General features: G+C 56.7%; 58 protein-coding genes, 1 tRNA gene, 1 pseudogene and 1 riboswitch (2 of these 61 running past the window's edge). Of the genes and pseudogenes, 34 read left to right on the top strand and 26 right to left on the bottom strand.

Features of this window, described 5'->3' with window-relative positions; all coding sequences use genetic code 11:
* On the top strand, positions 1-1,007 hold the 3' portion of the coding sequence (locus tag FOM92_RS07705; RefSeq protein ID WP_143776159.1) for a TonB-dependent receptor. It extends 1,732 nt beyond the left edge of the window; 1,007 of the gene's 2,739 nt are visible here — the last part of the coding sequence; its start codon lies beyond the left edge, outside the window; it ends in the stop codon at positions 1,005-1,007.
* Between the two features lie 73 nt (positions 1,008-1,080).
* Here the strand turns inward: FOM92_RS07705 and FOM92_RS07710 are convergent, their stop codons facing one another.
* Together FOM92_RS07710 and FOM92_RS07715 are read right to left on the bottom strand one after the other, a co-directional pair.
* The gene (locus tag FOM92_RS07710) at positions 1,081-2,433 is read right to left on the bottom strand and encodes a DEAD/DEAH box helicase (RefSeq protein WP_143776160.1); all 1,353 of its coding nucleotides are present in this window, start codon (positions 2,431-2,433) and stop codon (positions 1,081-1,083) included.
* Between the two features lie 121 nt (positions 2,434-2,554).
* A complete protein-coding gene (locus FOM92_RS07715) occupies positions 2,555-3,049 on the bottom strand; it encodes a hypothetical protein (RefSeq protein ID WP_143776161.1) in 495 nt (164 codons plus the stop codon).
* 118 nt (positions 3,050-3,167) lie between these two features.
* Here FOM92_RS07715 and FOM92_RS07720 point away from each other — a divergent pair, with 118 nt between their 5' ends.
* The 3 genes from FOM92_RS07720 to FOM92_RS07730 all read left to right on the top strand — a co-directional run bounded on the left by FOM92_RS07720 (position 3,168) and on the right by FOM92_RS07730 (position 6,014).
* On the top strand, positions 3,168-4,595 hold the full coding sequence (locus tag FOM92_RS07720) for an FAD-binding oxidoreductase (protein WP_246087188.1): 1,428 nt from the start codon (positions 3,168-3,170) through the stop codon (positions 4,593-4,595).
* Between the two features lie 65 nt (positions 4,596-4,660).
* Positions 4,661-5,440, top strand: coding sequence for a SapC family protein (locus FOM92_RS07725; protein ID WP_143776162.1), 780 nt, complete (start codon positions 4,661-4,663; stop codon positions 5,438-5,440).
* 49 nt (positions 5,441-5,489) lie between these two features.
* Positions 5,490-6,014, top strand: coding sequence for a cytochrome b (locus FOM92_RS07730; protein WP_143776163.1), 525 nt, complete (start codon positions 5,490-5,492; stop codon positions 6,012-6,014).
* Positions 6,015-6,059: 45 nt separating this feature from the next.
* On the opposite strand, the gene FOM92_RS07735 is transcribed toward FOM92_RS07730, so the two are convergent.
* Both FOM92_RS07735 and FOM92_RS07740 read right to left on the bottom strand, forming a co-directional pair.
* Positions 6,060-6,458 (bottom strand): hypothetical protein, encoded by a 399-nt coding sequence (locus tag FOM92_RS07735; protein ID WP_143776164.1) that lies wholly within the window; start codon positions 6,456-6,458, stop codon positions 6,060-6,062.
* A gap of 284 nt (positions 6,459-6,742) precedes the next feature.
* A complete protein-coding gene (locus FOM92_RS07740; RefSeq protein ID WP_170226815.1) occupies positions 6,743-7,612 on the bottom strand; it encodes an N-formylglutamate amidohydrolase in 870 nt (289 codons plus the stop codon).
* Between the two features lie 134 nt (positions 7,613-7,746).
* On the opposite strand from FOM92_RS07740, the gene cpdR reads away from it, so the two are divergent.
* Together cpdR and FOM92_RS07750 are read left to right on the top strand one after the other, a co-directional pair.
* Entirely contained in the window at positions 7,747-8,124 is a 378-nt protein-coding gene (cpdR, locus tag FOM92_RS07745) for a cell cycle two-component system response regulator CpdR (protein WP_143776166.1), read from the top strand.
* Positions 8,125-8,167: 43 nt separating this feature from the next.
* Positions 8,168-8,242, top strand: a tRNA-Val gene (locus FOM92_RS07750).
* 14 nt (positions 8,243-8,256) lie between these two features.
* On the opposite strand, the gene FOM92_RS07755 is transcribed toward FOM92_RS07750, so the two are convergent.
* The gene (locus FOM92_RS07755; protein ID WP_170226816.1) at positions 8,257-9,279 is read right to left on the bottom strand and encodes an AraC family transcriptional regulator; all 1,023 of its coding nucleotides are present in this window, start codon (positions 9,277-9,279) and stop codon (positions 8,257-8,259) included.
* Between the two features lie 122 nt (positions 9,280-9,401).
* Here FOM92_RS07755 and FOM92_RS07760 point away from each other — a divergent pair, with 122 nt between their 5' ends.
* The gene (locus tag FOM92_RS07760; RefSeq protein ID WP_143776168.1) at positions 9,402-10,175 is read left to right on the top strand and encodes a thioesterase family protein; all 774 of its coding nucleotides are present in this window, start codon (positions 9,402-9,404) and stop codon (positions 10,173-10,175) included.
* Here FOM92_RS07760 and FOM92_RS07765 read toward each other — a convergent pair.
* The 5 genes from FOM92_RS07765 to FOM92_RS07785 form a co-directional block, all read right to left on the bottom strand.
* Complete coding sequence (locus FOM92_RS07765; RefSeq protein ID WP_211347359.1) at positions 10,172-11,413, bottom strand: SAM-dependent methyltransferase; 1,242 nt, start codon at positions 11,411-11,413, stop codon at positions 10,172-10,174. The genes FOM92_RS07760 and FOM92_RS07765 overlap by 4 nt on opposite strands.
* A gap of 94 nt (positions 11,414-11,507) precedes the next feature.
* Positions 11,508-12,476, bottom strand: coding sequence for a septation protein IspZ (locus FOM92_RS07770; protein ID WP_143776169.1), 969 nt, complete (start codon positions 12,474-12,476; stop codon positions 11,508-11,510).
* Positions 12,477-12,480: 4 nt separating this feature from the next.
* Complete coding sequence (rlmN, locus tag FOM92_RS07775) at positions 12,481-13,722, bottom strand: dual-specificity RNA methyltransferase RlmN (RefSeq protein WP_143776170.1); 1,242 nt, start codon at positions 13,720-13,722, stop codon at positions 12,481-12,483.
* Positions 13,723-13,767: 45 nt separating this feature from the next.
* Positions 13,768-14,259 carry a hypothetical protein gene (locus FOM92_RS07780; RefSeq protein ID WP_246087189.1) on the bottom strand — a complete coding sequence of 164 codons (492 nt, stop codon included), beginning with the start codon at positions 14,257-14,259 and terminating at the stop codon, positions 13,768-13,770.
* Positions 14,256-14,900 carry a histidine phosphatase family protein gene (locus FOM92_RS07785; RefSeq protein ID WP_143776171.1) on the bottom strand — a complete coding sequence of 215 codons (645 nt, stop codon included), beginning with the start codon at positions 14,898-14,900 and terminating at the stop codon, positions 14,256-14,258. The genes FOM92_RS07780 and FOM92_RS07785 overlap by 4 nt, the downstream gene beginning before the upstream one ends.
* A gap of 142 nt (positions 14,901-15,042) precedes the next feature.
* On the opposite strand from FOM92_RS07785, the gene dnaN reads away from it, so the two are divergent.
* On the top strand, positions 15,043-16,158 hold the full coding sequence (gene dnaN, locus FOM92_RS07790) for a DNA polymerase III subunit beta (protein ID WP_143776172.1): 1,116 nt from the start codon (positions 15,043-15,045) through the stop codon (positions 16,156-16,158).
* A gap of 36 nt (positions 16,159-16,194) precedes the next feature.
* Here dnaN and FOM92_RS07795 read toward each other — a convergent pair whose 3' ends face one another.
* From FOM92_RS07795 to FOM92_RS07815, 5 genes are all read right to left on the bottom strand, one after another.
* On the bottom strand, positions 16,195-17,937 hold the full coding sequence (locus FOM92_RS07795) for an N-acyl-D-amino-acid deacylase family protein (RefSeq protein ID WP_143776173.1): 1,743 nt from the start codon (positions 17,935-17,937) through the stop codon (positions 16,195-16,197).
* A 72-nt stretch (positions 17,938-18,009) separates the two neighbouring features.
* Positions 18,010-19,365, bottom strand: a complete 1,356-nt coding sequence (locus FOM92_RS07800) for a methyltransferase family protein (protein ID WP_211347360.1) — start codon at positions 19,363-19,365, stop codon at positions 18,010-18,012.
* Between the two features lie 40 nt (positions 19,366-19,405).
* Positions 19,406-20,209 (bottom strand): lipid II flippase Amj family protein, encoded by an 804-nt coding sequence (locus tag FOM92_RS07805; protein ID WP_143776174.1) that lies wholly within the window; start codon positions 20,207-20,209, stop codon positions 19,406-19,408.
* Between the two features lie 12 nt (positions 20,210-20,221).
* Entirely contained in the window at positions 20,222-21,439 is a 1,218-nt protein-coding gene (locus tag FOM92_RS07810) for an argininosuccinate synthase (RefSeq protein ID WP_143776175.1), read from the bottom strand.
* A gap of 64 nt (positions 21,440-21,503) precedes the next feature.
* Complete coding sequence (locus tag FOM92_RS07815) at positions 21,504-22,070, bottom strand: TMEM165/GDT1 family protein (protein ID WP_170226817.1); 567 nt, start codon at positions 22,068-22,070, stop codon at positions 21,504-21,506.
* A gap of 17 nt (positions 22,071-22,087) precedes the next feature.
* Positions 22,088-22,275: riboswitch (yybP-ykoY riboswitch) on the bottom strand.
* 31 nt (positions 22,276-22,306) lie between these two features.
* Between FOM92_RS07815 and FOM92_RS07820 the strand changes: the two genes are divergently transcribed.
* The gene (locus FOM92_RS07820) at positions 22,307-22,732 is read left to right on the top strand and encodes a DUF1801 domain-containing protein (RefSeq protein WP_143776176.1); all 426 of its coding nucleotides are present in this window, start codon (positions 22,307-22,309) and stop codon (positions 22,730-22,732) included.
* A gap of 81 nt (positions 22,733-22,813) precedes the next feature.
* Positions 22,814-23,545, top strand: a complete 732-nt coding sequence (locus tag FOM92_RS07825) for a DUF1223 domain-containing protein (RefSeq protein ID WP_246087190.1) — start codon at positions 22,814-22,816, stop codon at positions 23,543-23,545.
* Positions 23,546-23,547: 2 nt separating this feature from the next.
* Here FOM92_RS07825 and FOM92_RS15925 read toward each other — a convergent pair whose 3' ends face one another.
* The gene (locus tag FOM92_RS15925; protein WP_170226818.1) at positions 23,548-23,709 is read right to left on the bottom strand and encodes a hypothetical protein; all 162 of its coding nucleotides are present in this window, start codon (positions 23,707-23,709) and stop codon (positions 23,548-23,550) included.
* A gap of 137 nt (positions 23,710-23,846) precedes the next feature.
* The gene (locus FOM92_RS07830; protein WP_143776177.1) at positions 23,847-24,632 is read right to left on the bottom strand and encodes a class I mannose-6-phosphate isomerase; all 786 of its coding nucleotides are present in this window, start codon (positions 24,630-24,632) and stop codon (positions 23,847-23,849) included.
* Between the two features lie 110 nt (positions 24,633-24,742).
* Here FOM92_RS07830 and FOM92_RS07835 point away from each other — a divergent pair, with 110 nt between their 5' ends.
* Positions 24,743-26,815, top strand: coding sequence for a malate synthase G (locus FOM92_RS07835; RefSeq protein ID WP_143776178.1), 2,073 nt, complete (start codon positions 24,743-24,745; stop codon positions 26,813-26,815).
* Here the strand turns inward: FOM92_RS07835 and FOM92_RS07840 are convergent.
* Positions 26,812-27,984 carry a M48 family metallopeptidase gene (locus tag FOM92_RS07840; protein WP_143776179.1) on the bottom strand — a complete coding sequence of 391 codons (1,173 nt, stop codon included), beginning with the start codon at positions 27,982-27,984 and terminating at the stop codon, positions 26,812-26,814. The two genes, FOM92_RS07835 and FOM92_RS07840, sit on opposite strands and share 4 nt — an antisense overlap.
* 66 nt (positions 27,985-28,050) lie before the next feature.
* Here FOM92_RS07840 and FOM92_RS07845 point away from each other — a divergent pair, with 66 nt between their 5' ends.
* From FOM92_RS07845 to FOM92_RS07855, 3 genes are all read left to right on the top strand, one after another.
* A complete protein-coding gene (locus tag FOM92_RS07845; RefSeq protein WP_211347361.1) occupies positions 28,051-28,506 on the top strand; it encodes a response regulator transcription factor in 456 nt (151 codons plus the stop codon).
* A 100-nt stretch (positions 28,507-28,606) separates the two neighbouring features.
* Positions 28,607-29,143 carry a DUF4199 domain-containing protein gene (locus FOM92_RS07850; RefSeq protein ID WP_143776180.1) on the top strand — a complete coding sequence of 179 codons (537 nt, stop codon included), beginning with the start codon at positions 28,607-28,609 and terminating at the stop codon, positions 29,141-29,143.
* Positions 29,144-29,190: 47 nt separating this feature from the next.
* Complete coding sequence (locus tag FOM92_RS07855; protein ID WP_143776181.1) at positions 29,191-31,113, top strand: OPT family oligopeptide transporter; 1,923 nt, start codon at positions 29,191-29,193, stop codon at positions 31,111-31,113.
* 24 nt (positions 31,114-31,137) lie between these two features.
* Here FOM92_RS07855 and trxB read toward each other — a convergent pair whose 3' ends face one another.
* Positions 31,138-32,097, bottom strand: coding sequence for a thioredoxin-disulfide reductase (gene trxB / locus FOM92_RS07860; RefSeq protein WP_143776182.1), 960 nt, complete (start codon positions 32,095-32,097; stop codon positions 31,138-31,140).
* Between the two features lie 153 nt (positions 32,098-32,250).
* Here trxB and FOM92_RS07865 point away from each other — a divergent pair, with 153 nt between their 5' ends.
* Positions 32,251-32,568, top strand: a complete 318-nt coding sequence (locus FOM92_RS07865; RefSeq protein ID WP_143776183.1) for a 2Fe-2S iron-sulfur cluster-binding protein — start codon at positions 32,251-32,253, stop codon at positions 32,566-32,568.
* Here FOM92_RS07865 and FOM92_RS07870 read toward each other — a convergent pair.
* The 3 genes from FOM92_RS07870 to FOM92_RS07880 are packed head-to-tail and all read right to left on the bottom strand — an operon-like array spanning position 32,565 to position 35,508.
* Entirely contained in the window at positions 32,565-33,833 is a 1,269-nt protein-coding gene (locus FOM92_RS07870; protein ID WP_143776184.1) for a NupC/NupG family nucleoside CNT transporter, read from the bottom strand. The genes FOM92_RS07865 and FOM92_RS07870 overlap by 4 nt on opposite strands.
* Positions 33,830-34,615 (bottom strand): NUDIX hydrolase, encoded by a 786-nt coding sequence (locus FOM92_RS07875; RefSeq protein WP_246087191.1) that lies wholly within the window; start codon positions 34,613-34,615, stop codon positions 33,830-33,832. The genes FOM92_RS07870 and FOM92_RS07875 overlap by 4 nt, the downstream gene beginning before the upstream one ends.
* 29 nt (positions 34,616-34,644) lie before the next feature.
* Positions 34,645-35,508, bottom strand: a complete 864-nt coding sequence (locus tag FOM92_RS07880) for an autotransporter domain-containing protein (RefSeq protein WP_170226819.1) — start codon at positions 35,506-35,508, stop codon at positions 34,645-34,647.
* 127 nt (positions 35,509-35,635) lie between these two features.
* Here FOM92_RS07880 and FOM92_RS07885 point away from each other — a divergent pair, with 127 nt between their 5' ends.
* From FOM92_RS07885 to FOM92_RS07900, 4 genes are all read left to right on the top strand, one after another.
* A complete protein-coding gene (locus FOM92_RS07885) occupies positions 35,636-36,235 on the top strand; it encodes a sigma-70 family RNA polymerase sigma factor (protein ID WP_143776186.1) in 600 nt (199 codons plus the stop codon).
* Complete coding sequence (locus tag FOM92_RS07890) at positions 36,235-37,143, top strand: hypothetical protein (protein WP_143776187.1); 909 nt, start codon at positions 36,235-36,237, stop codon at positions 37,141-37,143. The genes FOM92_RS07885 and FOM92_RS07890 overlap by 1 nt, the downstream gene beginning before the upstream one ends.
* A 318-nt stretch (positions 37,144-37,461) precedes the next feature.
* Positions 37,462-38,022 (top strand): hypothetical protein, encoded by a 561-nt coding sequence (locus tag FOM92_RS07895; protein ID WP_143776188.1) that lies wholly within the window; start codon positions 37,462-37,464, stop codon positions 38,020-38,022.
* A gap of 282 nt (positions 38,023-38,304) precedes the next feature.
* Complete coding sequence (locus FOM92_RS07900; protein ID WP_143776189.1) at positions 38,305-38,925, top strand: DUF4126 domain-containing protein; 621 nt, start codon at positions 38,305-38,307, stop codon at positions 38,923-38,925.
* An 88-nt stretch (positions 38,926-39,013) separates the two neighbouring features.
* Here the strand turns inward: FOM92_RS07900 and FOM92_RS16080 are convergent.
* Positions 39,014-39,769 (bottom strand): annotated as a pseudogene (locus FOM92_RS16080) (murein L,D-transpeptidase catalytic domain-containing protein); the annotation flags it as partial.
* A 191-nt stretch (positions 39,770-39,960) separates the two neighbouring features.
* On the opposite strand from FOM92_RS16080, the gene uvrA reads away from it, so the two are divergent.
* From uvrA to FOM92_RS07950, 9 genes are all read left to right on the top strand, one after another.
* The gene (gene uvrA, locus FOM92_RS07910; RefSeq protein ID WP_143776191.1) at positions 39,961-42,861 is read left to right on the top strand and encodes an excinuclease ABC subunit UvrA; all 2,901 of its coding nucleotides are present in this window, start codon (positions 39,961-39,963) and stop codon (positions 42,859-42,861) included.
* 223 nt (positions 42,862-43,084) lie between these two features.
* The gene (locus FOM92_RS07915) at positions 43,085-43,366 is read left to right on the top strand and encodes a BrnT family toxin (RefSeq protein WP_143776192.1); all 282 of its coding nucleotides are present in this window, start codon (positions 43,085-43,087) and stop codon (positions 43,364-43,366) included.
* Complete coding sequence (locus FOM92_RS07920) at positions 43,320-43,619, top strand: BrnA antitoxin family protein (RefSeq protein WP_211347362.1); 300 nt, start codon at positions 43,320-43,322, stop codon at positions 43,617-43,619. Before FOM92_RS07915 ends, FOM92_RS07920 begins: the two co-directional genes overlap by 47 nt.
* Before the next feature lie 104 nt (positions 43,620-43,723).
* Positions 43,724-44,491 (top strand): dCTP deaminase domain-containing protein, encoded by a 768-nt coding sequence (locus tag FOM92_RS07925; RefSeq protein WP_143776193.1) that lies wholly within the window; start codon positions 43,724-43,726, stop codon positions 44,489-44,491.
* Between the two features lie 12 nt (positions 44,492-44,503).
* On the top strand, positions 44,504-45,376 hold the full coding sequence (locus FOM92_RS07930) for a thymidylate synthase (RefSeq protein WP_143776194.1): 873 nt from the start codon (positions 44,504-44,506) through the stop codon (positions 45,374-45,376).
* Between the two features lie 82 nt (positions 45,377-45,458).
* Entirely contained in the window at positions 45,459-46,010 is a 552-nt protein-coding gene (locus FOM92_RS07935; protein WP_143776195.1) for a hypothetical protein, read from the top strand.
* Positions 45,979-46,179: a hypothetical protein gene (locus FOM92_RS07940; protein WP_246087192.1), complete on the top strand. Its 201-nt coding sequence runs from the start codon at positions 45,979-45,981 to the stop codon at positions 46,177-46,179. Before FOM92_RS07935 ends, FOM92_RS07940 begins: the two co-directional genes overlap by 32 nt.
* A 263-nt stretch (positions 46,180-46,442) precedes the next feature.
* Positions 46,443-47,972 carry an alkaline phosphatase family protein gene (locus tag FOM92_RS07945; RefSeq protein WP_143776196.1) on the top strand — a complete coding sequence of 510 codons (1,530 nt, stop codon included), beginning with the start codon at positions 46,443-46,445 and terminating at the stop codon, positions 47,970-47,972.
* A 74-nt stretch (positions 47,973-48,046) separates the two neighbouring features.
* Positions 48,047-48,376, top strand: a complete 330-nt coding sequence (locus FOM92_RS07950; RefSeq protein ID WP_143776197.1) for a hypothetical protein — start codon at positions 48,047-48,049, stop codon at positions 48,374-48,376.
* Between the two features lie 119 nt (positions 48,377-48,495).
* Here FOM92_RS07950 and FOM92_RS07955 read toward each other — a convergent pair whose 3' ends face one another.
* Positions 48,496-49,095: a fasciclin domain-containing protein gene (locus FOM92_RS07955; protein ID WP_143776198.1), complete on the bottom strand. Its 600-nt coding sequence runs from the start codon at positions 49,093-49,095 to the stop codon at positions 48,496-48,498.
* Positions 49,096-49,263: 168 nt separating this feature from the next.
* Here FOM92_RS07955 and prmC point away from each other — a divergent pair, with 168 nt between their 5' ends.
* The 4 genes from prmC (at position 49,264) to FOM92_RS07975 (ending at position 54,033) form a co-directional block, all read left to right on the top strand.
* Positions 49,264-50,124 carry a peptide chain release factor N(5)-glutamine methyltransferase gene (gene prmC / locus FOM92_RS07960; RefSeq protein WP_143776199.1) on the top strand — a complete coding sequence of 287 codons (861 nt, stop codon included), beginning with the start codon at positions 49,264-49,266 and terminating at the stop codon, positions 50,122-50,124.
* A 175-nt stretch (positions 50,125-50,299) separates the two neighbouring features.
* Positions 50,300-50,989: a DUF4167 domain-containing protein gene (locus FOM92_RS07965; RefSeq protein WP_143776200.1), complete on the top strand. Its 690-nt coding sequence runs from the start codon at positions 50,300-50,302 to the stop codon at positions 50,987-50,989.
* An 82-nt stretch (positions 50,990-51,071) separates the two neighbouring features.
* Entirely contained in the window at positions 51,072-52,460 is a 1,389-nt protein-coding gene (locus tag FOM92_RS07970) for a DUF4139 domain-containing protein (protein ID WP_143776201.1), read from the top strand.
* A 4-nt stretch (positions 52,461-52,464) separates the two neighbouring features.
* The gene (locus FOM92_RS07975) at positions 52,465-54,033 is read left to right on the top strand and encodes a DUF4139 domain-containing protein (protein ID WP_143776202.1); all 1,569 of its coding nucleotides are present in this window, start codon (positions 52,465-52,467) and stop codon (positions 54,031-54,033) included.
* Here the strand turns inward: FOM92_RS07975 and FOM92_RS07980 are convergent.
* Positions 54,030-54,425, bottom strand: a complete 396-nt coding sequence (locus FOM92_RS07980) for an acyl-CoA thioesterase (RefSeq protein ID WP_143776203.1) — start codon at positions 54,423-54,425, stop codon at positions 54,030-54,032. The genes FOM92_RS07975 and FOM92_RS07980 overlap by 4 nt on opposite strands.
* Positions 54,422-54,715 (bottom strand): hypothetical protein, encoded by a 294-nt coding sequence (locus FOM92_RS07985; protein ID WP_143776204.1) that lies wholly within the window; start codon positions 54,713-54,715, stop codon positions 54,422-54,424. The genes FOM92_RS07980 and FOM92_RS07985 overlap by 4 nt, the downstream gene beginning before the upstream one ends.
* A 63-nt stretch (positions 54,716-54,778) precedes the next feature.
* On the opposite strand from FOM92_RS07985, the gene FOM92_RS07990 reads away from it, so the two are divergent.
* A complete protein-coding gene (locus FOM92_RS07990) occupies positions 54,779-55,207 on the top strand; it encodes a CBS domain-containing protein (RefSeq protein WP_143776205.1) in 429 nt (142 codons plus the stop codon).
* 170 nt (positions 55,208-55,377) lie between these two features.
* Positions 55,378-55,906: the 5' end (the start) of a GGDEF domain-containing protein gene (locus FOM92_RS07995; RefSeq protein ID WP_211347363.1), read on the top strand. The gene runs 1,079 nt beyond the window's last position; only the first 529 of its 1,608 coding nucleotides appear in the window; it begins with the start codon at positions 55,378-55,380; the stop codon falls past the right edge of the window.

Below are 55,906 nucleotides of genomic sequence, written 5' to 3' on the forward strand. Positions count from 1 at the left end.
ACGGCGTTTCTATCCGGGATAAGCGGAGCGAGGACGAGTTCACCGGTACCGCCATCTTGTCGTGGAAACCGACCGACGATCTGCTGCTCTACACCAGCTTTGCGCGGGGTTATAAAGCAGGCGGCTTCAACCTTGACCGTTCGGCACTGAAATCCCCGATTGCGACCTTCGCCTCTGTGGGCGGAGCGCAAGCGCTGGTAGGCAATCTGCAGTTCGATCCCGAACTGGTCGACAGCTATGAAATCGGCGCGAAATATTCGACCGGACCGCTCAGCGTCAGCTTGTCGGCTTTCCGTTCGGATTTCAGCAACTTCCAGCTCAACACCTTCAACGGAACCGTATTCCTAGTGCAAACCATCAATGGCTGCTCAACAAGCCTCGGAGGTGCGGATCGCGACTTGAGCTCGGCAACGGGTGCATGTGCGGCTGGTGATGTCGGTTATGGCGTTCGTGCCGAAGGCTTCGAATTGGAAGCATCGCTGGTTCCAGCCCGTAACTTCCGCGTTGCGGCTGGCCTGACCTACTCGAACACGGCCTATCGCAACAATCTGGTCGGCAATAAGTCGGGTGCCCCTCTGGACGCTGCACTGCGTAAGCTTCCGGGCGACAATCTGTCGAACGCGCCAGAGTTGGTTGCCACGTCCAGCGTGACATGGACTCCTGAAATCGGAAGCAGCGGCCTGACCGGCCTGTTCTATTTCGACGGACGTCTGACAGGCGACTATAACACCGGTTCCGATCTCTTCCCGCAAAAGGAGCAAGATGGTTTTGCGGTGTTTAACGCCCGTATCGGCCTGCGTGGTCCCGATGAAGCGTGGGGCATTGAACTTTGGGGTCAGAACATCTTCAATCAGGATTATGCGCAGGTGGCATTTAACACGCCATTCCAGGCAGGAACCACCTCGGCTCCGTTCGTGGATCCGCAATATCCCGGTGGTCGCCAGCTCTTCTCGCAGTTCCTTGCCGAGCCTCGCACATATGGGATCACATTGCGCGGCAAATTCTAAAGATCGCGAATAGCACTACAAAAAAAGGCCCGCAGCGATGCGGGCCTTTTCTTTATCAGCATTTCAAAAACTTCTAGCTACCGAAACCTACGCTCAGGAATCCGGGCATCGGACCGTTCCAGCCGTCATCGCCCACCACCGCGTCGGGCGCTGGCGCTGGCTTGGACTTCGCACGCGCGGACTTCGGGGCATCCGGCTTTGTGGCACGGGGCGATTTCGCCTCTTCTTGCTTTTCGACCTTATCCTTAGGGGCTGCCGCTTTGCGTCCGCGTTTGGCGGGCGCCTTTTCATCTTGTTCCGCAGCAGGCGCTTCGACCTTGCCAAGGCGGGTGATCTTGTTGCCAATCAGCTTTTCGATATTCTCGATTGCTTCCTCGTCCGCTTTGGTGACGAAGGTAAATGCCCGGCCTTTCGCCCCTGCCCGTCCGGTGCGGCCGATCCGGTGCACGTAATCATCGGGGTGCCAGGGCGCATCAAAATTGAAAACATGGCTCACGCCTTTGACATCAAGTCCGCGCGCCGCAACATCGGACGCGACCAGATAATCGATATCGCCGTTCTTGAACGCTTCCAGTTGTTTCTGGCGTGTGGCCTGATCAATGTCGCCATGGATCTCGCCCGATCGCATTCCGTGCCGTTGCAAGCTGGTATTCAATTCGCGAACGGTTGTTTTACGGTTGCAGAAAATGATCGCATTCGATGCATTTTCACTACGAATAAGGTCGCGCAACACTTCCCGCTTTTTCATCGGCGCCACATTGACGAGGAATTGTTCAATATTGGTGTTGGCCGTGGCGGGGCGTGCCACTTCGATATATTTCGGGTTCGACAAAAACTTGTCGGCCAGTTTCTTGATAGGCGGCGGCATTGTTGCCGAAAACAGTAATGTCTGCCGTGTCGTGGGCAACTTAGTGCAGATATGTTCGATGTCGGGAATGAAGCCCATATCGAGCATCCGGTCGGCCTCGTCGATCACGAGCATCTCGCACCCCGTCAGCAAAATCTTTCCGCGTTCGAAAAGGTCCATGAGGCGGCCCGGCGTCGCGATCAGAACATCGACACCCTTTTCAAGTGCCTTTACCTGATCACCCATTTGCACGCCGCCAATAAGCAGCGCCATCGAAAGCTTGTGATATTTTCCATATTTTTCAAAATTTTCAGCCACCTGGGCCGCGAGTTCCCGGGTAGGTTCCAAAATCAGGCTTCGCGGCATACGGGCACGGGCGCGACCGTTGGCGAGCACATCAATCATGGGCAACACAAAGCTGGCGGTTTTTCCTGTTCCGGTTTGCGCAATGGCGATCAGATCGCGCATCATCTGCACTTGAGGGATAGCAGCGGCCTGTATGGGGGTCGGCTCATCATAGCCAGCCTCGGTAACGGCCTTCAATAATTCATCAGACAAGCCGATATCGGCAAAACGCATATAATTGTTCCGGAAAAGCGAAAAAGGCCAAACAACGCAGCCGAAACGCGTCTTGGCTTGCGCGGCCTTTGGTCTGCCGGGGCACAAATGTCAAGGAAATTGGCGGTATCGGCTATGCTGGTCAGCGCGGAACAAGCAGGCGGAACTTATCGACCTCGCACTTTGCGCCCGTGCGGGCGTGCAACATGTCACGGTCGACACACAGCTTCCCGTCATAGGGTCGCTCCATATAGGCACCGGCGTAAAATTCGCGGGCCAGACATCCATCGCCGAGATAGGCGCGGATCAGCACACCATCACGGGTCAAAAGTTCGAGCGTATCCTTTGTCCCCGGACGTGACCCTGCGAGCTTGTCGATCCACAGGCACTTGCCGATCTTTTGCTCTTTATATTTTACGACCAACGGCTTTTTCGCTTTGGCAGCAGGCGCACTTATCGGTGCAAAAGACTGGCTTGGAAGACGAACGATAACGCGCTGGTCGACACGAACCTGATAAAATCGGTCCTTTAACCGCAGGATCGGAGCGAAGGCATTATCCGAAGGCACAACTTCGATTTGCGCCAGTGCATCCCGCGACACCGTCGTCAAAGCAATTCCCAAGACTATGATGGACAAGGCAATGCGCAAAAGTGAATCCGGTATCGAGTTGAAGTTCGGACGGCTTTAGCCGATAGGGTTGAACAGGGTATGAATTGGGCAAGTCCGGGCCGCTGTCAATGATTTGGAACAGGTTGTGGCAAATATAGATGTTTTGTCGGAATTGAAGGATTTTTTGGGGCCTAAAGGGTTTAATGACGACCCGCATGCTATGGCGCCGTGGCTGACAGATTGGCGTGGTCGCTATACCGGTCGTGCTGCAGCGCTGGTTTCCCCCGCGAATACGCGCGAAGTTGCGGAAATTGTCCGATGGGCGGCACGGCACCGGACCGCAATTGTACCGCAGGGCGGGAATAGCGGCATGGTCGCAGGCGCTACCCCGGACGGCAGTGGCAACCAGATTATCCTGTCCCTGCGTCGTATGGACAAGATACTCGCCTTCGATACCGACAACGGGCTGGTCCATTGCCAGGCGGGTGTCATTTTACAGAATCTGCATGAAGCCGCTTCGGCGAAAGGACGTCGTTTTCCCCTGACACTGGGCGGAAAGGGATCAGCCACAATAGGCGGGCTCGTGTCGACAAATGCCGGCGGCACGCAGGTTCTTCGGCATGGCACAATGCGTCAGTTAGTAGCCGGTATAGAGGCCGTCCTTCCAGACGGATCGATTTATGATGGCCTGTCACCGCTCAAAAAAGACAATCGGGGTTATGACCTGAAACATCTGCTGATCGGTGGCGAAGGAACTATCGGTATTGTGACATCCGCAATTGTTCAAACCGTACCCGCCTTGGTAGACCGCTGCGTCGTCTGGGTTGGGGTCAACAGCCCTGATGATGCCTATCGCCTTCTTTTGTTCATGCAGACACAGGCGCGCGAAAAGCTGGAAGGATTTGAGATACTTCCGCAGAGGGCCCTCAACGCAGTTATAAAGCACATTTCGGGCACAAGAGCCCCTCTGGAAACCGAACACCGCTGGCATGTGCTTATGGAACTCGTGCAGGATGACCCGAGCCAGACTGCGCCCGCAACGCTTGCAACCAATTTGCTCGAGCAAGCAATTGAAGCCGCATTGATCCAGAATGCTACCCTGGCCAGTAGTGAGGCACAGGCCGAAGCCTTCTGGAAAATTCGCGACTCGATCGCAGAAGCGGAGCGTGCCGAAGGCCCCGCGCTGCAACATGATATCAGCGTCCCGGTCGCCGCGATGTCCCGCTTCATTATCGAAGAATCGCCGGTAATTGAGCGAGAATGGCCCGGGACAAAAACCGTGGCCTTTGGTCATCTCGGGGACGGAAACATACATTTTCATGTCAAGGCACCGCCGGATGTCGATACAGCCCATTGGTACGCAACGGACGGAAAGGCGATAACATCCCATATCTATGACCGCGTTCTCGCCTATGCGGGCTCTCTTTCTGCTGAACATGGCATTGGCCAGGCAAAAATAGCGGAGTTTGCACGTTTGACGGACCCAACACGCCTATCCGCCTTGAAAGCCATCAAGAATGCTTTCGATCCGTTGGGCATCATGAATCCGGGAAAACTTGTTCCACTTGCGTAAATGCCCCTGTCCGCCTAAAGCGCCGCATCAAATTTTTGTCGCAATAACAACATATGGAGTTTCCGATGGCCACCGCGCCCCAAGCCGCTAACTTGCCGCTTCTTTACAAGGACCTAGTTCCTCTCAACAGCAATGAGCATGCGACTTGGAAGTCGCGTATGCTTGAAAATGCGAAGTTCATGGAAGGCCAGCACGCCATTCCGCTGACGATCGAGGAATTTGTTCCCGCATCGCGGAATTATCCGATCATCTTTTCGGCGTCGGACAATCCTGTTCCTTTGGTTCTCATGGGTATGAATGAGGGCGTAAATACCTTCATGAACGACGAAGGCCAGTTCGACCGCCCGGTTTATGTGCCCGCCTATATTCGCCGCTATCCTTTCATGCTGGCAAAGCTGCGTCCCGACACGGACGAACTGTCGCTTTGCTTTGACCCCACATCGGGCGCTGTTGGTGAATTTGACGAAGGTACGCCTCTTTTTGAAGGCACGCAGCCTAGCGAAAACACCAAAGCCATTTTGAAATTCTGCGAAGATTTTGAAAATGCCGGTGCACAGACCCACGCTTTTGTTGAAGAACTGCAAAAGCTCGACTTGCTGATGGATGGCGAAGTTTCGATCCAGCAGGAAGGTCTTGAGAAGCCTTACATCTATCGCGGCTTCAAGATGGTTGATGAAAACAAACTGCGTGAATTGCGTGGTGATGCGGTTCGCAAGTTGAACCAGAACGGCATTCTAGCCCTCATCCATGCACATCTCTTCTCGCTCCAGCTGATGCGCGAAGTATTTGCGGTTCAGGTAGCCCAAGGTAAGGTGCCGCAAGTGACGGAATTGCCAACCGGTTGATTTTAGGTTTATCATGCCGTCACTTCGTTTCTTGAGGGGGAGTGACGGCATGACAAAATATAGCAAAACCGCCATTGCGTTGCATTGGATCATCGCAATTCTGATTGTTGCCAATGTAGCTTTGGCAAGCATGGCCGAAGATCTTCCGCGTGCGGCACGCGCCGCTTACATGGATCCGCACAAAGCGATCGGCATATCAATATTGGCGCTATCCGTATTCCGCCTGTTTTGGCGCATCGGGCACAAGCCGCCTCCCTTGCCAGAAAAACTAACTGGATGGCAAAGCACGCTTGGGAAAGCGGTCCACGCGCTTTTCTACTTTCTGATCATCGCTGTCCCTGTCACGGGCTGGCTCATGGTATCTGCGAGCCCTGGCGCACCGCCCGTCGATTTCTTTGGTCTGTTTACGGTCGATCTACCCGTTTCAGACAGCAAAGCCCTGTCGGGCGTCGGTCATGAAGGTCATGAAATTCTAACCAAGCCGCTGGTAATTCTGATCTTCCTTCACATTCTGGCGGCGCTCAAGCATCAGTTTATCGATCGGCTTCCTTTCCTGCAGCGAATGTTCCCTTAAGTTGATCTAGACAACTACCCGGGAACAAGCTCCCCCGGAACATGTCTAATATCGATGTTCAGTGAGCGCCAGGGCTTGGGTAAAGAGCAGATCACGTGCGTCATCGCCCAGCATTTCGTGAAGCAACCGTTCAAATTGTGGACGGTTGCGTAGCGATGCCCACCTTAGTGCCTGCACCATAACCATTTCATCCACACTTGGCGTAGCGCAGCATGGCCTATGTAACCCGAATGGTTCAGGCCAGATCTGCGTCATTGTTTCCATGAACAAACTGAAGCGGACCGCTCGCTGTTCAGAATGAAGATAGTTTAGCAACCTGCCATGGAGGTCCATGGCGGACTTGCGGAGAAGGCACCAACTGCGTGCGGCCAAAATGTAGCGGGCATCCGACGCCGGCATTTCCAAAAGTGTTAGCGGACGTTGGACGAACAGGTCGATGAGCATGAACGATCTCCTATAACTGTCATTTATTGATAATCATTCTCATTATCAATAAATATTTTCACAGTTCATTGCTCTTTGCTTGTCAGATGCTCTTTTTACCCCAACATCTGTAAAATATTCGTCGGTCAGACTTGATTTTGAAACATAACCTCCCCATTCTTGGTTCAGGACGGAAATATCCCCTCCCATTTTCGTCCTATGGGTGCCGTTAGGCGGCACCACCTCCCTGAACCTTGGCCACCCCGAATTTATTCGGGGTGGTTTTTTTATGGGCGGGAAGCGGCTTATTCCGCCGCGATCAGCGTTGAAGAGCCAAGAGCTTGCTTTGCCAAAGCACGAGCCAGATTGGCTACCAACAACGAAATGGAACCGAGAAGGTGAGTCGGTTCACGCAGGTTCGAATCGAGATAAAGCGAACGATCGACTTCCAACTGCAACGCATGAACATTGGATCGCGGTCGCGCATGACGGCGAAGGATATGTTCGCCGGAATAAGGATGGTTCAATGCCGCGCGATATCCCGACAGCCGGATCTGCTCCACCAAAAGCTCAGAAAAGGGTGAAGAACAACTCTGCCCGAAACGATCTCCCACCACGAACTGCGGCGGCGTACCACTCTGCGATTGCCGGATGGGTGGCATGCTGTGCAGATCAAGCAGAATAGCGACCCCGAATTTCGCGTGCATAAGCTTCAACAGCTCATCAATTTCGGCATGATAGGGCCGGTGGTAGCTTTCAATACGGGCGTTTATATCTGCCATCTCAAACTGGCATTTCCAGATATCTCCATCGCCAGCCAGTCGCCTTGGTACAAGGCCAAGTCCGCCACGCTGCTTGAGACCCGGCGCAGGATAATCCGCCGCGTTCGCACTTCGAACCATTTCCACGTCAAGGTCGCGCTCGTCCCGGTTGAGGTCGATCCAGGCCCTGGCCTTGTGCGCTACAATGGCAGGAATTCCACTGCCGACCGACGCACGCAGCAGAAGGTCGGCGTAACGATCCTCTAGTCGGATGAGCGACTCGCGCGGTAGCCTCAAAGACTGAAACACAATTTCCGGATAATCCCGACCAGCATGCGGAACGGACAGGAGAACGGGAAGCGACAATTGCTGTTTCCCGTAAACGGTAAATCCGTCCTTCTCCGTCATGGTCATTTCACATCGTCCTGCTACCTTATCGATGTCTTGGCACATTTTAGCGGTTTTGGTGTAAAAAATTAAAACTCTGCGGTTATGGGACAGCGATGTGATGCGCATTTGATTCCGCGCAGTAAGAAAAAGGACGTTCGATGACCCGTATTTTGCTTGCAGAAGATGAACAGGCAATGCGCGAATATCTGGCGCGGGCACTGGAGCGGTCCGGATATGAAGTTGTATCAGTCGACCGCGGAACAGAAGCGGCGCCTTTGTTGGAGAGCGAACATTTCGACCTGCTGCTGACCGATATTGTGATGCCGGAAATGGACGGTATCGAACTGGCGCGCCATTGCAGCAAGGTATCGCCGCAGACCGAGGTCATGTTCATCACAGGCTTTTCAGGCGTCGCATTGCGCGCAGGCGAGTCGATGCCCAATGCCAAAATCTTGTCCAAACCCTTCCATCTGAAGGATCTGGTGCTAGAGGTCGAACGTCTGTTCGCCAAGGAAAGCTTCGGCGAGCTTAAATAGGCTTGAATGATACGGCAAGCCCCGCTAGAGGCTGCCGCAGCGTGGGCGTATAGCTCAGTGGTAGAGCACTGTGTTGACATCGCAGGGGTCGCAAGTTCAATCCTTGCTACGCCCACCATTTTCCCCCTTATGTCAACTTTTGCTCGGCGCGTGCCCGAACCAGCGTTTATATGCCCGCGTGAAGGCGGACAATTCGCTATAGCCGAGCAGCAGGGCAATTTCGCTTAACGAGCGTTGGTCCTCCATAAAATAGAGCTTGCACAGATCCTGCCGCACAAGATCGACCAGTTCGCGAAAAGGATAATTTTCCTCCACCAATTTACGGCGCAAGGTGCGCTCGCTCATTCCGAATGATTTGGCCATTCGGTCCAAAGTCGGGGGCGATTTGTCGATTTCGGTGGAGAGATAGAAATAGCTATAGGCAAGATGCTGCCGCCCCTGCGCCATCCAGTCGGCCGGTTGCTGGTATCGTTGTATGGCCGCATCAAAAAGGCGCGGGTTTGCAAGGGGAGATGGCCGAAACAGCTGACGCGCTGCGATCTCCATGCGTGTTGTCGGCTTTGAGAATTCCACGGCACAACCGAAGGCAGCCTCATATTTCGCGACTGCAAATCTTGGCTTATGCTGAAAATGCAATGCGCGCAGCAATGGTCGTTCGCCCAATATCTGCCGCGATAACCGGGCATAGGTAGCCACCGAAAATTCAATCATCGGGGCATAAGGCACGACAAAGTCGGGGTGGCATTCCCATGTCAGAAAGGGCGGCTTGCCTGTCGGTTCGAATGTCGTGCGATATATATTCTGCCGCAAAATCTGAATACCGACATTTGCCTCGATAACCGATGCCAGATTTGCCTCGAGCCGTGTTGCGAAACCCAGATCCGAAAAATTCTGCATGGCGGCCTTTTCGCCGAGCCGCAAATGGATCGACGGGTCCTTGAAATGCTGTTCCACCACATTGAAAAAGCGTAACGCCAAGGGAGCCGAGAGGCGGCTGAGCGGGTTGCGCAGGCGAGCCTCGTCAATGCCTACGGCGGACAATAACGCCCGTTTGTCGCCCCCTTCGGCAACTGCCGCTCGCAATATACGAACAAGCAAGCTGGCAGAGATCGTGTCCGGCGCAAGCACTCGGGCGTCTTGCGATAAAGTTTTCACCCACCTGTATATGCGACTACTCCTGCATGCCGTAGCGGAAGGATTGAACATGCCCCGGAACCAAAGGCAAGTCCGATTTCGGAAGGCTTGCGGGGCAAAATATCTCTCGCTAAGCCCGCCTTATGAACCTAGCTGCCATTCTGGAACAATTCCAACCGAACGCGTCGAGCCATACAATTTCGATACCGCCCAGCTGGCATCAGGGGCGGACATCCTATGGCGGACTGAGCTCTGCCCTTGCCTATCAGGCAGCGAAATTGTCGGCAGAAGATCTGCCACCGTTGCAGTCCGCACAGATCGCATTTGTCGGTCCCCTGGCGGGAGATGTCGAGGTGACTGCGACCATATTGCGCAGAGGCAAGAACACGGCATTCGTGAAATCGGAAATCCGCAGTTCTGACGGTGTCGGATTGTCCTGCACCTTCATCTTCATGAACCGCCGCGCCAGTCATCTGGCCTATGAAGGACTCTCTCGCCCCGTTTTCCCACCAATTCCAGCCGACGAAAATGCGCGTAGTGGCCCACCAGAGTTTTTTACCGGGCATATGCAATATCCCGACAAAAGACTGGAGCTCGGCATGGCAACAAACCGTTTGTCGAGCTGGCACCGTTTTACCGAACATGACGGACTGGACCATGTGGCGGAACTGCTCTGCATCGGGGACGCGTTGCCGCCTTCGGCTATGGGGTTGATGACAGAAAAAGGCATGGTCAGTTCGATGAACTGGCAAATCAACATGCTGACCGATGCACCGGCAACCCGCAACGGCTGGTGGTTTCTTGAAAGTGAAACCCATCAGGCCGGCAACGGGGCCAGCAGCCAGTATATGACCGCATGGAACAGCGAAGGCCTACCTATGCTGACCGGAATGCAGTCTGTCGCGATTTTTGTCTAACGGGCCAGCAAGTCTCGCTCGGCCTGTGCAATATAATCCCGTGTGATCGGCAGGCTGCGGCGGTTGCGAATATATTGGATCTGGTAGTTGCACATCCCGCCAGATTCAAACGCAGCGGTCGCGCCGGCAAGATAGAACGTCCACATCCGGAAAAATCGCTCGCCATATTGGGCTTCGATAGCTTCACGGTGCGTGTGCACCCGTGCGTACCATTCGCGCAACGTCAGCGCATAATGTAGTCTGAGATTCTCGATATCGCTGTGAATCAGCTTCACCTGCTCGCTAGCGGCGAGTGTTTCCGACAAAGCTGGAATATAACCGCCCGGGAAAATATATTTGCGGGTGAATGCATCGGTCGCGCCAGGCTTTCCCATCCGCCCGATCGTGTGGAGCAACATCACACCATCATCTTTCAACAGATTGGCACAGGCGCGGAAAAAGGTTTCAAACTGGGGTACGCCGACATGTTCGAACATGCCCACCGAGACTATCCGGTCAAAATAGCCCGGCGCGCGTTTAGCGAGGACACGATAGTCCAGCAGTTCAAACCGGACCTTATCGGCCACCCCGGCCGCATCCGCCCGTTCCCGCGCGAGCTTCAGCTGTTCTTCACTGAGCGTGATCCCCAATACTTCGACATTCGCAACACGGTTGAGATAAAGCGCCATCCCTCCCCAGCCGCACCCAATGTCGAGCACTTTCTGTCCCGGCTGTAGGGCGAGTTTTGCTGCAATATGGGCCTTTTTGGCGAGTTGGGCGCGTTCAAGACTGTCGTCGGCTTCCGACCAATAAGCGCAGCTATACTGCATGTCATCATCAAGCCAGAGCCGGTAGAAATCGTTCGAAACGTCATAATGATGTGCGACATTCGCCTGGGAGTTTGCCAGCGAATTAAGCTGCGTGAACGGGCGTGCAAGATGCCGGATCCATTTGCGAAATGGCTTTGGATCACCGATTTCTCCGCCATTCTCCCACAGATTATTTCTCCGGATGATTTCGATGAAGCCCATGATGTCGTCATTGTCGATGGTCACATCGCCATTCATATAGGCTTCGCCCATTCCGAGCCTGGGGTTGAGCAGAATGCGCGAAATAGCTGACGACGACTTGATCCGCATCGTGACATCAGGCCAGCCGGATTGTCGCTCTCCATAACGGCTTTCTTCGCCTTTGTGAGACAGGATCGTGAGACTACCTTGCTTAATCCTGCCATTCAAAATGCGGTCGAGCATCGTCATTTTAGATATTCCTCGGGTTAAGTCCCCCCCTATTTCGTTGTTATCACGTCTATTGTTACGGCAGCATTTTGCAATTTCCCGCCTGAAGCAATCTTTATCTTTCTGCGGACCGTGGATTCTGCCCGCGCGCAAAGCGCAAGGCGAAGAACACCAGACCAATGACGACAAAAGTATCGACAAAGGTCGTGTAAAAAAGCCAACTGTCAGTCGTCAACAACTTGGCCGCAGCATAGTTCAACGCCGCCATGATGATTCCGATGCTTCCCATTGCAATGGCAAAACGCCCCGGATTCAGGTCGGAATAAGGCATATAGCGTGCAAGTCCTTTGCCGATATACGGTCCGCCGCGGATTCCGTCGATCAGGAATATGCCAGCCGCAATCAAACCCGTAATGGTACCTCGCAACTTTATCCATTCATCGTCGTTCAGCCATAACGCCAGACCTGCCGAAATACACAACATCGCGATTCCAAACAGCGCAAGGCCGCCGGTCACATCAATTTTGGTGACCCGCTGGAACAGCACCAATCCAATGCCGACAACCACGCCAACCATTGCGGCGGTTTGAAGGTCGGTCAATTTGGCGATCACGTAGAATAACAAGCCGGTCGCCACGTCTACCGCGAAGGGCAGCCTGTTTTCCTTCGCGAATACACCGCCATTCATCGGTGCACCTGATGTGCCCTGGGCCATTTTCAGACTAGCCGACAGACTGTTGTTTTCGGTTGCCGCATCCCGGTACTTTTCCGGATAGGCCGGCGTCTGTCCTTTGTGACTTTCATAGATGATCTGGCCATCCAGTCGCGCGACGATCCCTGTGGTCCAAATTCCGATATAGCCGAATTCCACTTCGACACTCCGTCCGTCGGGAAGTGAGGCTTTCAAAAAATGGTTGCGGACTGCGTCAGGCCCGAACACCGGAGTGCGGTCCGAGGCCTGCTCTACACCAAGCATGGAAAGCGATGAATGCAGCCCGTCCCCCTTTGCGCGGCTGACGACGGAAAAATCTATGCCGTCAACGCGGAAACGTCGGGTCGGGTATCGCCACCAGGTAAAGCTCATATGCTCAGCCGAGCGCCGCCTGCTTTTCTTCAGCCAGCCGGTCAAGTTCGGCGCGGCTCTTCTTTTCGCTCGAGGATTTCAGCTGACCACAGGCTGCCATGATGTCGCGTCCACGCGGCGTACGTATCGGTGCACTAATGCCTGCTTCAAAGATGATGCTCGAAAACCGCTTAATGCGTTCGGGATCGGAACATTCATAAATCGCCCCCGGCCACGGGTTGAACGGGATCAGATTTACCTTTGCGGGCAATTTATACTGCCGGATCAGGTTGATCAGTTCGCGCGCATCCTCGTCACTGTCATTCTTATCCTTCAGCATGACATATTCGAATGTGATCCGCCGCGCGTTGCTGACCCCGGGATATTCCGCACAGGCCCGCAAAAGTTCGTCCAGCCCATATTTGCGGTTGATCGGAACGATTTCGTCGCGAATTTCCTTGGTTACGGCGTGCAGCGACACAGCCAGATTCACGTTAATCTCTTCGCCGGCACGTGCCATCATGGGCACAACGCCGCTGGTCGACAAGGTAATGCGCCGCCGCGAAAGGCCCAGCCCGTCGCCATGCATAACGATCTTCATCGCGTCGCGGACATTGTCGAAATTATAAAGCGGTTCCCCCATGCCCATCAACACGATGTTCGTCAGCATACGACCGTCGGCGGTATAATGGCCGACGTCGTCATCTTCGTCATCTTCATCGGCGGAACTGGCCATATTGCCCTTGGGCCATTCACCCAGAGCATCGCGCGCCAGCATGACCTGGCCAACAATTTCGCCCGGTGTCAGATTACGCACCAGCCGCATCGTCCCGGTGTGGCAAAATCGGCAATTGAGCGTGCAGCCGACCTGACTGGAAATACACAGGGTCCCCCGGTCCGCGTCGGGAATGAAAACCATCTCAAAATCCTGTGCGTCGTCGGTCCGCAACAGCCATTTACGTGTGCCGTCGGAGGAGACTTGCGCCTCGACCACTTCCGGCCGGCCAATCACGAAACGGTCGGCAAGCCAAGGCCGCATTGATTTGGCAATATCGGTCATAGCCTCAAAGGAGGTTACGCCCCGATGGTAAATCCAGTGAAAAACCTGCTTAGATCTTAGCTTCGCCGCCTTTTCATCCAGTTGGGATTCTTCGAACAATTGCCGAATCTGCAAATGGCTAAGGCCAATGAGGTCAATTCGACCATCGGCACGCGGAGTGATGGCGCGCGGGGTTACGACAGGATCAATATGGCCGGGAATCTGCATGATGGCCGGGGATATAGGGATGTAGCCTGCAAATTGCTAGCGATGCTATTTGGCGGAGGTAACGCATCCTATCGCCGCCGCATCGATGGCGCTAGGTGCGCCGCGAAGCGAATAGGCGTCCACGATGGAACGCCCGTCGCGGCCAATGGATTCCACGCTCAAGGAGGTGGCGGAGCGGATGGCAGCGATGATGGCGAGATCCATCCGCCGATCCATTGCCCAGCCCGTATTACCCTCCGCCCGCAAACGGAAACGACGACCACCTGCACTCAGGGTAATGCCACTGTTGCTCGATCTCTCCCGGGAAAGCCGGACATAAATCTGGTGCGTAACATTGCGCTTTGGCCAGAAACCGATCGACAGAAACGCTTTGGCGGTTGGCTTTCCGGACGTTTCCTCGGGCGCTGCAATCGCATAGCAACGCAGAGGTGTGTCGTCGCGGAATGCGGCCCAGCTGTAATAAACTCCCAATCGATCTTTGGCCGCAAGGGGCGCGGCCAACACTGCGGCACCCAGCAGCCAGATGCGCAATCTCACGCCCGCTCCCCTGAACCTTCACCATCGATAATCAAATGCTCTTCGCCGTCGCGGATCATGACCATGCTGCCTTGCGCCAGGCTGGGGGCGATGGGCGCATCGAAGCGGGAGAGCGACGGTTGCCCCAGCATTACGCCTCGTAACACACGGGCTGTCATCCCATGGCAGATAACCAGCATGTCCTGCTCGAACGATTGTTCCGCAACCCAGTGGGACAATCTGCGCGCGACATCATCATACCATTCGCCCCCTTCGGGCCGGACCGAGAAAAGCCGATGCTCCATATCGACAATAGGGCCGATTTCCGCAGCAATGTCAGCATAAGTCCGACTGGACCAGGTACCGACATCGATTTCCAGCAACCGGTCATCGCGATATGCCTTGTGCCAGTCGGCATCAATCTCCTCGGCAATCAACGCCAGTGTCTGCAACGCCCGTCCTGCCGTCGAGGACCAAAGTTGCGGTCTGGGATCATCGCCCAGAAAATTCTGCAGCGCCCGTCCCATCAGCTTTGCCTGGACACAGCCGTCCCATGTCAGCGGCGTATGCAACTCCGCCTGACCCTGCATGCGCGCGATTTTGTTGAACACAGTTTCACCGTGCCGTGCGATGAAAACCCTTTTTCCCCCGGTCGAAATCATGGTGGCGCTTATTCCACAGCTTATTGCACATGGCAAAAGCTATCGACTTGCCCTTGTGGACAAAGCGGTTAAGGAAGATTCGCCGAAAGAATAGCGCTTTCCGGCGGATTTACGGGCAGGCAGCCCGATTAGGGGAATTGGAATGAAAGCCACGATAGAACGCGCGACCCTGCTGAAAAGCCTGAGCCACGTCCAATCGGTTGTCGAGCGGCGCAACACCATCCCCATTCTGTCGAACGTCCTGATCGAAGCGAGCGGCAACGGCCAGATCAAACTGACCGCGACCGACCTTGATTTGCAGATTGTCGAGACCTTTGCCGCCGATGTTGAAATTCCCGGCGCAACCACCGTGTCGGCCCACACATTATTTGAAATCGCCCGCAAGCTTCCCGATGGCAGCCAGGTGCAGCTCCATGCCGCTGATGGGCGCATGGCCGTAAATGCCGGTCGCGCCCGTTTCAGCCTGGCGACATTGCCACGTGATGATTTCCCGATGATTGCCGAAGGTGAATTGCCGACATCTTTCGAAATTCCGGCAAGCTCTCTGGTGCAGATTATCGACAAGACACGCTTTGCCATTTCGACCGAGGAAACCCGCTATTATCTGAACGGCATTTTCCTGCACGTTACAGAAGATGCGGAGCCGGTGTTGAAAGCCGCGGCAACCGATGGACACCGCCTTGCCCGCGTCACCCTGCCCCGTCCGGCAGGCGCAGAGGGCATGCCCGACATCATCGTACCACGCAAATGCGTCGCCGAGATCCGCAAGCTTCTGGATGAAAGCGGCGACAATTCCATTCAGGTTGATCTGTCGGCATCGAAAATCCGTTTCACCTTTGACAGCGTGATCCTGACATCCAAGCTGATTGACGGAACCTTTCCCGATTATAGCCGGGTCATTCCAACCGCGAATGACAAGCTGCTCAGGATTGATCCCAAAGCATTCAGTCAGGGTGTCGACCGTGTTGCGACCATCGCGACCGAGAAAACCCGCGCTGTCAAAATGGCGTTGGATAAGGACAAGATCACCCTTTCCGTGACGTCGCCCGAAAACGGTACGGCAGCGGAAGAAGTGTCGGGTCAATATTCAAGCGATGGCTTCGAAATCGGTTTTAACGCACGCTATCTGATGGATATATTGAGCGAGATCGAAGGCGATGTGGTCGAACTCCATCTCGCCGACGCCAGCGCACCGACGCTCATTCGCGAGAATGACAAATCAAGCGCGCTCTATGTGCTGATGCCGATGCGGGTTTGATCACTCAAACCCGCTCGAACAGTCCCTAAAATCAGTTCACTCGGCCGCTTCGGCCATTGCGATATCCTGTGGTCCGCGCACAACGGTGCCCGGCAATGCCCCTGTCATGGCACCGTCGCGGAAGGTTACAACGCCTGACTTGATCGTGGCGACATAGCCTTTAGCTTTCTGCAGCAGCCGCTTCCCTCCGGCCGGCAGATCAAAGGCGAGCCATGGCTTTTGCAGGCGGAGATTGTCGAAATCAATCACATTAATGTCGGCAAGATAGCCGGGCTTCAGCACGCCCCGATCATTCAGCCCGTACAGGCGAGCGGTATCATGGCATTGCCGTTTGATCGCAAGTTCCAGGGGGATCGTCCCTGCCTTGCGGTCACGCGCCCAATAGCTGAGCAAAAATGTTGGCGCCGCAGCATCGCAGATGGTGCCGCAATGCGCACCGCCATCCGACAAGGATGCAAGCGTGTCTTCCGATTCCAGTAATTCCTTGGTGAAATCCAGATTGCCGTCCATGTAATTGAGGATGGGCAAATAGATCATGCCGTTGCCATCGTCCTGCATCAACTGGTCATAGGCATATTCCGCAGCTTCCTTGCCCGCGGCACTGGCGAAACCGAAGATGCTCTCTTCACGCGTAGGTTCGTAGCTGAAGTCTTCCAGCAGCGGAAACTGCATGGCCCATGCCGCTGTCACCAGCATGAAGAAGGGAACCATATCGGGCGATGGCGGGGGGATGTTGTCCTCGGCCAGCATCTGCGCCTTGAACGCAGGATCGGACAGCTTCGCCTTTTGCTGGTCCCACGGCAGATCCTTGATCGCGTCCCAGCTTGGCTTGCGCATGAAGGGGTGCACCGTTCCCCGCCAGTTCATGATGACGCCGATACCCCGCAGGCCAATTGCAGCGACAATTTTTGCACCATTGTCATTGGCCGCCCGCATGGCCGCCATCTGGTCTTTCCAGTGCATCTGCTTGATCGGCGATTGCAGCATCGAAAAAACGATCGGTTGTCCCGTTTCACCGGACAAGCGGCGCATCCAGCCAAATTCGTCCCATTCAGGCAACAGGTCGGACGTCAGTTCGAACACCCCATGCCCGGCCTGCGCCATCGCCCGGCCGAGCGCCAGCAATTCGGCTTCGGTGGCTGTCGTGCCCGGCACCAGTTCGCCGTCGATGGATTTGTGCAACACCGTGCGTGAGGTGGAAACGCCCAAGGCGCCCGCACGCACGCCTTCTTCCACCAATCGCGCCATCTCGGCTATATCGGCTTCGGTCGGTTCCTCATTATCCGCGCCCCGCTCGCCCATGACATAGGCACGCAGCGCGCCATGGGGGACATGGGTCCCGATGTCGATCGTCCGCGGCAGCCGTTCCAGCGCATCGAGATAGTCGGGGAAGCTCTCCCAATCCCATTTCATCCCCTCGGCCAGCGCCGTACCGGGAATATCCTCGACCCCCTCCATCAATCCGATCAGCCATTCATGTTTATCCTTGTGCGCTGGCGCAAAGCCGACGCCGCAATTGCCCATGACAGCGGTCGTCACGCCATGCCAGCTGGACGGCGCCATCTCGCTGTCCCAGGTTGCCTGGCCGTCATAATGGGTGTGGATATCGACAAAACCCGGTGCGACAATCTTGCCGCTGGCATCGATTTCTTCACGACCCTGTGTGCTGATATGGCCGATGGCGGTAATAACGCCGCCATCAATGGCGATGTCGCCGGAATAGCGCGCGGCCCCTGTCCCGTCGACAATCGTTCCCCCGCGTATAACCAGATCATGCATGCCGACTCTCCTCTATCCTGTGGTAGAGAATAGCAGCATTAATCGAACGGTTAAAGCATGTTGCCATGCCGTTTATTCGGCGGGCTGCACGTCCTGTGCTTTGCGCAAGCGATTGCCGGCCAAGCCACGCAACGCGGCAAAGAAACGGGGCACCAGGGCATGACGTTCCATCCACATCGCATATTCGGCATAGGCAGGGTCCGACATCAGATGCTTTTCCTCGGTCTTTGCCCGCCAATAATAGATTGCGCTGACAAGCGCGAGAATGGCGGTGTTGCGGATCATATCAGACAAATTGCCGGTCGTGACCAGAAAGGGCATGGTCGCCAGCCACCAATAGCTGTTCTTGCTGAGATAGGCCGGATGCTTGGTAAAGGCATAGGGTCCGTGCGTTAATATGCCGCGATGGGTCAGGTTCGAAAAGCGCAGGCCGAACGCTACCGTCGCCCATGCATAGATGCCCGTCAAGGCGACAAGCAACCCGCCCCAAATCCACAAGAGCAACGTCTGGCCTTCAAACCAATAGGCCCAGTCACTGGTGCCGATGTGATAGTCGAGGGGTCCGCCATTGTTCATCAGGATGAAGGGCGGATAGCACATGAGCGCAGCAACCCAGCCCGCCAGATAGGGATTGGCCGTGCGGATATGCGCATCCAGCGGCTTCATCGTCAGCATATAGCCGACCGTGGCAAATTGTACGTCGACCAGAAACATTGCGGTGATGAGCGCATTGGCCAGCCAGACGGGATTGGTCACCACTTCTGCAAAGTTCATGTTCACAATGTCACGAAAACCGCCCGGAACGATGGAGATCATGAACGCAAGGAAGAACCCTTTTACCGCCCAGGCCCGCAAATGGTGGAAGATTTCGTCTTTGTCCCAATCGTCACGGCCCGCAATCCACGCACCGAAATGCCATGAACCATCGCGAGGGTTCACCAGATAGCGATCCAGCCAAACCACATAGACAACGGAGAGCAGAACGAGCGGAATGGCTGCCACCTCGAACATCTCCATCGAGAACAGATAATTACCGTCCCAATAAAAACGGCACAGGCCATAAATTGCGGCAATCACACCCCATGTGGCCCAAAGTCCCGCAATTTTGACGATGCTGATATCGAGTACATCGGCAACAGGCCGTTTTAGCGACCAGTCAATTCCGGTGGATGGCCGTTTGTGCACCTTGTCCACAATTACCGACCACAACACCATTGGCAGCCCGCAAAAGGCGAGCGCCACCATAGCGGAATAGGCACCATCGGCGCGTTCCGGCCAGCCTGAAAAACCGAGATTTTCCATGATATAGCCGAAATTCCGGGCAATAAGGATCGCCAGTGCCAGACCCAAAAGACCGCATAGACCGACAGCGGTGCTGACGGCGGACACTGGTCTGGATTCAGATATCGCTAATTGGTCGTCCTTCACGCCATGTCCATTAGCGCAAATTGGTTAAGAAAAGGGTGCCTTAAACCCGGGCAGCGACCCAGACGATTAACCACGCAGATGGCAGGAGCAATGCCTGCGCCAACAAGGTTCCACCAACGCGGCTCATGGACAACCACACGATGGTGCGCCGGTAGTCGGCTTCCGACACACGGCCTTCGACAACATCATCGGTCATGACCGACAATTGGGGATCGATCAGCACAAAGAGCAAGATTGTCGCAAAGCCGTTGACCACCGCCGATAGCTGTGACGCGGTTACGCGGAATTCAGGGTAGAGATAACCTGCATAAAGCGAGGCAATCACACCGACGGTCAACAGCGCCTGTGCCACCACATTCATTGCAATAACACGCCAGGAAAGCACCGTCGGCTTGCTGAGCGATTTGGCATTGGCACCTTTGGGCAGGGAAACCGATTTCAACACCACATTGCGCCCCCGGGGCGTAAATGCGCTGAACAGTAGCTTGCCCACCGACCGATGCTTGTGAAATTCGCCAATGGCAGCGGCAAACCAGCGCTGCACGGTAGGCACCATCAATGCGCCGAGAACCGTTGCTATGGTCGCCGAAAAAAGGACAATCCGCAAATCAAGCAATAGCCGTTCACCGGTCCCGTTGACGATCCCATTTTCAATCCGCTTTGCCAGAAAAGGCCCCAGAAAGCTGTTTGATGTACGGGAAACCAGCACCAGCACATTGAACAATGCAAACGACAAGGCAATTTTATGTGTCCGCACCCCGGCTATGCGGGCAGCATAGGCCAATGCGCCGATCAGATGTATGACCAGCGTCAAAAGGCAGATGTTGATAAGGGGCCAATCCATGGCCTTAGCCTATCAGCCTTTGCGTTGACCCAACAGCCGCAAACGAAGAGCATTCAACTTAATGAAGCCCGCGGCATCTTTCTGGTCATAGGCACCCGCGTCGTCCTCGAACGTCACAACCTTTTCGCTATACAGGCTGTTAGGAGATTTGCGCCCAACAACACTCGCTAAACCTTTGTAAAGTTTGAGACGGACCGTCCCCGATACCAACGCCTGGCTATGGTCAATCGCGGCCTGCAGCATTTCACGTTCTGGCGAGAACCAAAAGCCGTTATAAATAAGCTCGGCATATTTCGGCATCAGTTCATCTTTTAGATGCGCTGCGCCGCGGTCGAGTGTGATGCTTTCAATGCCGCGATGGGCGCGCGCATAGATTTCGCCGCCCGGCGTTTCGTACATGCCGCGCGACTTCATGCCGACGAACCGGTTTTCCACCAGATCCAGACGGCCAATGCCATGCTTGCGGCCAAGATCGTTCAGCGCGGCCAGCAAAGTTGCCGGCGACATCGCCACTCCATTCAGAGCAACGCCATCGCCTTTTTCAAAATCAATGGTGATATATTCCGGTGCGTCCGGAGCATCTTCCGGATTGACCGTGCGGGAATAGACATAGTCTGGGGTTTCATCCCACGGATCTTCCAATACCTTGCCCTCGCTTGAGGTGTGCAAAAGATTGGCATCCGTTGAAAAAGGGCTCTCGCCGCGCTTATCCTTGGGCACCGGAATCTGGTGCTGTTCCGCCCATTCGATCAGGCGGGTGCGGCTCGTCAAATCCCATTCGCGCCAGGGGGCGATAACCTTGATATCGGGGTTTAACGCATAGGCAGACAATTCGAACCGGACCTGGTCATTGCCCTTGCCGGTCGCGCCATGTGCAATCGCATCCGCGCCGGTTTCCGCGGCAATTTCTATCAGCCTTTTGGAAATAAGAGGCCGGGCAATCGACGTTCCGAGCAAATAGTCGCCTTCGTAACGCGCGTTGGCGCGCATCATCGGAAATACGAAATCGCGGACAAATTCCTCGCGCAAATCGTCGATATAGATATGATGATCCGGAACGCCCATCAGCACAGCCTTCGCCCGTGCGGGCTCCAACTCTTCACCCTGCCCGAGATCGGCCGTGAAGGTCACCACTTCGCAGCCATATTCGACCTGAAGCCATTTCAGAATAACGCTGGTGTCGAGACCGCCCGAATAGGCAAGGACAACTTTTTTGACCGAATCTTTCATAAAGACCTCTCGACACGTAATGACAATGCGGGGCGGCTAGCAGGGGGAAGCAGGGGGCGCAACCCTAACCCACAATCTCATAAATCTGCCAAATTCCGAGCGAAAGGAACAGCATGGCGGCAAAGAGACGAACGATGTTCAACGGTACTCTTTTTACCAAAGCCTCGCCGAGAAATACGGCAGGAACATTCGCAAGCATCATCCCCAAAGTCGTCCCGGCTGCGACGGCCAGAACACTATGGTAATGGGCGCCCAATGCTACTGTGGCAACCTGCGTCTTGTCGCCCACCTCGACCAGGAAAAAGGCGATCGTCGTGGTCAGGAAAACGCTCCCCTTATGCGACACCTGCCCGTCCTTTTCGTCAATCTTGTCCGGTACCAATGTCCATAAAGCCATAGCGACAAAGCCAAGTGCCACGGCCCATCGGAACCATGGTGCGTCAAGTAACCCCGCAATTTGCTGACCTGCCAATGCCGCCAGAGCGTGGTTGATCAAGGTGGCCGCCAATATGCCGAAGATGATCGGGACAGGAGCGCGAAAACGGGTGCTGAGCCATATTGCAAGCAGCATGGTCTTGTCGCCGATCTCGGCTAAGGCAACGACGGCAGTGGACGTGAAGAAAGCTTCCATGAGATATTCCAGAGGCCAGGCAGTTAGGTTTCAGACGCAATGCCACCAACAACCCCGCCCGACCGGAACGGATTGCCAGTGCCATTGGTCTCGCCTTGAACCGCACATGCGGCCCCAAATGCACCATGACCTCTCGGCCAAATATGTTGATGCATAATCCGTTTCCGGAGTGGAAACGACTGGCTACTCCCCAGATGACGGGATATTCTCTAGGCGTGTTGGAAGGGAGACGCAAGATGGCCAAGTCCGAAAACAAAACCAAACCCACCGAAATCGATGCACATGCCTTTGTGGAATCGGTGGCCGATCCACGGCAGAAGGAAGATGCCGCTCAGATTTTGGGGATGATGGAACGGCTATCGGGCCATCCGCCCAAAATGTGGGGACCAAGCATTATCGGCTTTGGCAGCTATCATTATAAATATGATAGCGGACGTGAGGGGGACATGTGCCGCATCGGCTTTTCGCCGCGCAAGGGCCAGACGGTGCTCTATCTTCTAGACGGGTTTGCGGGTTACACTGAGTTATTGGGAAAGCTGGGCAAGCACAAAACGGGCAAGTCATGCCTCTATGTCAAGCGCCTGAGCGACGTCGACACGGACGTTCTGGAGCAATTGGTAACCAGTTCGCTGGCCTGGATGGCGGAAAAATATCCGGAGTGACGTCGTAACCTGCGGCCATTTTCCTGCGAATGGTGGGGCAAGGATGCCCCTTGCCATTGTCCAAACATGGAAACCCAGCCGATGAAATCTCTCGCCCTGATTGCCCTGCCTATGATCCTTGCCATGGGGGCCTGCTCCGAGCAGCCCGAGATCATGCCTGAAGCGCAAGCAAAGCAAGCAACATTGGCGGCCACGGCAGAAATGCCCATTGTTGTGGAACTCTACCAAAGCCAGGGCTGCTCCTCCTGTCCCCCGGCAAATGCGGCGGTAAACGCAGTGGCAGACCAGCCCGGGATTATCGCGCTCAGTTTCGCCGTTACCTATTGGGACCGGCTGGGCTGGAAGGATGTCTTCGCCGATAAATCCTACACACAGCGGCAATATGACTATGCCCATGCATTGGGTAATCCCAATGTCTATACCCCGCAAATTGTCATCAACGGCAAGACGGCGCTGACCGGCATCCGGAAAGGCGAACTGTCCACCGCGCTGCGTTCGGCCAAGCCCATTGCCGATGGACCGAAGGTCGAAATTTTGCCCGACGCTGTCCGGATTGGCACAGGCACCGGCACTGCCAATATCTGGCTGGTCAGCTATGACCCGCGCACGCAAAATGTCGCGATCCGGTCGGGCGAAAATAGTGGCCGTACCCTGCCCCACAAAAATATCGTGCGCTCGCTGACTAAACTGGGCGTGTGGTCCGGCGTATCGACCCAGTTGAAGCGGCCGATGACCAGTCAAAAGGGCCTAAAAAATGTAGTCTTGGTTCAGCGACAGGGTGCGGGACCCATTATCGCGGCAAAGACATTCTAACGCTATTCGGTGGGAAAGCTGTCCTTGGCATTGGTCGTTTTGCCGCGACCAGATTGCCGGATTTTGAACTGTCGACGATTGTTGAAATAACGGACCGTCAGCGCTGCCAAAATGAGCAACAGGATTGCACAAAGTGAGTAGGCAATGATTAGCCTGCTTTCCATAATTCTGAAAAACTCCAGGGATCAAATAGCAAGATGATTTTACATTTCCGGGCGTCTTAACGCATAAGGAAAACGTATCAACACTATTTAATGCAAAATTATGACCGTGCAAATTGAGAGGTTTTTGGCGGGAAAAATCACCACGCAATAAGAAGCTGTGCACCTTCGCCAAAAGTGATTTGGGGTCGTGTTGAGAACACAAAACAATCTCCGGCAAGTGCAGCTTCGTCATCGACAGACACTTCCCCTCCAACCGGTATCAATGCCAGCTCTCGATCGGTCGGCACCCCCGCCAACTGGTCCGCTCCGGTTACATGGCGCAGATGGAAGAATTCACTGTCGATGATGAGCGGACCTGCGCCGACATTACCAGATCGGGCGTCGGCATAGGGCTCCGCCCTCGATACATCTATGCCATCATCCAGATGCAATGCACGCGGGCGGCCATAGTCGTAGAGACGGTAGGTGATATCAGCAAATTGCTGCACTTCGATCAAGGTAATCCCGGCTCCGATCGCATGGACCGTGCCGGCAGGGATGTAGAAGAAATCGCCGGCCTTCACCGGCTTCCAGTCCATCAACTGCTCTATTTCGCCAGATTCGCTGGCCGCCCGCAGTTCCGCGCCGTTGAGTGGCCTAACGGTTCCAATTCCCAGAACCGCACCCGGCTCTGCATGCACGATGAACCAGCATTCTTCCTTACCCGAAGCCTGACCCCGCGCCTGGGCCTGTGCATCATTCGGATGCACCTGGATCGAGAGCTTTTCCGAAGTGAACAACCACTTTATCAAGAGAGGAAATGGCGCAGACGGGTCGCCTTCGAACCAGACTTCGCCAATGCGCCGCCCACCCATTTCCCCGAACGCAGCAGGAATGTCGGTACGACCCCATGGTTTTTCGACCATATGTTTCTTCAATTTCATCTCTTTTCGCCTAACAGTAATTTTCCGCTTTTGCACCGCCGAAAGTCCGGCTAGGGCGTTGCCAACAACAAAACTCTCCCCGGGCACCAATGTTCACACTGGAGCCAAAAATGACTCAATATGTACCCCGCGCAGGCCTGCAGATCGCAGAGGAACTCGCGCATTTCGTGGAAAGCCGTGCCATTGAAGGTACCGGCATAACGGCGGACGGGCTGTGGCAAGGCCTCGCCACTATCCTCAGCCAATTTGTCCCGCAGAACAGGGCCCTGCTCGCAAAGCGGGACGAATTGCAGGCAAAGATCGACGCATGGCATCGCGCCCATCCCGGCCCCATAGCCGACATGCAGGGGTATCAGGGCTTTCTGAAAGAGATCGGCTATCTCGTTCCCGAGCCTGCGCCTTTCACTGTGGGCACACAGAATGTGGACGCCGAAATCGCGACCATGGCGGGGCCGCAGCTGGTGGTGCCGTCGCTCAACGACCGTTTCGTCCTGAACGCTGCAAATGCCCGCTGGGGCAGCCTGTATGACGCACTTTATGGCACCGACGTGCTGGATGCCGCCCCTGCGCAGCCGGGCGGTTATGACGCCAGGCGCGGTGAAGCGGTTATTGCCTATGCGCGGAGCTTTTTGAACGACACCATTCCCGGTTGGGAAGCCGTTCTGGCCGGCGGAACATCACCGCATTATGTCACTAAAGCGGTCACCGGCGAGACGACGCGTTATCTGTTCAAACAAAATGGCCTGCATATCGAAATCCTGGTCGACCCTTCGCATCCGATCGGCGCGACCGATGCCTTGGGCATCGCGGATGTTATTCTGGAAGCGGCGTTGACCACCATCATCGATCTGGAAGATTCGGTGGCCGCCGTTGATGCCGCCGACAAGGTTGCGGCCTATAGTAACTGGCTGGGCCTGATGCGGGGCGACCTTGTGGCATCTTTCGAAAAAGGCGGCCGCACGCTGACCCGCGCTCTGGATACGGACCGCGTTTATGACGGTCTTACCCTGCCCGGCCGCAGCCTGATGTTTGTCCGTAATGTCGGACATTTGATGACCAACCCTGCCGTGCTGCTCGCCGATGGCGGGGAAGCGCCCGAAGGCATATTGGATGCGCTCTTTACATCCCTGTGCGCCCTCCATGACCTGAAGGGTCTTGGCACCCACCGCAACAGTCGGGCCGGGTCCATCTACATCGTCAAACCCAAGATGCACGGCCCGGAAGAAGCCGCACTGACAAACGCCCTGTTCGACGCCGTCGAGGATATCTTCGGCCTTGCGCGCCATACCATCAAGGTCGGCGTGATGGACGAGGAGCGCCGGATCAGCGCCAATCTGGCCGCCTGTATCCATGCCGTGCGTGACCGCATCGTATTCATCAACACAGGCTTCCTCGACCGGACCGGCGACGAAATGCATACAGCGATGCAGGCCGGCCCGATGATCCGCAAGGCCGACATGAAAACATCGAGCTGGATCCAGGCCTATGAGGCACGCAATGTGCAGATCGGCCTGGCATGCGGCCTTTCGGGCAAGGCACAGATCGGCAAGGGCATGTGGGCCGCGCCCGACATGATGAAGGACATGATGGCGCAAAAAATCGGCCATCCCAAGGCGGGTGCCAATACCGCTTGGGTCCCATCGCCCACCGCCGCGACCTTGCACGCGATGCACTACCATCAGTTCGACGTCTTCGGTCGGCAGGCCGAGCTTGCCACCGAACCAACACCGGGGCTCGATCCGCTCCTGACCATCCCCGTTGCGCCTGTTGGCCATAATTGGTCGGATGAGGATGTGACTCAGGAATTGGAGAACAATGCCCAGGGAATTTTGGGTTATGTTGTCCGCTGGATTGACCAGGGCGTCGGTTGTTCCAAGGTGCCCGACATCCATGATATCGGCCTGATGGAAGATCGCGCGACCTTGCGCATCTCATCGCAGCATATTGCAAACTGGCTGCTGCATGGGATCGCGACCGAGGCGCAGGTCGATGCCGCGCTGACGAAGATGGCGGCCAAGGTAGACGCGCAAAATGCCGGTGATCCGCTTTACGAAAAGCTGACACCGGACAGCATCGCGTTCAAAGCTGCCCGCGCGCTCATTTTCGAAGGTGTGCAGCAACCGAACGGCTATACCGAGCCGTTGCTGCACAAATTCCGGTTGGAGAAAAAAGCCGCCGCTTAAGACGCCGGCTTTTTCTTCAACTGATCCGCTTTCCAGTCCATTGCACGGCGCACACGCCGTTCAACCGACGGGTGCGAATAAAAGGCAATTTCTTCGAATGCCGAAGGCCGCGGATAACGATATTCCGCGGTCTTCACCAACGCCCCTGCAAGCGCATCGGGCAGGTTGACGGTGCGCAGCGAATAGGCGTCGGCCTCGCTTTCACCAATGCGCGTCACACTGTTCAATACCGGTTGGGCCAACAGGCCCAGTACCGAAACAATGAACAGCAATATGGGTAGTCCTTCAGGATCGCTGACCTGTGCCTGACTGCCAAACAGGCTGGCGACACGGCCGAAAAGCCGGTCGGCAAGGAAGAATCCGACCATTGCCAGGCCCGCAAAAAGAAACACAATCCGCCATACATGGCCCAGCACATAATGGCCGATCTCGTGACCGGTGACGGCTTTAACCTCATCGAGCGACGCCTGCTTCATAGCGACATCGGATATGGCAATCCGCGCCGAACCGAAGACCCCGGACACATTGGCGGTAAAATTGTTGGATTGCCGCGACCCATCGAACATCAGCACGCGGTCGTGCGGAATATTGGCCTCGTCCGCCATTTCGAGAAGCGCGGTCCGCACCGGACCTTCAGGCACCGGTTTATATTCGTTGAACATCGGTTCGATCAGCACGGGCGAAAGCAATATGGTCGCCGCCGCCGCAAACGCGGTCAGCCCACCCGACCATAGCCACCAACTTTTCCCGGTGCGCCGGATCAGGGCGTAAACGCCAAGGAAGAATAAGCCACCAAGCACGCTCGACAACAGGATACCGATGGCATCTTGCGCGAGAAAATCGCCCAAAGGCTGGCTTGTCCGGCCGTAGCTGCGCTCAAATCCCCATTCTTCGTAAATCCCCCATGGCAGGCTGATCAGCGCCGAAAGAAAAAAGAATGATGTGCAGATCGCCCATGCACGCAAACCCCAGCCATTATTTTGCAAGCGGGTCGACAATCGGTCCAGCAGACGCGAACGAACGATGATCCATGTCACCAGCGCGGTCACCAGCAAACCACCCAACATGAGCCAATGGGTACCTGTTGTGTAATTTGCCGCCTTTTGCAGGGCTTCTGGCCCCAGGCTATCAATATAGCGTGCGGTTTCTACCGCCGGATCAAATGCCATTTTCAACGTCCCTCTCTTTCGCTGTATTAGCTAGATGATACAGCAGGACTGCGCAAGACGTATTGCATGGATGTCTTGCGCCAAGGGCAATGGCATGGTTTATTTGTTACAATGTGGAGGTTGGTGGTCCTTTATGGCTTAGCGCTTGCGGCGTTTGCATTCCTGCTGGAATGGCTCGACTTTAAACGAAGCGTACAGCACTGGTCCTTTGAGTTTTACGTTGCCTGTATCGCCATCATTTTTGTCCTTCTGGGCATCTGGATCGGGAACCGCCTGACCGCCAGACCCCGCGAAGCATTTGCCCGAAACGAAGCTGCCATCGCTTCGCTGGGGATCAGTGCCCGTGAGGTGGAGGTGCTGGAAATGCTGTCCGCCGGGCATGCCAACAAGGTGATAGCCCGCCGCCTCGACATTTCCCCCAATACCGTCAAAACCCATGTCGCGCGTCTTTATGAAAAATTGGAAGTCGCCAGCCGTACCCAGGCAATTAGCCGCGCGCGGGAACTCGATATATTGCCCTGAAATAGGGTGATATCAGCCAAATCACCCATTTGGGCGATATCTTTCGCCGATTGTCCGGCCCACAAATTTCGGGCATCCATTACCAATAGGGAGATATTTTATGGGTCGGATTATCCTCGTTTACGGCGTGATCGCTGGCGTGACCGTTGCAATACTTATGCGTGTCGCAATGATGCTTTTTCCCGAAGGCGGCACCGGCGGCATGGTCGCCGGATTTTCATCCATGATCATCGCGCTGTCCTTCGTCTTTATCGGAGTGAAGCGTTATCGCGACAGCGAATTGGGCGGTATCATTCGATTCTGGCGCGCGTTGGGAGTCGGCTTTGCGATCGCGTTCATTGCGTCGCTGTTTTACGTCGCCGCCTGGGAGCTTTATCTATACCTCACCAACTACACGTTCATGGATGAGTATATCAACGCAACGCTTGAACAGGCGAAAAGCCAGGGCAAGACTGCTGCGGAACTCGCTGCCATGGCTCGCGAAATGGACAGTTTCCGTGCGCTCTATGCCAACCCGTTCAGCCGGATGGCCGTTACCTTTACGGAAATATCGCCAATCGCCGTGCTTATGCCACTGATATCCGCCATTTTGTTACGCAACAGCCGTTTCCTTCCTTCAAAGGTGGCTACTGCTTGATTTAAAAGTGTTTTCCGATACAGTCCGCTGTATCGGGAGATACAAATATGCGTGAATTAACGATCCGGTCCGTCATTTTGGGCGGCCTCATCACTTTGCTGTTTACCGCAGCAAATGTTTATTTGGGGCTCAAGGCCGGATTGACCTTTGCGACATCTATTCCCGCCGCCGTGATTTCGATGGCCATTTTGCGTTTGTTGCCGGGCGGCACCATTCTTGAAAACAACATCGTGCAAACCATCGCCAGCGCGGCGGGAACTTTATCGGCCATTATCTTCGTGCTGCCGGGCTTGGTGATATTGGGATACTGGCAGGGCTTTCCCTTCCTGACGACCGCCGCGGTCTGCGCGACCGGCGGGATATTGGGTGTGATGTTTTCCGTCCCTCTGCGCCGTGCACTCGTTACCGGTTCGGACCTTCCCTATCCCGAAGGAAAGGCGGCTGCCGAAGTTCTGATCGTCGGATCGGCCGAAGGATCGGGGTCTGCAGAAAACAAGCGTGGCCTTGCTACCATCTTGGTCAATGCGCTTCTGTCGGCGTGTGTTTCGCTGCTGATTTCCATGAAGCTCGTGGCTGGGGAAATCGCCCGCTATTTCAAAATAGGGGCCGGGGCGACAGGCGCTTCCACTTCGCTCAGCCTGGCTCTGGTCGGGGTTGGCCATCTGGTCGGGCTTTCGGTGGGACTGGCGATGCTGTTGGGTATGGCAATTAGCTGGCTCGGGCTGGTTCCCTATTTCAGCCAGGGTGTCGCAGGCGCGGACGCGGCGGAGATCGCCGGGTCGGTGTTCCGCGAAAAAGCCCGATTTATCGGCGCAGGCACCATTGGCGTCGCCGCAATCTGGACATTGCTCAAGATCATCGGCCCGATTGTGCAAGGCCTTAAAGGCGCCATGGCCGCATCTGCCGCCCGTTCGGCGGGCGATAGTCTTGCTTTGACCGAACGCGATATTCCAATCAAACTGGTCGGCGCCATTATCGTCGCCACGTTGATACCCATCGCCTTTTTGCTCTGGCAATTTTTGGGCGCCACACCGCTTGCCGGAATGGCCGCACCCATGATTGGCCTTACTATCCTCTATATCCTGTTGGCGGGCGTGGTGATCGCGTCGGTCTGCGGTTATATGGCCGGTCTGATTGGTGCGTCGAACAGCCCCATCTCCGGCGTAGGGATATTGGCCGTGGTTGGCGCGTCACTGATGCTGCTCGGCTTTTTCGGCCGGGGTGGTACACCCGACGAAACCAGCGCGATGATCGCTTATGCTCTCTTCGCGACGGCAATCGTGTTCGGAATCGCGACCATTTCCAACGACAATTTGCAGGATTTGAAAACCGGGCAGATTGTCGGTGCGACGCCATGGCGGCAACAAATTGCGCTGGTGATCGGTGTGCTGTTCGGCAGCCTTGCCATTCCGCCGGTGCTCGATTTGCTGAACAACGCCTTTGGTTTTGCCGGCAGCGTAGGCGCTGGCGAGAATGCGCTTGCCGCGCCGCAGGCCCTGCTCATTTCGGCGCTGGCGAAGGGCGTGCTTGGCGGTGATCTTGATTGGCCCCTGCTCGGCCTTGGTGCGCTGATCGGGGTGGCTGTGATTGTTCTGGACGAACTGCTGGGCAAGGCGGGTAAACGCCGTCTGCCGCCTCTAGGCGTGGGGATGGGTGTGTATCTGCCGATGGCACTGACATTCCTGATCGTCGTCGGTACCGTGCTCGGCCATTATTACGACAAATGGGCCGAGGCGCGTCGGGATCCGGAAGCCGCCAAACGCATGGGCGTCCTTGCCGCAACGGGCCTGATCGTCGGAGAAAGCCTGTTCGGCGTGGCCTTTGCCGGAATCGTCGCGGGCAGTGGCAGCGATGCGCCGCTGGCCGTCGTCGGCGAAGGCTTTGCGCCTATCGCCGAATATGGCGGCGCCATCCTGTTTGTCGGGATTTTGTGGTGGATCTACAACCGCACAAGGCGCGAGGCCGCATAACCCCGAGCCCTGTCGCGCCGCGGGTCAGGCCGGGTCGAGACCGTCCAGAAAACGTTCGGCGTCGAGGGCCGCCATGCATCCGGTTCCCGCGCTTGTCACCGCCTGGCGATAGATGTGGTCCATGACGTCGCCGCAGGCAAAGACGCCCGGCACGCTTGTTTCCGTCGCCTGCCCCTCGGCACCGCCGCGCACCTTGATATAGCCGCCGGCCATATCGAGATGCCCTTCGAATATGCCGGTATTGGGCTTATGCCCGATGGCGATAAAGACGCCATGCAGTTCGATATCTTCGGTACCGCTGCCATCGGTTGCGGCAATACGCATACCCGTCACACCCATCGCGTCGCCGAGCACTTCGTCAAGCGTGTGGTTCCACTTGATCGTCACCTTCCCCTCCGCCTCGCGGGCGAAAAGCCGGTCCTGAAGGATCTTTTCCGCCTTCAGCTTGTCGCGGCGGTGGACCAGGGTCACATGGCTGGCAATGTTGGCGAGATAAAGCGCCTCTTCCACCGCCGTATTCCCGCCGCCAATCACCGCCACCGGCTTGTTGCGGTAGAAAAAGCCGTCGCAGGTGGCACAGGCCGACACGCCCTTACCCATGAATGCGCTCTCGCTCGGAAGGCCGAGATATTGGGCGCTGGCACCTGTTGCGATGATCACGGCATCCGCGGTGTAGTCCCCTGCTCCGCCCGTCAGGGTAAAGGGCCGTTTGGAAAAATCGACCTTTTCGATATGGTCATTCTCGATCCGCGTTCCGAAACGTTCGGCATGCTTGCGCATCCGCTCCATCAGTTCCGGGCCCATGACGCCCGCATCGTCGCCCGGCCAGTTGTCGACTTCCGTCGTTGTCATCAACTGTCCGCCGATTTCCACGCCGGTGACGATCATCGGCGTCAGATTGGCGCGCGCGGCGTAGACGGCGGCAGTATAGCCTGCGGGGCCGGAACCGATGATGATGACGGGAACGTGGCGATTGTCGGTCATGGATGCGCTTTCTGATTCTGTTGGAGCGGGACATAAGCGCCCCAACTCCGCTGGCCAAGGGGGGCGCCCTACTTATCCCCATAAATTAGGGCTTCACTTTAACGCGCCGTCCACTTATCAGGCGGCGCGTAACAAGCTTCAGGGAGCATTTTCATGGCCAAAGTCACCGTAATCTCACGCAATGGCGAAGGCCGCGAAGTAGAGGCGGAAAATGGTTTGCCGTTGATGGAAGTGATCCGCGACAACGGCTTTGATGAATTGCTCGCTCTGTGCGGCGGTTGCTGCTCCTGCGCGACCTGCCATGTGCATATCGATCCAGCCTTTGTCGACAAGCTGCCGCAAATGGGCGAAGACGAGAATGACTTGCTCGACAGCACCGATCACCGCAACGAAACATCGCGCCTATCGTGCCAGATTCCTGTCAGCGATGCTCTCGACGGCCTGATCGTCACCATCGCGCCGGAAGACTAAACCGCCGTTACCAGCCCGATCATCGCCCCCGTCATAAGGGAGGCGAGGTTGCCCGCCAGCCAGCTTTTCATCCCCAGCGACGACGCCTCGGCGCGGCGTGCCGGGCAAAGTGTGCCGATGGTCGACACCAGCAGACCTACGCTCGCAAGATTGGCAAAACCGCACAGGGCATAAGTGACGATCAGCTTGCTGCGCACGCCAAGCGCTCCTTCGGACAGGGCCGCCATATCCAGATAAGCCACATATTCGTTCAATATGGCTTTCGTCCCCATCAGTCCCCCCGCCATGCCCGCATCCTGCCATGGAACGCCGATCGCCCACATCAGCGGCGCAAATATCCAGCCGAAGAAGCGCCGCAACGTGATCGGGGCACCATCGACCAGCGGCAGGACCGTCAGCATCTGGTCCACCAGCGCGACAAGCGCGAAGACCACGATGATGACGCCGATGACAGCCAGAAACAACTGCACGCCATCCATCGTGCCGGTGATGACGGCGTCGATACTGCTTTCATATTTCAGGCTGGTGTCGTCCGGGTCCATCGCGGTGTCGCCATCACCCGGAACCATCAGCCGGGCGATCAAAATGGAGGCTGGCAGGACGATGAGCGATGCCGAAATCATGTGCCCGACAGCGTCCGGCACTGTTTTCGATAACGTCTGGGCGTAGAGGATCAGGATCGCACCCGAGATCGTCGCCATCGCAAGGACCATGACGGCAAACAGCTCGCTCCGGCTCATTTTTTCAAAATAAGCCCGCACCACCAACGGCGCCTCGACAACGCCGAGGAAGATATTGGCCCCCGCACTTAGCCCGACAACGCCGCTGACGCCCATGGTCTTACGCAGCGCCCAACTCAGCCCTCGCACGATGAGCGACAAAATCTTCCAGTGCCACAACAAAGCGGAGAGCGCGGAAAATACGATGACGAGCGGCAATATCTGGAAGGCAATGATCAGCGGAGGCTGCACACCGTCCTTCAGGACAAAGGGCAGATCCCCGCCGCCTGTATAGCCGAACATATAAGATGAACCGACCAAGGTCGCCTTTTCAATTGCCAGCACCGCATAATTGGCAAGCATCACGACATCCCACACAAAGGGGACGCGCACGATCAGCAGCGCGATGATGATTTGTAGCAAAAGCGCCCCGCCAACCCAGCGCCAACCCGGAAATGCCTTGCGATTTTCCGATACCGCCCATGCGATGAGCACAACCAGCGCGATTCCGATCAGCCCTTGCAATTGCTGCAGGACAGCAATCATCCGCGCAAGGCTCCTTCCATCGGTTCACCCAGAACCGGATAGCCATGGCCATCCGGTATGCACAACCAGGTGCCGTCCGCGCGCTTGTCGATATAGGTCTGGACCATGGTCACCGGATGCTCGGCAGCGTGATGCGCTGCCGCATCGAAAGTGCCGAACAGCGCGAGCCGTTCGAGATTCCGCCGCGTGGGAAAGATAATCATGACCTCACCACGGTCCGCCTTTTCGAGAACCTCTGCCGCCGTTGCCCAGAACAGCGCGCGATTTTCCGTATGGTCCACAGTCGCAATCGGTGCCGTCGCGCCTGCATCGGCGAGGTAAAAGCGGGTATCGAAAACGCGGCTGGCCCGCTCGAACGCCGGAGGACGCCAGCGCGACCAGGGCACCAGACGATCAAAGTCCGGCGTCCAGCCATGGCGTGCGCAAATTGCCTGCAAGCTTTCCCCGTCGTGCAGAGCCGCGCGGGCATCACCACAATCGGCGGGGTCAGAAACGCCCGACAGGCCGAGGGCTAAACCTGCTTCCTCAATCGTTTCCCTTATGGCCGCAAGCCGCGCCGCTGCCTCATCCAAGGGCAAAGGGCCGCCCAGCATCTCGGCATAGTCGAAATCGGCGGCGTCTACCTTGCCGCCGGGGAACACCGCCGCTCCGCCCGCAAAAGCCATCGCCTTTATCCGCTCAACCATCAGCAAAAGCGGCGCGCCGCCCGACGGGTTCTCGCGGAAAATCACCATCGTGGCGGCGGGCGTGGCTAAAGGTTCTTCTGTCGTGTCGGCGTTCATGCCGTCACAAAAGCATGCTTTCGTTACAGTTAGAAGCGGAAACTTAATCCGGCGATTAAACTAGTTGCTTCGGGCCCTGCAAATCCCAGCGTGCGGTTGGCATTCAGGTTGAGGCTGACATCTGGTGAAAGCGCAAAAGAGGCATTTGCGCCAACTTCTGCCCATTCATCGCTTTGCCCCGGCACATTGCGTGCGGCGACAATGCGGCTGATGGTCCCGCTTCCCGTTCCCGAGCGTGTCGCGCTGCTGTTCGACGTGGCAACAAAGGCCGCATTCACGCCGAAGCTGTGCTGCGCCTCGGGCCCGAACAATTTCTGAAGAGATATACCAGCCGTACCGGTTACACCGTCTTCGCGGGATTTGACGGTCGTTACTTCACCGGCGGGCAAGGTGACTGCGCGTCCAATGTCGATCCGGTCATAATCCACCGCCAGAAAGGGTGACGCAATGATCGTCTCGCCCAGCATGACATCATAGCTCATTCCGCCACCGATGGCGAAGCTCGAACCATCGCTGTTGATCGTCACGCGGCGGCCAAGGCGCTCGAATATTTCGGTGTCGAAGCGGCGCTGACCCAATGCGATATAGCCGTCGATGCTGAAGTCGCCAAAGCTGCGGCCACCGGACAGCGATATGGTTTCGCTGTTCACCGGCACAGCATTCAAGACACCTTGCGTCACCCCGCCACGTACGGCGGACACGGACAGCTGGATAAAGCCCTGTTCAAATTCGCGGGCGAGCGACAGACTCGCAAATTGCGGGTCCTCATCCTGCGAATATACGGTCACGCCCGCATTTAACGATGCCCGCCAATCCTTGTCATCCCCGGCATGGGCCTGCGTCAAGGGTATCAGGCTTGCTGCGGCGCACAGGCCGATAATCAAGATTTTCATAAACTGCCTCCTGTTGAATCGCCCCGTTTCCGGGGCTGGTGCGCATTCAACGAACGATAAATGAAAAACCTTCGAAATTTTTTCGAAGGGTTTTTGCTTTATATACGTAAAGCATGTGAACCGCATTATGATGAGTGACGAAATGATGCAGCAAGCGATCAAGTTGACGCAGGAAAATGATGACGAGCTGGTGGCCCGAATTGCCGCCAGGGATCATGGTGCCATGCGGCTGGCCAGTGATCGCCACGCCAATATGGTCTGGCGCGTCGCCTACCGGATGCTGGGTGACGCTACCGAAGCTGAGGATGTTGCACAGGAATCACTCCTAAAACTCTGGAATCACGCGGATCGCTGGAAAGCTGGTGGTCCGGGTATTGCGCCCTGGCTAAAGAAGGTCACCGTCAATCAGTGCCTCGACCGGCTGCGGCGCAAACGCTTTGCCAGCGACGAAGAGGTACCCGAGCGCGAGGATGAAACGCCGCTGGCCGATCGCCAAATCGAGGCGGTGGAGACCGGACAGGCCGTGAAGGACTGCATCGAGACCCTGCCCGACCGGCAGCGCGCCGCCGTCATCCTGACCTATTATGAAGAGCAGCCCAATCAAGGCGCAGCGGAAACTCTGGATATGCAATTGAAGGCTTTTGAATCGCTGCTGTTCCGGGCGCGGTCCAGTCTGAAGGGCTGTGTCGAACGCAAGGGCGTCGTTGCACAAGGGAGGGCAGGATAATGACTGAACCCGCATACTCGCCCGAAATGGAAAAGGCGTTGAACAGCTATACCGTTCCGCCTGCACCCGCCGGATTTTCCGACCGTCTGATGGCCCGCATTGCCAGCGGTGACACGGGAACTGTTGCGACGGCCATGCCCGAGCTACCGGCACGTCGGCGGACGCCAAGCCCGTGGCGACGGACGAGCCGGATTGTCGGTTCCGTTGCGTTATTTTCGCTCGCGACCGCGACTGCTGCAGCCGCAGGCGTATTCGGCCATCCGGTATATTTGCCGGGCATCACCGAAGCTCTGGTCAAGGCGGAGATTGTTGACGCACCGGCACCGCGGCCACAACCAAGACCCGCTTTGATTGCGGAGCAGACCCCGCAAACGGAAATTGTAACGCCTGTTGTGGAAGGACAACCACAGGGAAGTGCCGCCGTGACATCGCGCCTGACCGCCTTGCGCGAAGATCCGCGTTTTGCCGAACTGACGCCCAGACAAAAGATGGCGGTTGCGGGCCGCGAAGTCCGTACCATGGTCCGCAGCGGCGAAGTTACCCGCCAGGAAGCACGCGCCGCCGTTCGTGAAATGGCACGCAACGCCGATCCCGCCACCAAAGCCGCCGTGCGCCAGGCGATTGCAGAGCGCCGGGAGCAAAGGCTTGAACGGCGCAACAGCGCTGTTGCCACCACCGATAGGGGCACCGCCGAACCGCTTGCGGTGACCACGCCATCGACCGGGGATGAGGAGCAAGTGGCTGTACAAGAAGACGCTGCACCTGCTCTTGCTGCGGGCAAGCTGACCGAAGAGCAGGTCGAAGTCCTTCGTGAACGTCTGCGCACCGCCAGCCCGGAACAGCGCGCCGCGCTTCGCAACGCATTGCGCGAACGCCGGCAATTGCGCCAGCAACGGCGTGCGCAGTGAGGGTGATGGGCATTAAGAACGGAGCCTAACTCGCCTCTCCCCTTCAGGGGAGAGGTACGCAGTCTTATGGCTTTAGCCATTAGACGAAGTGGAGAGGGGGAGGTCGGGCACGAACCTCGCCGTCGCTGCCCCTCTCCAACTCCGCCTAGGCCTCACGGCCAAGGCTCCGTATCCTCTCCCCTAAAGGAGAGAGGGAATAACCCGCCTTTTTTTCCCGAACAATAATTCCAAAAAAATTTCGAAGGGTTTCCGAGCCTCATGCGTTTCAGTTTCAGGAGCGGGGAAATTCTCCCTCCCCTCGAAAACTGGAGAATGAACATGAAATATCTTATTGCACTTCCTCTCGCCGCCCTTGCCTTTGCCGCATCGGCCAATGCCCAGACCAGTAAGACGGTCACCATTGAAAAGCCCAAGGGCACCGCAACGAAAACCGTGACCCGCGACAATGGCAATCTGACCGTTGATGCCACCGCAACCCGTGCCAGCGACGGTGCGACAGCAACGCATCACCGCGAACGGACGAAAACCGAAGATGGTGTCAGCGGTAGCGGATCGCAGACCGGCTTCAACGGCAAGACCCGTTCCTATGAATATGACCGCGTCCGTACCGAGGACGGCTTCACCACCACCGGTTCCGCCGTCGACAAGCAGGGCCGCAGCTATGAATATGACGCCTTTGGCCGCAAGACCGAAACAGGCCGTGAAACCGGCCGCACCGTTCTGCGCGATGGCGAACAGGTCTATAACCGCACCAGCAATGTGAACCGCGCCAATGGCCAGGTTACCCGCGATGTGAACGTAACACGCGCGCAGGATTTCCGTCCGAAAAAGGCTCTTCCGATCCGTCCGGGCAAAGCCCTGAAGCGCGGCGGCAACTAAGCCGCGATGCCGGGGACAGTCCCAGAAGGGGCTGGCCCCGACAGTAAAAGCTGACCCTTCCAGTTTGCCGCGCGCCTGTCCGCACTCAGGGCGCGCGGCAAGCCCGTCCCCCCGCCCGGGCATGCGACCCCAAAATCGCCCGGGCACCCTATGGGGAGCAGTGATGCGGGCCTCCACATCCCTGCTCCCCACCCTTTTTGGGAATGTGCCGGTGGTGTATAAAAATTGCACATGCATCCAAGACGTGCCACCTTTTGCGGCACGCAAGGGCCGGAGGACAAAATGGGCATCATCGAATTATTGGGACTCGCCGCCAGCCTGAGCCTGCTGTCGGGGTGGCGTTTTTACCTCACCATATTTGCAACCGGCCTGGCAATGCATTTCGATATCGTGCCGTTGCCCGAAAATCTCCAGATGCTTGATATTCTCGCCAATCCCTGGATTTTGGGGATCAGCGCACTGGGCGCGGTGGCGGAGTTTTTTGCCGACAAGATTGCGTGGCTCGATTCCATCTGGGACGGCATACACACGCTGGTCCGGCCCGTGGGCGGGGCGCTTCTGGCGCTGGCGATTGTCGACAGCTCGGATCCCACATGGCAGGTAATCGCCTTCCTCTTGGGTGGCGGAGCTGCCTTTGCCAGCCATGCGACAAAGGCCAGTGCACGGGCGGCGGTCAACACCAGTCCCGAACCGTTCAGCAATATTGTGGTGTCCAGTGTCGAGGATGTCGCAACGGGCGGGTTGCTCGTCCTTGCCTTTGCCAATCCGATTGCGGCGCTGCTTATCGCCCTGACGCTGCTGGCTCTGGCGATATGGGGTTTGTGGGCGGGCTACCGGGCGTTCCGGCGGCTATTTCCGAAACCGGTGGCGCAGCAGGAATCGCAGGGGCCGCCGCAGGACTAGTTCCCGTTCCCCGGGCAAAGATGACATTGGGGTTGGCCACCGGCACAATGGGTTGCGGTAACTTGCCGCTAAAGCCGGCGTAGAGGAAACCGCCATTTTCCAGCGTTTCCAATATCCATTCCCGCTTGTCCGGTTCCACCACGAAACAGCCTTCGCTCGACCCCGGGCGGCCCCGCGCGGCGATCAGGTCGGCGTTGAAATAGCGGCGGCGTTCGGGGGTGTAGCTGTGCACGACAATGTCGCGGGCGCGCATCTGGTTGTTGCTGGGCTCCAGCCCGTCGAGCCGCAGGGACAGGCCGTTGATGCCCACATAACGCTCCCCGCCCCGCGCCGCGCCGAGTGACGAGGTCAGGCTGTCCTGCACATTGCTGAACACGCTGGCATAGCCGTCGTCGTCGGGATCGGAGCCAATGCCGTGCGCCACGCGGATCGGGCTGTCCAGCCCCTCACCGCTGCGCAGGTCGACGCGGTAAAGGCGCGGTTCGCTGCTGTGCCGGGCGAAGTCGACGATAACGATGACCGCAGGGCCGCTGCTGCGTCCAAAGCTGCAATGATGTTCGCGGAATTTCGACACCGCGGCGGAAAACAGCCCGGGATCCAGACGCTGCCGCGGCAACTCGAACTCGCTATAATAGCCAAAGCCGATGGCCCGCTCGGCAAGGGTCAGCGTATCGCAGCTGATCTCGGCGCGCGGGGGTTTGACATAGACGGGCTGCGCGACGGGGGCGTTGCCGGTGCCGCTCTGGAACACGATGGGCGGCGCGGCTTCCTGCGCCAAGCACGGCGATGCGGCCAGTGCGCACGTCACCGCAATATATTTCCGCAAGATGCTGTACCGAGTCATGCGTCTGCCCAAGCCCTGCCCAAAAGCCCATTAGCCCAACGTTGCGACCATTATTTCGTTCCATTATGCTGCAATTGCGAGATTTCGCAAGCTTGGGAAAAACCCTGCCTTGAAATGGGACGCAACACAGGCCATCTCGAAGGACACGCGCCCTCTTGCGCAATTAGAACAAATCTGGAACAACTGGCCCCATGTCACTCACCCATATCAAGGTGCGCGGTGCGCGCGAGCATAATCTCAAGGGCGTCGATATCGACCTGCCGCGGGACAAGCTGATCGTCATTACGGGCCTGTCGGGGTCGGGCAAGTCGTCGCTGGCCTTTGACACCATCTATGCCGAGGGGCAGCGCCGCTATGTGGAGTCCCTCTCCGCCTATGCGCGCCAGTTTCTGGAGATGATGCAGAAACCCGATGTCGAGCATATCGAGGGCCTGTCCCCTGCCATCTCCATCGAGCAGAAGACGACGAGCCGCAACCCGCGCTCCACGGTCGCCACCGTGACCGAGATTTACGACTATATGCGCCTGCTCTGGGCGCGCGTCGGCGTTCCCTATTCGCCCGCCACGGGCCTGCCGATCACCGCCCAGACCGTCAGCCAGATGGTCGACCGCGTCATGGCCCTGCCCGAAGGCACCCGCGCCTTCCTGCTCGCGCCCGTGGTGCAGGGCCGCAAGGGCGAATACCGCAAGGAACTGGCCGAGTGGCAGCGCTCCGGCTACACCCGCGTGCGCATCGACGGCGAATTTTACCCCATCGAAGAAGCCCCCGCACTCGACAAGAAATACAAGCATGACATCGAAGTCGTGGTCGACCGCATCGTCGTAAAGGACGGCATACAGCAACGTCTGGCCGAAAGTTTCGAGGCGGCGTTAAAGCTTGCCGATGGCCTCGCCTTTGTCGATCTCGCCGATGGCGTTGTTCCGGGGCGGGAGGATGAGACGGCGACCACCGGCTCCATGAAAGGCACTGGCCTGCCCGCCAACCGCATCGTGTTCAGCGAGAAATTCGCCTGCCCGGTCAGCGGCTTTACCATCGCCGAAATCGCCCCGCGCCTCTTCTCCTTCAACGCGCCGCAGGGCGCCTGCCCCGAATGCGACGGGCTTGGCGAGCGGCAGGAGTTCGACCCGCAACTGGTCGTCCCCAACGAACATCTCAGTCTGAAAAAAGGGGCGATCGTGCCCTGGGCAAAGTCCAACCCGCCCAGCCCCTATTATATGCAGGTGCTCGCCAGTCTGGCGAAGGCCTATGGTTTCAGCCTCGATACCCCGTGGGAAGAGCTGCTGCCCGAACAGAAGCTGATCATCCTGCACGGCACCGGCGGGATGCCGGTCGAGCTGACATTCAAGGACGGGCGCAAGGAATATACGGTGCGCAAGGCGTTCGAGGGCGTCATCGGCAACCTCAACCGCCGCCTGCTGCAAACCGACAGCGCATGGATGCGCGAGGAGCTTTCCAAATACCAGACCGCGCAACCGTGCGAAACCTGCCACGGCGCGCGTCTGAAGCCGGAGGCGCTGTCGGTCAAGATCGCCGGCGTCGATATCTCCGTCCCCACACGAATGAGCGTCGCCGACGCCGTGAACTGGTTCGCCAGCGTCAACGACACGCTGACCAACCAGCAGCAGCAGATCGCCAAGGCCATCCTCAAGGAAATCAACGAACGGCTGGGATTCCTCAACAATGTCGGGCTCGATTATCTCAACCTCGACCGCACATCGGGCACGTTGAGCGGCGGCGAAAGCCAGCGTATCCGCCTCGCCAGCCAGATCGGATCGGGCCTGTCGGGCGTGCTCTATGTGCTCGACGAACCCAGCATCGGCCTGCACCAGAAGGATAATGACCGCCTGCTGGCCACGCTGCGCCGCCTGCGCGATCTGGGCAACACGGTCATCGTCGTCGAACATGACGAAGACGCCATCCGCACCGCCGACTGGGTGGTCGACCTTGGCCCCGGCGCCGGGGTGCATGGCGGCACCGTCATGGCCGAAGGGACGCTGGACCAGATATTGAAGGCCAAGGGCAGCCTGACCGCCGACTATCTGAACGGCACGCGCGAGATTGCGGTGCCCAAGACACGGCGCAAGGGCAACAAGAAGAAGCTGACCGTTCATGGCGCGCGCGCCAACAACCTTAAAAATGTGACCGCCAGCATTCCGCTCGGCACCTTCACCTGCATCACCGGTGTGTCGGGGTCAGGCAAGTCCAGCTTCACCATCGACACGCTCTACGCCTCTGCCGCCCGCGCGCTGAACGGCGCGCGCGTTATTGCGGGCGCGCATGACAAGGTGACCGGCCTCGAACATTGCGACAAGGTGATCGACATCGACCAGTCGCCCATCGGCCGCACCCCGCGCAGCAACCCTGCCACCTATACCGGCGCCTTCACCAATATCCGCGACTGGTTCGCGGGATTGCCTGAATCCGAAGCGCGCGGGTACAAGCCCGGCCGGTTCAGCTTCAACGTAAAGGGCGGCCGCTGCGAAACCTGTAGCGGCGACGGCCTGATCAAGATCGAGATGCACTTCCTGCCCGACGTCTATGTGACGTGCGAGGAATGTAACGGCAAACGTTACAACCGCGAAACGCTGGAGGTGAAGTGGAAGGGCCTGTCCATCGCCGACGTGCTCGACATGACGGTGGAGGATGCGGTGGAGGTGTTCAAGGCCGTCCCGCCCATCCGCGACAAGATGATGATGCTTGCCGAAGTCGGCCTCGGCTATGTCAAGGTGGGGCAGCAGGCGACGACCCTATCGGGCGGCGAAGCGCAGCGCGTCAAACTCGCCAAGGAACTCAGCCGCCGCTCCACCGGCCAGACACTCTACATATTGGACGAGCCCACCACCGGCCTCCATTTCGAAGATGTCCGCAAATTGCTGGAGGTCCTCCACCGCCTGGTCGAACAGGGCAACAGCGTGGTGGTGATCGAACATAATCTCGACGTCATCAAGACGGCGGACTGGATTATCGATCTGGGGCCGGAGGGCGGCGTCAAGGGCGGCGAGATTGTCGCCGAAGGAACGCCGGAGGATGTGGTGAAGGTGCCCGCGAGTTATACGGGGCATTATTTGAAGCCGATGTTGGGGCGGGAGTAGTGACGCAACAACCTCGCACCTTGTGAGAGAGGATACAAAGCCCTGGTGCTTGCACCTAGGCGTAGTTGGTGAGGGGTTCCGCCCTATCGGTCGCGCGCAAAGTCAAAGCCCGGCCCTGCCGAAACCGAGCGCCAATTTGGTCCCACACAAAGACACGAAGGCACAAAGAAGGAGGGAAACAAAATGCCAATATTGACTTTCCCTACTTATGTAGTTACATAAAGTGAAAATCACGTTCGACCAGCTCAAGCGCGAAATCACGTTAGCCGAACGTGGCTTCGATTTCACCACAGATGCGGCGCTAGTTTTTGCAGGGATCACTATAACCCTGACGGACGAACGCTTCGAGTATGTTGAGGAGCGGTTTCAAACCTATGGTTTGTTGAACGACTGGATGGTGATGGTGGTCTGGACAGCGCGCGGTGATGCGCGACATGTCATTTCGATGAGGAAGTGCAATGATCGAGAACAAGCCAAATTTGGAGAGCAATTGGGTCGATCCTGATGACGCACCCGAATGGACCGATGAAATGTTCGATGCAGGCGAAATCCGCATCGGCAACAAGGTCATTCGTCCCGCAACCGGCGTCCTAACCAAAGACGGCATCCGCCCGATCGGCCGTCCGCCAATTGGCGACGCGCCCAAGAAGCAAGTAACATTGCGCCTCGATGCCGACCTAATCGACCGCTTCCGCGCGAGCGGCAAAGGATGGCAGTCGCGGATTAACGAGGCGCTGCGCAAGGCGGCGGGGATTTAGGCAGCTTTGGAACTATGGCAACGCATCATTCCGAATAATCATCAAAAACATCTTGCGCAATCGTCCACAATATTTGCCCAATATTCAGCTAAGGCTTACATGAGATGCTTACAGGAAAACAAATAGACGCCCGAAAAATCATCCAGCATGGTGATGAAAACTGCTATAGAAAAACAAGCTATGATTTACGTGCAGGTAAAATAATCAAGCCTGATGGCGAAGAAGCAACAAGTTATACCGTACCTCCACAAGGATTGGTCGAAATTATTTCGAAAGAACGGATAATTTTGCCTGATAACATCTCCGGATTCGCTACGGTAAAGACAGGCCTTTCCACTAACGGGATGCTTGCACTCAACATAGGTATAATCGATCCGGGATATGAGGGCCCCATATCCAGCTTTCTGCTTAATTTCAGCAAAGTACCCTTTAGGTTAGCCGAGGGGGATGTGTTTCTTCGGACGCATTACGTTGCGCTGGACGATACTCAAAATGTTGCTGAAAGCAAAAGAGCAGACGACACTGCGTATATTAATGAGAAAAAACAGAAAATTGCAGGACGGTTTGGAAACACATTTTTAAATGTGGATGAAATTGCAGATGGTCTTGTAAAAGGGTATACCATGAAAGCCTTAGGGTTTGTGGCTGGCGTTGCCTTTATTGTTACCTTTGCATCGCTCCTTGCGAATTATAGCATGGTCACTTTTATGCGCAGCTGGGTGGAGCCAAGAACCTCTGTAGAGCAGCAGATCAGCGAAAAGCTGAAAGCCGATCTCAAAATTCGTGATGCTGAAATAGACGAAATGCGAACTGAAATTCGGGAAATGAAGCTCCGCAACATGGCCGTTGCTAATGGTCGCGCGGATAAATAGTGGATTTAGATAATGAGCCAGTTTGAACACATAAATGATGTTTTGAAAGCTACCGCGCAATCCTGCATCGGCAGCGGCTCAGCCACAAGTCCTCGAGGTATGAGCACGCTTGAAGTCATCGGATACAACTTTTCTTTGACAAATCCACGAGCAAGGATTGTCGGATTTCCTGATCGTCGCTGGAGTCTTCCATTGGCAATCGGCGAGTTTTGCTGGCATATGCGCGGAGACAATTCAGTTGAAGCCCTGTCCTATTATGCAGATGCTTGGTCCAGTTTCTCGGACGATGGAATAACCGTTCGTGGCAGTTGCTACGGAAACAAGGCATTTTCGAGAATTCATGGCGATAGCTCTTGGGATCGTTGCAAGTCGCTATTGCGCAACGATAAAGATAGCCGACGAGCAGTAATTACATTTGATGTTTTAGATGAATCCGATCTGACTACCCGAGACAAATCATGCCTTACAACGATGCAATTTTTAATCAGGGAAGCAAGGCTATCACTGGTAGCAAACATGCGCAGCAACGACATTTACCTTGGTCTGCCGTATGACGTTTTTCTCTTTACGATGATGCAGGAAGTTATGGCGCTTGAGTTGGGAGTGGACGTCGGTGCTTACACCCATTTCGTGGGGTCTCTTCATGTGTATGAGCGAAACATCGCTGCTATCAGCTCCCAATATAATCGGGAGAGTAATCGGTCTACGATGCCAAGAATGACAGATTTGGATCAACTTCCCGATTTCTTAGCGGCAGAACTCGCCATTCGCGAAGGAAGAGAAACGAAGCTGGATTCATTCGCTCCCTATTGGGCTTCGCTGCTACAGCATTTGACTAATTTCAAGCAACGGCGACTTCGTGCGAACGACGCTGTTGCAGCTTAAGGTAACCGATCAGCTACCGAACGGCGCACTGCGTAAACCAAACCCCCTTCTCAACCCGTTCCCAATCGGCCACACTTCCCTCATGACCGCATATCGCCCCGAATTCGAAGCCGCGCTGCGCCTTTTTGCGCGGGTGAGTGAGGCTATGCATGAACTCGGCTTTCAACGTCCCATCCTCGTCGGCGGCGCGGCGGCGGAGTTTTATTCGCAAAGTGCGATCAACACCGGCGACTTCGATCTGTGTACGCCACGGCAAGAAGCGCTTGAAGCGGAAATGCAGAAGGTCGGGTTCGTAAAGCCGTCGGGCGCCGGACAGATGACCAAGGGCTGGATTCACCCCGAACTTAGGCTCGGCTTTGAAGTTGTTGCGGATGTTCCCATGGACGGCGGCTATGACCGCGACACGCTGGCGTTGATCGAGAATTTCACCGACGAAGGCGCGTTCGCCGTGATCTCGGTCGAAGATCTGATTGCCGACCGCATGGGCCAATATGCATCGGGAACGGCACGCGACAGGCTGCAGCAGGCGCAGACATTATACAGGCTTCACCCATCGCTCGATAAAGTGTATCTGGACCGGCGTATCCGCGAAGAAACGATAAATGACTATGGCATCGAAGCGCTTGAAAGCTGAAGAGAAGTGGACCGGACGTCGCGTAGACTTCCCGGTGTTCAGCGACGCCTTGTCCAAACGCCGCGCAGAACTCGGCAATCCGGAGCTGGCCCGCAACAGCGGCAAAAACCGGACAGAGAGCAAAAAGGCACTGCTGAAGGCAATCAAAGACGCGGGCGGGAACTGGTAACCACCCCCATTGAAATGTAGGCAATCCCCTGCCACCCTCCCCGCATGACTGCGCGCGCCTCTGTTCCGTCGCTTCGCTCCCCCGCCTCCCCCGCTCTTAATTTAAAGCAACAAAGGATACATTTTCGCACCCGTTTTGCGTGTCTTTTGTATCTTTATCTCTGCGCCCCTCGCCAAGGTCATGGGACCCGTCTAAGCAACGACATGTCATGCGGGCGTCATCTTCTTCTGCGACGCCGCGCGGGTTTGTTGAAGGAGAGTTTCATGCGTCACCCATCTTCCCTGTTGCTCGGCCTTGGCCTGATCGTGGCGGCGGCTCCGGTTTTGGCCCAGACGGCGCCCTCCCCCGCTCTGCCCCCTGCGTCCGCACCGGCCAAGCCGCCGGTCGCCACCAGCGAAGGCTATTTAAAGGCGGGACAGGAGGAACTGAAACGCCTGCAGGCGGACAAGCCCAATAACCGCAAGGCGCGCAATATCATCCTGTTTATCGGCGACGGCATGGGCATCAGCACGCTGACCGCCGGACGCATATTCGAAGGGCAGCAGCAGGGCGTCGACGGGGAATCCTTTGTTGTGCAAATGGACCGCCTGCCCCACACCGCTTTGGTCAAAACCTATTCCCATGACGCACAAGTCGCCGACAGCGCGCCGACCGCCACCGCTCTGGTCGCCGGGGTCAAAACCAAAAATGGCGTGATCGGTGTCGGGCCGGAGGCGGTTGAAAATGACTGTGCGGCCACCGCGCCGTTCAAGGTGCCGTCGCTGTTCGAAATGGCGGAGGACAAGGGCTATGCCACCGGCGTTGTCACCACCGCGACCATTACCCACGCCACCCCTGCCTCCACCTATGCCCATGTCGCGCAGCGCGATTGGGAGGTGGATTCGCGTATGCCCGAGGCCGCAAAGGCCGCAGGCTGCACCGATATTGCGCGGCAGATGGTCGAATGGCCACATGGCAATGGCCTTGACGTCATGCTGGGCGGTGGACGGGCGCATTTCCTGCCCGCCGCTACGGTCGATCCCGAATATCCGGCGTTCAAGGGGCTGCGCGCCGATGGCAAGGACCTCGCCGCCGTGTGGCAGGCCGCCAATCCCAAGGCCGCCTATGTGTGGAACAGCGACAGTTTCAACGCGGTCGATGTGCAGAAATCGACCAAGCTGCTCGGCCTGTTCGAACCATCGCATATGCAGTTTGAGGCCGACCGGACCGCGGCGGGGGAGAAGGAGCCATCGCTGGCCGATATGACGCGCAAGGCGATTGCGATGCTGTCGAAGAACCGAAAGGGCTATGTCCTGATGGTCGAGGCCGGGCGCATCGACCATGCCCACCATGCCGGCAATGCCCGACGCGCGTTGCAGGATACGGTGGCGCTGAACGCCGCGTTGAAGGCGGCAATGGAGAGTGTCGATCTGTCCGATACGCTGATTGTCGTGACGTCGGACCATAGCCACACCTTCACCATGTCGGGCTATCCCGAACGGGGCAATCCGATTCTGGGTGTGGTGGCCGCGCCCATTGGCACGCCGACGCTGGCGAAGGATGGCAAGGCCTATACGACGCTTGGCTATGCCAACGGCCCCGGCGCGGTGTCGGCGGCGGAGCGGGCGGACCCGTCGAAGGAGGATACCGAGGCGCTGAACTACCGCCAGCAATCGCTGGTCGGGCTGTCGTCCGAAACGCATGGCGGCGAGGATGTCGTGGCGCGGGCGGCGGGGCCGAAGGCGCATCTGTTCAAGGGGACGATCGAGCAGAACACGATATTCCACATCCTGCGCGCGGCGCTGGGTCTTTAGGCGGGGGCTTGTAAGTCGGTGGAGCGGACCCCAATTCTTTGCATGGGTTTGGAGCCTGTGAAGGAAAGTTGAGAATGATGCGAACATATTCCCTGATACTGCTCCCCTGCCTTGCCCTGTCCCTTGCCGCCTGCGGTGAAGGGGGCGTGCTCGACGAAAGCGTCAAAACGACGGTGCGCGAACAACTGGTCGCGACCTGCACCGCCACGGCCGAAGGGCAGATACCCGAGGGGGTCACGGTCGACCTCAACCAGGTCTGCGACTGTGCCGCCGACAAGGTGCTGGACGGCAAGAGCGTTCAGGATCTGGTGGCAAATCCGCCCACCAGCGCGGAGGATTTGACCCAGGTGCGCGAATGTCTGAAGGAGATGGGACCTGTTAAACTGAACCCTGTCGGCACATAGAAACCCCCGCCCGGAGGGGAGGACTCTCCGGACGGGGGTCTTTAGGCCCTTCCGACCTGCTAGGGGGAATGGAAGGGCTGTATTTTCAGGCTCCCCTTGAAAAGGAGAGCCTAGAAAACTCAGGGCATGACGACGGTATCGACGACATGGATAGTGCCGTTCGATCCGATCATGTCGGCGCCGGTCACCGTGGACTTGTTGCCCTTGGCATCGGTCAGGATGATCTTGTCGCCGTCCATGCTGGCCTTCAGGCTGCCGCCGTTGAGCGTCTTGATGCTGGCCATGCCTTTGGCGGCGGTGATCAGTTGGGCAATGTCGCCGGACTTCAGATTTCCGGAAACGACATGATATTTCAGGATATCGCCCAGCTTGCCCTTGCTTTCCGGCTTCATCAGGCCGTCCAATGTGGCCTTGTCGACCTTGGCAAAGGCATCATTGCTGGGGGCAAAGACGGTGAACGGACCCGCACCGTTCAGGGTTTCGACCAGACCGGCCGCGGTCAGGGCCGAAACAAGCGTCGAAGCCTGCGGGTTGTTCTGGGCCAAGCCGACGATGGTCTGGTCACCGACCGGGGCCTGCGCCACCATGGTGTCGCCAGCCGTCTCGTTCTGGACAACCTCGGTATCGGCAGCAACCGGATCAGCCGGCGTCTCGCTCGAACAGGCCGCCAGCGACAGGGCGGACATGGTGGAGATAAGCGCGATTTTCATGCTTTTCATAACTGGTTCCTTTAAAAAGGCTTGTCCCTCGGGCGGTCATAACCCTGCCACAGGGCAAAAGGTTGCATCGGCCCCAACAAAAAGTCGCCTCGGCAAACCGGTTCATCGAAAGCCGGCCCGGCATCAGACAACTTGCACCACCCCGCAGCGGCGCTATGGGCAGGAACCATGGGTAACCTCGCCGAAACACTGCGCAATACCGCCACCCGCCTCGCCGGGGTCAGCACCACGGCACGGCTCGACGCCGAACTGCTGGCGGCGCATGCCCTCGGCCTGGAACGGTCCGAGATGTTGCTCAGAATGGGCGATCTCGACATACCACAGGGATTTGACGCACTGGCAGAAAGGCGGCTGCGTAACGAACCGGTCGCTTATATCACCGGACGGCAGGCATTTTGGGATCTCGACCTTGTTGTGACGCCAGATGTCCTTATTCCCCGTGCCGACAGCGAAACGTTGATTGAACTGGCGGTTGACCATTTCAACCGCGGCACAACCCAACCGGCGCGCATATTGGACCTCGGTACAGGCTCCGGCGCACTCCTGCTCGCATGCCTCTCGGCTTTTCCGTCAGCAAGCGGCGTCGGTATGGACGCTAGTGCCGCCGCCTTGGCCGTGGCAGAGGCCAATGGCGACAGGCTCGGCTTTGCATCGCGGGCACGCTGGGTGCATCGCAACTGGGCCGAACCGGGCTGGCACGATGATCTCGGGCTGTTTGACCTAGTCGTCTCCAATCCGCCCTATGTCGAAACAGATGCTGGTCTGGACGCGATGGTGGCCGACTATGAACCCCATTCCGCATTATTTGCAGGCCCCGACGGACTGGACGATTACCGCCTTCTCGTTCCGCAACTGGCATCGCTGCTGGCGCCGGGGGGCATCGCCATATTTGAAATCGGGCATAATCAGGCCGGGGCTGTTAGCGATTTGGCAAGCAATGCCGGTTTATCCACTGAAATGCGCCGCGATCTGGCTGGCAAACCCCGCGCTCTGCGCTTTTCGCTTGGAATCGGGGGTATGAACGGCTAGGACGCATAGTGCATCGCAGCAAAATCGCCCCGACCCGGGCCTTTCGCGCGAAGCCGCCCCCCAGCGCAGATGGTATGATATCAAGGTCGGGGATGACCTTGGCAGAACCCTAAGGACTGGGTTCAAGGGGGCACCAAGCAACAGTTATGCTAAGCAGAGGACAGGGCAAATCCTGATGAATACCAACAACCGGCAGCAGAATAACAACAACCGGCGTCGCGGTCGTAACAACAATAACCGTCAGCAGAACAACAACCGCAATGGTTTTGACTATCAGAACCAGATCGACAATCGTGCGCGCGGAAACGCTGCGCAAATGCTGGAAAAATACAAGAAACTTGCGCAGGATGCCCAATTCAACGGCGATCGCGTCAACGCTGAATATCATCTGCAATTTGCTGACCATTATTTCCGTGTCCTCGCCGATTTCCGCAGCCGCCAAGAAGCTCGTCAGGAACAGCAGGGCGAACGCCGCCCACGCGACGAATGGCGCGATCAGGACCGTGAAGGCAGCTTTGAGGAAATGGAGTCGGGTGAAGCAGCCGAGCGTGAAAGCGAAAGCGAAGTTAATGTGGACGATGCCGAAGAGCAGCCTCGCCGCGAATCACGCGACAATCGCCCTCGCCGGAATGACCGGAATGAGCGCGGTAATCGCGATGGAAACCGCGCTCCGCGGCGGCATCACAGCGAAGAAGGTGATGACGAACCAGCAAGTCTGGACCTGGCCGTGTTGCCACCCTCAATCGCCCTTGCATCTTCGGACGAGGGAGATGTCGAGATTGAGGCTGTAAAATCGGCCCGCAAGCCACGTGCACGCCGTCCCAAATCGGCAAATGACGAGGAAACGGCTACCGCTGCCGAGTAATTTCCGATCCATGCGTTAAGCATCTGGTCATGTAGGAAAAATTAGCTCATTCTCCATATATCTTTATTGGGGGAGAGATGAGATGCGCCATTTGCTGCTTTTGGGAATGGGTTGCATCTTTGCAGCCCCCCTTTCCGCCCAAGGCGATACAACCACCGCACAAGGCGATGTTGCCGTCACTATTTATCAGAACGGCCAAAGCCTCATCCAAGATAGCCGGCAAATGAACTTGCCGTCGGGCCGGTCGAAGCAGGAATTTCCTGACGTATCGGCCCAAATTCGCGCAGAAACAGTAACCCTGACCGGACCGGGTATCGGTATTGTCGAGCAGAATTTCGACTACGACCTTTTGACGCCCGCAAAACTGATGGAAAAGGCGGTCGGACAAACGGTGACGTTACTGCGAACCAATGTTGCGACTGGAGTCGAAACCCGGGTCCGTGCAAAAGTACTGGCCGCAAATGGCGGCGTAGTGCTGCAAATCGGCGACAGCATCGAGGTCTTACGCGACGACGGGCTGCCAGTCCGCGTGATATTCGATCGCGTCCCGCCGAACTTGCGCGCCCGCCCTACTCTGTCGGTTACAGTTGAATCAAAAGGCGGTTTGACTCCTACCACTCTGACATATTTGACGCCGGGTCTCGGCTGGACATCGGATTATGTCACCCTTTTCGATGACGCGAAGCAGACCATCGATGTCCAGGGCTGGGTTACCCTGACCAACAGCACCGGCACTGACTATTCGAACGCCGATGTATTGCTGGTTGCCGGAAACCCCAATCAAGGGGGTAACCGCCGCATGTACCAGACCCCCTATAGCCCATCGACCGGAACGATTGACGAAGCTGGAACGGAGTCCAATAATCGCGAACGGCTGGGCGACTATTATCTTTATCCCTTGGGGGAGCGTACTACGATAGCCAATGCACAGCAAAAACAGGTCAGCTTTCTGGATGTGAAGTCGGCGCCCGCCCGTAACACATATGAATTCAACAATGGCTGGCTTGCGACCAATGAGGCAGCCAGCGCGTCATCCGTACTTAAATTTTCCACGTCGCGCAGCGGTGGGCTGGGTGATCAGCTGCCTGCTGGCACGATGCGCGTGTATATGCGCGACAAACGCGGCGATCCGCAATTTATTGGGGAAAGCCGCATAGAAGCTACACCCATGGGTAGCGCGATGTCGATCCGGACAGGTGAGGCCTTTGACGTAAAAATCAAAACCGTGGTGGAGGAACGCACCCGTATAAACAGCAATCGCTGGAAAACCCGCATGCGCTATGAAATCACCAATGCACGTAGCAATGCCGTCACCGTTGATCTCGGCCAAAACGGGCTTTGGGGGGATGTGCGGATCAGTGAGCAGAGCCAAGAAGGAAAAAGGGTATCTGCCGACCGCATTGAATGGAGTGTTCCGGTCCCTGCAAATGGCAAGGCGACCGTAACCGCCACATTCGACAGCCGTTATTAAGCCTGTGCGCGGGCTCGTTGCCCTTTTCTTGGCGTTGGCCACGACTCCGGTCGCGGCACAAACGGTCGTGGTTTCAGAAGAACCCGAAGCCGTCTCGCTTACCGTGTACCGTGGCGAGAAATATGGGGGACAAGCGATCGATCCTAATTGGCCGACCGGTTACGCCCTTGTAACGGAAACGCGCACCCTCACCATTCCAGCAGGAGAAAGCGTGATACGCTTTGAAGGCGTCGCCGAAGGGATGTTCCCCGAAAGCGCCATCGTCACCGGCCTTCCCAAAGGCGTGAAAGAAAAGAACCGGGATGCCCGGCTACTGTCGCCATTAGGATTGGTCGATGCCTATCTGAAGCGACAAGTGACAATTACCCGCACCGAACGGGCGACTGGAAAGACGCGCGAATACCCCGCAATGATTACATCAGCGCCCGGCGGAGCTGTTATCCTTCAAACCAACGACGGATATGAAGCCTTGCATTGTACGGGTTTGCCGGAGCGGATGGCATTTGCGCAGCTACCTGCAAAACTGTCTGCAAAACCCACCTTGTCGGTTATTACACAAAGCGATGGACCGGTAACGGCTAAAGTTACTTTGACCTACATGGCTGCCGGCTTCGATTGGGAAGCCAACTATATCGCGCAAGTCCAAAATCGTGGGTCAGACGGCAAAGGTAAGGTCGACCTTTTTGCATGGCTGACCTTAGCCAACGGAGGAAACCAGAGTTTCACAAATGCCAACACGATGGCCATCGCCGGCAAACCGAACCGTGAAAACAATGGACCGCAAATCAAACCAACGGGCGGCAGCCTGGAACTGAAATGCTGGCCCAACCAACGCACCCATGAAGTACCTTATAATTTAGGATATATTCCCGCTCCGCCTCCTCCGCCGCCCGCGCCTGCGGCATATATGGACGAAGAAGGTGACAGCATTGTTGTGACGGCCCAGCGAATGCGGGGTGAGTCCTTAGCCTCTTACTCTCCTATCGCGGTGGTGGTGGCGGAGCAGGAGAATTTAGGCGACCTTAAACTCTACCGTATTCCTGAACCGGTAACAGTCAACGCAAAGGGGCAAAAGCAAGTTGCGATGCTGGTCAAGCCAGGCGCCGCGTTTACACATCACTATTCCGCATCTGTAGAAAACTACGGTGTGCAGAGCGAGCCCATGACATTGATGCTGCGCGGAAAAAACACGATTGACAAAGGCCTCGGGCTTCCGATGCCGCAAGGTCAGGTTTTGGTTTTTGAGAACAGCGAATATGGCCCCCTGCTTGCAGGTGAAGTAACGCTGCAGGACCGTGCGGTCGGGGAAGATGTGGAGATTGCAGTCGGCACTTCGGTGGATGTGCGCATGCAGGTGACCCCACAGTCGGAAAAAGCGAACAATCAGCGGTGGAAGATCGAGGTCACCAATTCCCGCAATACGCCGGTCAACATTGAGGTCGAGATCCCCTACGAGCTGCGAGGAAAATCGAAAGCCGTCACCAAAGTCAACGGGATACCAACTTGGAAAACTATCGTGGCTGGAAACGACAGCGCAACGCTATCTTACGAAATAAAGCTGGAACGGGATTAGCTTTCGGGCAGAGGCCGAGGTTTATGCTGCTCATCAAGTGCAACAAAGGTGAACAACCCTTCCGTCACTTTAACCTCTTGTTGTCCCCGCTCACGCGTCGCGATGACTTCTATGCGTATACCCATTGATGTCCGCCCGCGCCGTTCAAGCGAGGCGTAGACCGAGATGATATCGCGCAACAAGATCGGTGCGATGAATTCCATTTTTTCGATGGCGACGGTCGCACAGGCGCCCTGCGATACGCGCCCAGCGACAATACCGCCAGCCTGATCCATGACACCGAGCACCCATCCACCGAATATATGCCCATTGGCATTAATGTCGCTTGGCCCAGGAATAACACGCAGAATGGGATCAGTCCGCTTTGGGAGGTTACGAATAGTGTCGCTCATCGGTCGGCTTCGTCTTTGAAAATGTCTTCGATTGATTCATCGTGACCAGTACCACTGGACAAAAATACCAATCCCATAAGAGCCGCGGTCAACATCATGGCGCCAACGATAGCGCCCGCAGTCGCAATGAAAAAATGTATAGAGACCATGCCATTAAACCACCAAAAGCTTCCCAGCACTAGCAGCGTGACGGTCACTGTAACCAACAGCATCCACCGCATAAGGCGCCAATAGCGCTTCCAAGCATAGCTGGCATATTCAGGATCTTCTAGGCGAGATGGTCGGGTCATGGCTTGATAAGGCCTCCTTATGGTATAAGTTCCACTTGGAGCAAGGATATAGGGAGAGAGTCGGTGACTATTTCTGAAATATTGAGCAACAACAAGCATAGCATATTTACAGCACAACCTAATGAGAGTGTGGGGGAAGTTGTTGCACGTCTCGCAGAACATCGCATTGGCGCCTTGCCTGTGGTAGATGGCAAAGAGGTAGTCGGCATTTTTTCGGAGCGTGACATCGTCTACGGCATCGCGAAACATGGCGCGGCGTTTCTTGCAAAAACTGTCCGCGAAACAATGACGGCACCCGCCATCACGGTTTCCAGCGACACTGCAATTATGTCAGGTCTTTCACTAATGACAAAAAGGCGGATTAGACACCTCCCTGTAGTGGAAGATGGAAAGCTGACTGGGTTTGTTTCAATTGGCGACTTGGTTAAGCATAGAATTGAAAAAATTGAAGCGGAAGCAGCGGCAATGCGCGATTACATACAGATGGCATAGCTCGGAGCTTACCGCAAAATACGTCAACAGCGCCTGATTTTACAGTTAAGGGGAAATTTACGCTGATGCGATAACCGTCGGGGATGCAGGCTGCGCGCATCTCTACTATCAGACTGGTCTTAGCTGCGCTTGCGGCATTTTTTTCGTTAGTCGCATGCTCCTCGCAGGCATTGGCCAACAGTATCTCACTCGAAAGTTGCACGCTTGCCGCTACACCTGCGGATACAGTTCAATCGGTGCTTGCAAGGCCAAAAGCTTTCTCGTGCGCTGAAACGCAAAACCAGCTTCCTCCCGGTGATTACTGGGTTAAAATGAAGCTCCCGCACCTATTGCCAGGTGACGGCCGCAACCTTGTGTTCCGCACTGCCAGTCTTTGGGATGATGGATTTCAACTTTGGGCGATCCATCGAGATGGCCATATCGAAAAGTATCAGCCATTTCATGGGCAGTCGATAAGCCCAATGCGGCTAGGAGCCACGACAGTTGTGCCACTCCGCGATCACCCGGCACCCATTAAAATGCTTGTTGCAAAAGTTACGAATAGTGGCGCGGTGCGTGGAGTGATGTTGCAGTCACAAATCGGCACGAGCGAATCCGCAATAACTTTCGAAATGGTCATGAGCGTCTTTTATGCAGGCTTTGCCGGCGTCTGCATTGCTCTGCTTGTTTATAATATCGCACTCTGGCGGGCGATGCGTG

This window comes from Sphingorhabdus contaminans, from assembly GCF_007280415.1.
In the GTDB taxonomy this organism is placed as follows: Bacteria; Pseudomonadota; Alphaproteobacteria; order Sphingomonadales; family Sphingomonadaceae; genus Sphingorhabdus_B; species Sphingorhabdus_B contaminans.

Excerpts from the sequence above, each read along its gene's own strand:
- FOM92_RS07710 (WP_143776160.1), bottom strand. The coding sequence starts at position 2,433 with ATGCGTTTTGCCGATATCGGCTTGTCTGATGAATTATTGAAGGCCGTT.
- FOM92_RS07725 (WP_143776162.1), top strand. The coding sequence starts at position 4,661 with ATGGCCACCGCGCCCCAAGCCGCTAACTTGCCGCTTCTTTACAAGGAC.
- FOM92_RS07730 (WP_143776163.1), top strand. The coding sequence starts at position 5,490 with ATGACAAAATATAGCAAAACCGCCATTGCGTTGCATTGGATCATCGCA.
- FOM92_RS07735 (WP_143776164.1), bottom strand. The coding sequence starts at position 6,458 with ATGCTCATCGACCTGTTCGTCCAACGTCCGCTAACACTTTTGGAAATG.
- FOM92_RS07740 (WP_170226815.1), bottom strand. The coding sequence starts at position 7,612 with ATGACCATGACGGAGAAGGACGGATTTACCGTTTACGGGAAACAGCAA.
- cpdR (WP_143776166.1), top strand. The coding sequence starts at position 7,747 with ATGACCCGTATTTTGCTTGCAGAAGATGAACAGGCAATGCGCGAATAT.
- FOM92_RS07760 (WP_143776168.1), top strand. The coding sequence starts at position 9,402 with ATGAACCTAGCTGCCATTCTGGAACAATTCCAACCGAACGCGTCGAGC.
- FOM92_RS07765 (WP_211347359.1), bottom strand. The coding sequence starts at position 11,413 with ATGACGATGCTCGACCGCATTTTGAATGGCAGGATTAAGCAAGGTAGT.
- FOM92_RS07770 (WP_143776169.1), bottom strand. The coding sequence starts at position 12,476 with ATGAGCTTTACCTGGTGGCGATACCCGACCCGACGTTTCCGCGTTGAC.
- rlmN (WP_143776170.1), bottom strand. The coding sequence starts at position 13,722 with ATGCAGATTCCCGGCCATATTGATCCTGTCGTAACCCCGCGCGCCATC.
- FOM92_RS07785 (WP_143776171.1), bottom strand. The coding sequence starts at position 14,900 with ATGATTTCGACCGGGGGAAAAAGGGTTTTCATCGCACGGCACGGTGAA.
- dnaN (WP_143776172.1), top strand. The coding sequence starts at position 15,043 with ATGAAAGCCACGATAGAACGCGCGACCCTGCTGAAAAGCCTGAGCCAC.
- FOM92_RS07795 (WP_143776173.1), bottom strand. The coding sequence starts at position 17,937 with ATGCATGATCTGGTTATACGCGGGGGAACGATTGTCGACGGGACAGGG.
- FOM92_RS07805 (WP_143776174.1), bottom strand. The coding sequence starts at position 20,209 with ATGGATTGGCCCCTTATCAACATCTGCCTTTTGACGCTGGTCATACAT.
- FOM92_RS07810 (WP_143776175.1), bottom strand. The coding sequence starts at position 21,439 with ATGAAAGATTCGGTCAAAAAAGTTGTCCTTGCCTATTCGGGCGGTCTC.
- FOM92_RS07815 (WP_170226817.1), bottom strand. The coding sequence starts at position 22,070 with ATGGAAGCTTTCTTCACGTCCACTGCCGTCGTTGCCTTAGCCGAGATC.
- FOM92_RS07820 (WP_143776176.1), top strand. The coding sequence starts at position 22,307 with ATGGCCAAGTCCGAAAACAAAACCAAACCCACCGAAATCGATGCACAT.
- FOM92_RS07825 (WP_246087190.1), top strand. The coding sequence starts at position 22,814 with ATGAAATCTCTCGCCCTGATTGCCCTGCCTATGATCCTTGCCATGGGG.
- FOM92_RS15925 (WP_170226818.1), bottom strand. The coding sequence starts at position 23,709 with ATGGAAAGCAGGCTAATCATTGCCTACTCACTTTGTGCAATCCTGTTG.
- FOM92_RS07830 (WP_143776177.1), bottom strand. The coding sequence starts at position 24,632 with ATGAAATTGAAGAAACATATGGTCGAAAAACCATGGGGTCGTACCGAC.
- FOM92_RS07835 (WP_143776178.1), top strand. The coding sequence starts at position 24,743 with ATGACTCAATATGTACCCCGCGCAGGCCTGCAGATCGCAGAGGAACTC.
- FOM92_RS07840 (WP_143776179.1), bottom strand. The coding sequence starts at position 27,984 with ATGGCATTTGATCCGGCGGTAGAAACCGCACGCTATATTGATAGCCTG.
- FOM92_RS07845 (WP_211347361.1), top strand. The coding sequence starts at position 28,051 with ATGGATGTCTTGCGCCAAGGGCAATGGCATGGTTTATTTGTTACAATG.
- FOM92_RS07850 (WP_143776180.1), top strand. The coding sequence starts at position 28,607 with ATGGGTCGGATTATCCTCGTTTACGGCGTGATCGCTGGCGTGACCGTT.
- FOM92_RS07855 (WP_143776181.1), top strand. The coding sequence starts at position 29,191 with ATGCGTGAATTAACGATCCGGTCCGTCATTTTGGGCGGCCTCATCACT.
- trxB (WP_143776182.1), bottom strand. The coding sequence starts at position 32,097 with ATGACCGACAATCGCCACGTTCCCGTCATCATCATCGGTTCCGGCCCC.
- FOM92_RS07865 (WP_143776183.1), top strand. The coding sequence starts at position 32,251 with ATGGCCAAAGTCACCGTAATCTCACGCAATGGCGAAGGCCGCGAAGTA.
- FOM92_RS07870 (WP_143776184.1), bottom strand. The coding sequence starts at position 33,833 with ATGATTGCTGTCCTGCAGCAATTGCAAGGGCTGATCGGAATCGCGCTG.
- FOM92_RS07875 (WP_246087191.1), bottom strand. The coding sequence starts at position 34,615 with ATGAACGCCGACACGACAGAAGAACCTTTAGCCACGCCCGCCGCCACG.
- FOM92_RS07880 (WP_170226819.1), bottom strand. The coding sequence starts at position 35,508 with ATGAAAATCTTGATTATCGGCCTGTGCGCCGCAGCAAGCCTGATACCC.
- FOM92_RS07885 (WP_143776186.1), top strand. The coding sequence starts at position 35,636 with ATGATGAGTGACGAAATGATGCAGCAAGCGATCAAGTTGACGCAGGAA.
- FOM92_RS07890 (WP_143776187.1), top strand. The coding sequence starts at position 36,235 with ATGACTGAACCCGCATACTCGCCCGAAATGGAAAAGGCGTTGAACAGC.
- FOM92_RS07895 (WP_143776188.1), top strand. The coding sequence starts at position 37,462 with ATGAAATATCTTATTGCACTTCCTCTCGCCGCCCTTGCCTTTGCCGCA.
- FOM92_RS07900 (WP_143776189.1), top strand. The coding sequence starts at position 38,305 with ATGGGCATCATCGAATTATTGGGACTCGCCGCCAGCCTGAGCCTGCTG.
- uvrA (WP_143776191.1), top strand. The coding sequence starts at position 39,961 with ATGTCACTCACCCATATCAAGGTGCGCGGTGCGCGCGAGCATAATCTC.
- FOM92_RS07920 (WP_211347362.1), top strand. The coding sequence starts at position 43,320 with ATGATCGAGAACAAGCCAAATTTGGAGAGCAATTGGGTCGATCCTGAT.
- FOM92_RS07925 (WP_143776193.1), top strand. The coding sequence starts at position 43,724 with ATGCTTACAGGAAAACAAATAGACGCCCGAAAAATCATCCAGCATGGT.
- FOM92_RS07930 (WP_143776194.1), top strand. The coding sequence starts at position 44,504 with ATGAGCCAGTTTGAACACATAAATGATGTTTTGAAAGCTACCGCGCAA.
- FOM92_RS07935 (WP_143776195.1), top strand. The coding sequence starts at position 45,459 with ATGACCGCATATCGCCCCGAATTCGAAGCCGCGCTGCGCCTTTTTGCG.
- FOM92_RS07940 (WP_246087192.1), top strand. The coding sequence starts at position 45,979 with ATGACTATGGCATCGAAGCGCTTGAAAGCTGAAGAGAAGTGGACCGGA.
- FOM92_RS07945 (WP_143776196.1), top strand. The coding sequence starts at position 46,443 with ATGCGTCACCCATCTTCCCTGTTGCTCGGCCTTGGCCTGATCGTGGCG.
- FOM92_RS07950 (WP_143776197.1), top strand. The coding sequence starts at position 48,047 with ATGATGCGAACATATTCCCTGATACTGCTCCCCTGCCTTGCCCTGTCC.
- FOM92_RS07955 (WP_143776198.1), bottom strand. The coding sequence starts at position 49,095 with ATGAAAAGCATGAAAATCGCGCTTATCTCCACCATGTCCGCCCTGTCG.
- prmC (WP_143776199.1), top strand. The coding sequence starts at position 49,264 with ATGGGTAACCTCGCCGAAACACTGCGCAATACCGCCACCCGCCTCGCC.
- FOM92_RS07965 (WP_143776200.1), top strand. The coding sequence starts at position 50,300 with ATGAATACCAACAACCGGCAGCAGAATAACAACAACCGGCGTCGCGGT.
- FOM92_RS07970 (WP_143776201.1), top strand. The coding sequence starts at position 51,072 with ATGCGCCATTTGCTGCTTTTGGGAATGGGTTGCATCTTTGCAGCCCCC.
- FOM92_RS07980 (WP_143776203.1), bottom strand. The coding sequence starts at position 54,425 with ATGAGCGACACTATTCGTAACCTCCCAAAGCGGACTGATCCCATTCTG.
- FOM92_RS07985 (WP_143776204.1), bottom strand. The coding sequence starts at position 54,715 with ATGACCCGACCATCTCGCCTAGAAGATCCTGAATATGCCAGCTATGCT.